The 56,166-nt window shown below is 66.3% G+C and carries 54 protein-coding genes and 4 pseudogenes (1 of these 58 only partly in view); 43 read left to right on the forward strand and 15 right to left on the reverse strand.

Annotated elements, in window-relative coordinates:
* A partial coding sequence (locus ROJ8625_RS05070) for a transposase (protein WP_143535044.1) occupies positions 1–124 on the reverse strand: 124 nt, incomplete at its 3' end.
* Positions 125–191: 67 nt separating this feature from the next.
* Between ROJ8625_RS05070 and ROJ8625_RS05075 the strand changes: the two are divergent.
* From ROJ8625_RS05075 to ROJ8625_RS05085, 3 genes and pseudogenes are all read left to right on the forward strand, one after another.
* Positions 192–519: pseudogene (locus tag ROJ8625_RS05075) on the forward strand (transposase); the annotation flags it as partial.
* A gap of 249 nt (positions 520–768) precedes the next feature.
* Positions 769–1,605, forward strand: coding sequence for an alpha/beta fold hydrolase (locus tag ROJ8625_RS05080; protein WP_159456726.1), 837 nt, complete (start codon positions 769–771; stop codon positions 1,603–1,605).
* Positions 1,606–1,703: 98 nt separating this feature from the next.
* Complete coding sequence (locus ROJ8625_RS05085) at positions 1,704–2,750, forward strand: MBL fold metallo-hydrolase (protein WP_085790806.1); 1,047 nt, start codon at positions 1,704–1,706, stop codon at positions 2,748–2,750.
* A 37-nt stretch (positions 2,751–2,787) separates the two neighbouring features.
* Here ROJ8625_RS05085 and ROJ8625_RS05090 read toward each other — a convergent pair whose 3' ends face one another.
* Positions 2,788–3,810 carry an AraC family transcriptional regulator gene (locus ROJ8625_RS05090; protein ID WP_085790807.1) on the reverse strand — a complete coding sequence of 341 codons (1,023 nt, stop codon included), beginning with the start codon at positions 3,808–3,810 and terminating at the stop codon, positions 2,788–2,790.
* Positions 3,811–4,004: 194 nt separating this feature from the next.
* Here ROJ8625_RS05090 and ROJ8625_RS05095 point away from each other — a divergent pair, with 194 nt between their 5' ends.
* Positions 4,005–4,556, forward strand: a complete 552-nt coding sequence (locus ROJ8625_RS05095; protein ID WP_085790808.1) for a hypothetical protein — start codon at positions 4,005–4,007, stop codon at positions 4,554–4,556.
* 605 nt (positions 4,557–5,161) lie between these two features.
* Positions 5,162–5,314, forward strand: coding sequence for a hypothetical protein (locus tag ROJ8625_RS21145; protein ID WP_200813288.1), 153 nt, complete (start codon positions 5,162–5,164; stop codon positions 5,312–5,314).
* A 1,101-nt stretch (positions 5,315–6,415) separates the two neighbouring features.
* Here the strand turns inward: ROJ8625_RS21145 and ROJ8625_RS05105 are convergent.
* On the reverse strand, positions 6,416–7,393 hold the full coding sequence (locus ROJ8625_RS05105) for a helix-turn-helix domain-containing protein (RefSeq protein WP_234984173.1): 978 nt from the start codon (positions 7,391–7,393) through the stop codon (positions 6,416–6,418).
* A gap of 212 nt (positions 7,394–7,605) precedes the next feature.
* Here ROJ8625_RS05105 and ROJ8625_RS05110 point away from each other — a divergent pair, with 212 nt between their 5' ends.
* From ROJ8625_RS05110 to ROJ8625_RS05140, 7 genes and pseudogenes are all read left to right on the forward strand, one after another.
* Positions 7,606–8,064 (forward strand): (2Fe-2S)-binding protein, encoded by a 459-nt coding sequence (locus tag ROJ8625_RS05110; protein WP_085790810.1) that lies wholly within the window; start codon positions 7,606–7,608, stop codon positions 8,062–8,064.
* Positions 8,065–8,067: 3 nt separating this feature from the next.
* Positions 8,068–10,311 carry a xanthine dehydrogenase family protein molybdopterin-binding subunit gene (locus ROJ8625_RS05115; protein WP_085790811.1) on the forward strand — a complete coding sequence of 748 codons (2,244 nt, stop codon included), beginning with the start codon at positions 8,068–8,070 and terminating at the stop codon, positions 10,309–10,311.
* Entirely contained in the window at positions 10,308–10,946 is a 639-nt protein-coding gene (locus ROJ8625_RS05120; RefSeq protein WP_085790812.1) for a hypothetical protein, read from the forward strand. The genes ROJ8625_RS05115 and ROJ8625_RS05120 overlap by 4 nt, the downstream gene beginning before the upstream one ends.
* Before the next feature lie 97 nt (positions 10,947–11,043).
* A complete protein-coding gene (locus ROJ8625_RS05125) occupies positions 11,044–11,328 on the forward strand; it encodes a hypothetical protein (RefSeq protein ID WP_085790813.1) in 285 nt (94 codons plus the stop codon).
* Positions 11,325–11,864, forward strand: a complete 540-nt coding sequence (locus ROJ8625_RS05130; protein WP_085790814.1) for a hypothetical protein — start codon at positions 11,325–11,327, stop codon at positions 11,862–11,864. Before ROJ8625_RS05125 ends, ROJ8625_RS05130 begins: the two co-directional genes overlap by 4 nt.
* 119 nt (positions 11,865–11,983) lie before the next feature.
* Positions 11,984–13,378, forward strand: coding sequence for an MATE family efflux transporter (locus ROJ8625_RS05135; RefSeq protein WP_085790815.1), 1,395 nt, complete (start codon positions 11,984–11,986; stop codon positions 13,376–13,378).
* 108 nt (positions 13,379–13,486) lie between these two features.
* Positions 13,487–13,984, forward strand: a pseudogene (locus ROJ8625_RS05140) (IS5 family transposase); the annotation flags it as partial.
* 219 nt (positions 13,985–14,203) lie between these two features.
* Here the strand turns inward: ROJ8625_RS05140 and ROJ8625_RS05145 are convergent.
* Entirely contained in the window at positions 14,204–15,571 is a 1,368-nt protein-coding gene (locus ROJ8625_RS05145; RefSeq protein ID WP_085790816.1) for an aminotransferase-like domain-containing protein, read from the reverse strand.
* Between the two features lie 255 nt (positions 15,572–15,826).
* Here ROJ8625_RS05145 and ROJ8625_RS05150 point away from each other — a divergent pair, with 255 nt between their 5' ends.
* From ROJ8625_RS05150 to ROJ8625_RS05180, 7 genes are read left to right on the forward strand one after another with little or no spacing between them, the layout of a single operon-like run.
* A complete protein-coding gene (locus ROJ8625_RS05150) occupies positions 15,827–16,309 on the forward strand; it encodes an MSMEG_0572/Sll0783 family nitrogen starvation response protein (protein ID WP_085790817.1) in 483 nt (160 codons plus the stop codon).
* Positions 16,310–16,358: 49 nt separating this feature from the next.
* Entirely contained in the window at positions 16,359–17,324 is a 966-nt protein-coding gene (locus ROJ8625_RS05155) for a Nit6803 family nitrilase (protein WP_085790818.1), read from the forward strand.
* Between the two features lie 4 nt (positions 17,325–17,328).
* The gene (locus ROJ8625_RS05160) at positions 17,329–18,447 is read left to right on the forward strand and encodes an MSMEG_0568 family radical SAM protein (RefSeq protein WP_234984174.1); all 1,119 of its coding nucleotides are present in this window, start codon (positions 17,329–17,331) and stop codon (positions 18,445–18,447) included.
* Complete coding sequence (locus ROJ8625_RS05165; RefSeq protein WP_085790819.1) at positions 18,444–18,989, forward strand: MSMEG_0567/Sll0786 family nitrogen starvation N-acetyltransferase; 546 nt, start codon at positions 18,444–18,446, stop codon at positions 18,987–18,989. Before ROJ8625_RS05160 ends, ROJ8625_RS05165 begins: the two co-directional genes overlap by 4 nt.
* The gene (locus ROJ8625_RS05170) at positions 18,986–19,963 is read left to right on the forward strand and encodes a sll0787 family AIR synthase-like protein (RefSeq protein ID WP_234984175.1); all 978 of its coding nucleotides are present in this window, start codon (positions 18,986–18,988) and stop codon (positions 19,961–19,963) included. The genes ROJ8625_RS05165 and ROJ8625_RS05170 overlap by 4 nt, the downstream gene beginning before the upstream one ends.
* Positions 19,956–20,234 (forward strand): MSMEG_0570 family nitrogen starvation response protein, encoded by a 279-nt coding sequence (locus tag ROJ8625_RS05175; RefSeq protein WP_085790821.1) that lies wholly within the window; start codon positions 19,956–19,958, stop codon positions 20,232–20,234. The genes ROJ8625_RS05170 and ROJ8625_RS05175 overlap by 8 nt, the downstream gene beginning before the upstream one ends.
* The gene (locus ROJ8625_RS05180) at positions 20,216–21,505 is read left to right on the forward strand and encodes an MSMEG_0569 family flavin-dependent oxidoreductase (protein WP_085790822.1); all 1,290 of its coding nucleotides are present in this window, start codon (positions 20,216–20,218) and stop codon (positions 21,503–21,505) included. The genes ROJ8625_RS05175 and ROJ8625_RS05180 overlap by 19 nt, the downstream gene beginning before the upstream one ends.
* A 102-nt stretch (positions 21,506–21,607) precedes the next feature.
* On the opposite strand, the pseudogene ROJ8625_RS05185 reads toward ROJ8625_RS05180, so the two are convergent.
* Together ROJ8625_RS05185 and ROJ8625_RS20945 are read right to left on the reverse strand one after the other, a co-directional pair.
* A pseudogene (locus ROJ8625_RS05185) lies at positions 21,608–22,273 on the reverse strand (SDR family NAD(P)-dependent oxidoreductase); the annotation flags it as partial.
* Between the two features lie 601 nt (positions 22,274–22,874).
* A complete protein-coding gene (locus ROJ8625_RS20945) occupies positions 22,875–23,045 on the reverse strand; it encodes a hypothetical protein (protein WP_159456727.1) in 171 nt (56 codons plus the stop codon).
* Between the two features lie 542 nt (positions 23,046–23,587).
* Between ROJ8625_RS20945 and ROJ8625_RS05190 the strand changes: the two genes are divergently transcribed.
* The 9 genes and pseudogenes from ROJ8625_RS05190 to ROJ8625_RS05225 all read left to right on the forward strand — a co-directional run bounded on the left by ROJ8625_RS05190 (position 23,588) and on the right by ROJ8625_RS05225 (position 33,680).
* Positions 23,588–24,325, forward strand: a complete 738-nt coding sequence (locus tag ROJ8625_RS05190) for a hypothetical protein (RefSeq protein WP_085790824.1) — start codon at positions 23,588–23,590, stop codon at positions 24,323–24,325.
* Positions 24,322–26,478, forward strand: coding sequence for a TnsB C-terminal domain-containing protein (locus ROJ8625_RS05195; RefSeq protein ID WP_234984177.1), 2,157 nt, complete (start codon positions 24,322–24,324; stop codon positions 26,476–26,478). The genes ROJ8625_RS05190 and ROJ8625_RS05195 overlap by 4 nt, the downstream gene beginning before the upstream one ends.
* Positions 26,475–27,437, forward strand: coding sequence for an ATP-binding protein (locus tag ROJ8625_RS05200; RefSeq protein WP_085790826.1), 963 nt, complete (start codon positions 26,475–26,477; stop codon positions 27,435–27,437). The genes ROJ8625_RS05195 and ROJ8625_RS05200 overlap by 4 nt, the downstream gene beginning before the upstream one ends.
* Positions 27,438–27,782: 345 nt before the next feature.
* The gene (locus tag ROJ8625_RS05205) at positions 27,783–29,228 is read left to right on the forward strand and encodes an alpha/beta hydrolase (protein WP_085790827.1); all 1,446 of its coding nucleotides are present in this window, start codon (positions 27,783–27,785) and stop codon (positions 29,226–29,228) included.
* 253 nt (positions 29,229–29,481) lie between these two features.
* On the forward strand, positions 29,482–29,994 hold the full coding sequence (locus ROJ8625_RS20600) for an Hsp20/alpha crystallin family protein (RefSeq protein WP_143535052.1): 513 nt from the start codon (positions 29,482–29,484) through the stop codon (positions 29,992–29,994).
* A gap of 557 nt (positions 29,995–30,551) precedes the next feature.
* A pseudogene (locus ROJ8625_RS05215) lies at positions 30,552–31,760 on the forward strand (AAA family ATPase); the annotation flags it as partial.
* A gap of 115 nt (positions 31,761–31,875) precedes the next feature.
* A complete protein-coding gene (locus ROJ8625_RS21565) occupies positions 31,876–32,133 on the forward strand; it encodes a hypothetical protein (RefSeq protein WP_370738467.1) in 258 nt (85 codons plus the stop codon).
* A gap of 66 nt (positions 32,134–32,199) precedes the next feature.
* A complete protein-coding gene (gene dusA / locus ROJ8625_RS05220; protein WP_085790830.1) occupies positions 32,200–33,219 on the forward strand; it encodes a tRNA dihydrouridine(20/20a) synthase DusA in 1,020 nt (339 codons plus the stop codon).
* Positions 33,220–33,380: 161 nt separating this feature from the next.
* On the forward strand, positions 33,381–33,680 hold the full coding sequence (locus ROJ8625_RS05225) for a hypothetical protein (RefSeq protein ID WP_085790831.1): 300 nt from the start codon (positions 33,381–33,383) through the stop codon (positions 33,678–33,680).
* A 176-nt stretch (positions 33,681–33,856) separates the two neighbouring features.
* On the opposite strand, the gene ROJ8625_RS05230 is transcribed toward ROJ8625_RS05225, so the two are convergent.
* The 3 genes from ROJ8625_RS05230 to ccmI are packed head-to-tail and all read right to left on the reverse strand — an operon-like array spanning position 33,857 to position 35,828.
* Positions 33,857–34,099 carry a DUF1289 domain-containing protein gene (locus ROJ8625_RS05230; RefSeq protein ID WP_085790832.1) on the reverse strand — a complete coding sequence of 81 codons (243 nt, stop codon included), beginning with the start codon at positions 34,097–34,099 and terminating at the stop codon, positions 33,857–33,859.
* Positions 34,096–34,584: a Holliday junction resolvase RuvX gene (gene ruvX, locus ROJ8625_RS05235; protein ID WP_085790833.1), complete on the reverse strand. Its 489-nt coding sequence runs from the start codon at positions 34,582–34,584 to the stop codon at positions 34,096–34,098. The genes ROJ8625_RS05230 and ruvX overlap by 4 nt, the downstream gene beginning before the upstream one ends.
* Entirely contained in the window at positions 34,581–35,828 is a 1,248-nt protein-coding gene (gene ccmI / locus ROJ8625_RS05240; RefSeq protein ID WP_085790834.1) for a c-type cytochrome biogenesis protein CcmI, read from the reverse strand. Before ccmI ends, ruvX begins: the two co-directional genes overlap by 4 nt.
* A gap of 199 nt (positions 35,829–36,027) precedes the next feature.
* On the opposite strand from ccmI, the gene ROJ8625_RS05245 reads away from it, so the two are divergent.
* The 10 genes from ROJ8625_RS05245 to rarD all read left to right on the forward strand — a co-directional run bounded on the left by ROJ8625_RS05245 (position 36,028) and on the right by rarD (position 44,952).
* Complete coding sequence (locus tag ROJ8625_RS05245; protein WP_085790835.1) at positions 36,028–37,275, forward strand: sarcosine oxidase subunit beta family protein; 1,248 nt, start codon at positions 36,028–36,030, stop codon at positions 37,273–37,275.
* 115 nt (positions 37,276–37,390) lie between these two features.
* Entirely contained in the window at positions 37,391–37,774 is a 384-nt protein-coding gene (locus ROJ8625_RS05250; protein WP_085790836.1) for a hypothetical protein, read from the forward strand.
* 126 nt (positions 37,775–37,900) lie between these two features.
* Positions 37,901–38,206, forward strand: a complete 306-nt coding sequence (locus ROJ8625_RS05255; RefSeq protein ID WP_085790837.1) for a sarcosine oxidase subunit delta — start codon at positions 37,901–37,903, stop codon at positions 38,204–38,206.
* Between the two features lie 68 nt (positions 38,207–38,274).
* A complete protein-coding gene (locus ROJ8625_RS05260) occupies positions 38,275–41,295 on the forward strand; it encodes a sarcosine oxidase subunit alpha family protein (protein WP_085790838.1) in 3,021 nt (1,006 codons plus the stop codon).
* Positions 41,288–41,854, forward strand: a complete 567-nt coding sequence (locus ROJ8625_RS05265) for a sarcosine oxidase subunit gamma (RefSeq protein WP_085790839.1) — start codon at positions 41,288–41,290, stop codon at positions 41,852–41,854. The genes ROJ8625_RS05260 and ROJ8625_RS05265 overlap by 8 nt, the downstream gene beginning before the upstream one ends.
* A 103-nt stretch (positions 41,855–41,957) precedes the next feature.
* Complete coding sequence (locus ROJ8625_RS05270) at positions 41,958–42,362, forward strand: hypothetical protein (protein ID WP_085790840.1); 405 nt, start codon at positions 41,958–41,960, stop codon at positions 42,360–42,362.
* Between the two features lie 105 nt (positions 42,363–42,467).
* Positions 42,468–43,076 carry a superoxide dismutase gene (locus tag ROJ8625_RS05275; RefSeq protein ID WP_085790841.1) on the forward strand — a complete coding sequence of 203 codons (609 nt, stop codon included), beginning with the start codon at positions 42,468–42,470 and terminating at the stop codon, positions 43,074–43,076.
* Between the two features lie 147 nt (positions 43,077–43,223).
* Positions 43,224–43,454: a hypothetical protein gene (locus ROJ8625_RS05280; RefSeq protein WP_085791334.1), complete on the forward strand. Its 231-nt coding sequence runs from the start codon at positions 43,224–43,226 to the stop codon at positions 43,452–43,454.
* Positions 43,454–43,909 carry a host attachment family protein gene (locus ROJ8625_RS05285; RefSeq protein WP_085790842.1) on the forward strand — a complete coding sequence of 152 codons (456 nt, stop codon included), beginning with the start codon at positions 43,454–43,456 and terminating at the stop codon, positions 43,907–43,909. The genes ROJ8625_RS05280 and ROJ8625_RS05285 overlap by 1 nt, the downstream gene beginning before the upstream one ends.
* A 125-nt stretch (positions 43,910–44,034) precedes the next feature.
* Positions 44,035–44,952 carry an EamA family transporter RarD gene (gene rarD, locus ROJ8625_RS05290; RefSeq protein WP_085790843.1) on the forward strand — a complete coding sequence of 306 codons (918 nt, stop codon included), beginning with the start codon at positions 44,035–44,037 and terminating at the stop codon, positions 44,950–44,952.
* Here the strand turns inward: rarD and ROJ8625_RS05295 are convergent.
* Positions 44,874–45,446 (reverse strand): LOG family protein, encoded by a 573-nt coding sequence (locus ROJ8625_RS05295; protein WP_085790844.1) that lies wholly within the window; start codon positions 45,444–45,446, stop codon positions 44,874–44,876. The two genes, rarD and ROJ8625_RS05295, sit on opposite strands and share 79 nt — an antisense overlap.
* 562 nt (positions 45,447–46,008) lie before the next feature.
* Between ROJ8625_RS05295 and ROJ8625_RS05300 the strand changes: the two genes are divergently transcribed.
* Positions 46,009–47,286, forward strand: coding sequence for a LysM peptidoglycan-binding domain-containing protein (locus ROJ8625_RS05300; protein WP_143535053.1), 1,278 nt, complete (start codon positions 46,009–46,011; stop codon positions 47,284–47,286).
* Between the two features lie 3 nt (positions 47,287–47,289).
* On the opposite strand, the gene ROJ8625_RS05305 is transcribed toward ROJ8625_RS05300, so the two are convergent.
* Positions 47,290–48,186, reverse strand: a complete 897-nt coding sequence (locus ROJ8625_RS05305; RefSeq protein ID WP_234984179.1) for a LysR substrate-binding domain-containing protein — start codon at positions 48,184–48,186, stop codon at positions 47,290–47,292.
* 121 nt (positions 48,187–48,307) lie between these two features.
* Between ROJ8625_RS05305 and ROJ8625_RS05310 the strand changes: the two genes are divergently transcribed.
* Entirely contained in the window at positions 48,308–49,531 is a 1,224-nt protein-coding gene (locus ROJ8625_RS05310) for an acyl-CoA dehydrogenase (protein WP_085791335.1), read from the forward strand.
* A gap of 28 nt (positions 49,532–49,559) precedes the next feature.
* On the opposite strand, the gene ROJ8625_RS05315 is transcribed toward ROJ8625_RS05310, so the two are convergent.
* A complete protein-coding gene (locus ROJ8625_RS05315; RefSeq protein ID WP_085790847.1) occupies positions 49,560–50,414 on the reverse strand; it encodes a helix-turn-helix domain-containing protein in 855 nt (284 codons plus the stop codon).
* A 92-nt stretch (positions 50,415–50,506) separates the two neighbouring features.
* On the opposite strand from ROJ8625_RS05315, the gene pobA reads away from it, so the two are divergent.
* A complete protein-coding gene (gene pobA / locus ROJ8625_RS05320) occupies positions 50,507–51,676 on the forward strand; it encodes a 4-hydroxybenzoate 3-monooxygenase (RefSeq protein ID WP_085790848.1) in 1,170 nt (389 codons plus the stop codon).
* Here the strand turns inward: pobA and ROJ8625_RS05325 are convergent.
* A complete protein-coding gene (locus ROJ8625_RS05325; protein WP_085790849.1) occupies positions 51,670–52,218 on the reverse strand; it encodes a cytochrome b in 549 nt (182 codons plus the stop codon). The genes pobA and ROJ8625_RS05325 overlap by 7 nt on opposite strands.
* Positions 52,219–52,608: 390 nt before the next feature.
* Between ROJ8625_RS05325 and ROJ8625_RS05330 the strand changes: the two genes are divergently transcribed.
* Positions 52,609–53,370 carry a helix-turn-helix transcriptional regulator gene (locus tag ROJ8625_RS05330; protein ID WP_085790850.1) on the forward strand — a complete coding sequence of 254 codons (762 nt, stop codon included), beginning with the start codon at positions 52,609–52,611 and terminating at the stop codon, positions 53,368–53,370.
* Between the two features lie 391 nt (positions 53,371–53,761).
* On the opposite strand, the gene tsf is transcribed toward ROJ8625_RS05330, so the two are convergent.
* Together tsf and rpsB are read right to left on the reverse strand one after the other, a co-directional pair.
* Positions 53,762–54,637: a translation elongation factor Ts gene (gene tsf / locus ROJ8625_RS05335; protein ID WP_085790851.1), complete on the reverse strand. Its 876-nt coding sequence runs from the start codon at positions 54,635–54,637 to the stop codon at positions 53,762–53,764.
* A 90-nt stretch (positions 54,638–54,727) separates the two neighbouring features.
* Positions 54,728–55,513 (reverse strand): 30S ribosomal protein S2, encoded by a 786-nt coding sequence (gene rpsB, locus ROJ8625_RS05340; RefSeq protein ID WP_085790852.1) that lies wholly within the window; start codon positions 55,511–55,513, stop codon positions 54,728–54,730.
* 527 nt (positions 55,514–56,040) lie between these two features.
* Between rpsB and ROJ8625_RS05345 the strand changes: the two genes are divergently transcribed.
* On the forward strand, positions 56,041–56,166 hold the 5' portion of the coding sequence (locus ROJ8625_RS05345; RefSeq protein WP_085790853.1) for a PfkB family carbohydrate kinase. It continues 774 nt past the right edge of the window; the window shows 126 of its 900 coding nt (coding positions 1–126); its start codon is at positions 56,041–56,043; its stop codon lies off the right edge, out of view.

The following is a 56,166-nucleotide window of genomic DNA, read 5'->3' on the forward strand; positions in this document are numbered from 1 at the left end:
GCCACTTGTAAAACGTCGGCTCGCTCACGCCGTGCTTCCGACAGAGCTCCGCCGCGCTCAGCCCGGCCTGGTGCTCCTTCAGGATGCCAATGATCTGTTCTTCGCTGAACCTGCTGCGCTTCATCGTTCATCTCCTCTGTCGAGGAACAGACTAACCTCAGAGTGGGGAGGTTTCAGGGGAGCAGGTCAGGCGTCCGATCCGTCTCTTCATCACCGCCGGCCAGGTGAGCGACTACATCGGCGCGCGAGCGTTGTGGGGGTCCCTGCCGGCGGTCGAGTGGCTGATCGCCGACCGGGGCTACGACACCGACTGGTTCCGGGAAGCCCTTCATTCCCGGTAGAACCTCCCGCGGCAAAGCCGTCCGTTATGACAAGCGCCGCTACAAACGGCGCAACCGCATCGAGATCATGTTCGGTCGTCTGAAGGACTGGTGTCGGGTGGCAACCCGCTACGACCGCTGCCCCAAGGTCTTCCTCTCCGCCATCGCGCTCGCTGCAGCCGTCATCTTCTGGCTATGAGGGTTAACGAGTCCTGACCCTAGGTTTTTAAAGCACCGCAAGACCGTTGAGACGAACTGCAAGAAATTGGAACGAACTGCATGTTGCCATCATGTTCAGGACTTCGCATCAAGGGATGAATGGGGACCGTCGAGCGGCCCGAGGGTCCACGAACGTCGCAATGATTCAAGAAACTTAAAATGGCGCCACAGGCGACCGAATGACGCTCTGCGAAGGATGCGTGGGAAACAACGGACAAAGACCAAACATATGAAGATGAATTTCGATTTCGCGGTCGTGGGTGGTCATCGCATCCGGTACGCCGCGGCTCGCAAGCCCGGTGCGTCCCAGATGTTGATGACGTCGCCCCAGCCCATGAGCGTTTTGACCTACAGGAATATGTGGGGTCGCTTGGCCGAGCGGTTCGATCTCGTCGCGGTGGACTTGCCCAACCATGGAGGATCCGATGCAGCTTCCGATGTGGTGACCGTCGATCAGCATGGGGCCTTCTTGGGAGCGATCCTGGATCACTTCGAGCTTTCCCACCCGCATTTCGTCGGACCCGATATCGGTACGCCAGCCATCCTTCGGTTCATGGCCGACAATCCCGGCCGGATCGCGTCGGTCGTCGGAGGCGACGCTGGGGTGATCTCACCCGTCGAAGGCGAGTTGATTTTCCGGTTGCTCGTAAACTCACGCTTGTTCGGCGTTCTGTTTCGCTCACTTGGCGGTCGCTTCTATGCCAAGGCTGCGAACGGGATCGGATTCCGCAAGGAACAGCCGCCGAAGGAGGTGCTCGAGGATTTCAGCGATGGATCCATTGGCCCGGGCAAATTGCGCGGCCAGATCGGTTTCCTCGCGAGTTACCCGAGCACCGTCCCGAGATTGATGCATGCCTACCCCTCGATCCAGACGCCCGTTTTCGTGCTCCACGGCGAATTTGATACGTTCGTGGCAATGAGCAATTCGAAGCGGCTGAGCGAGCTCCTCCCGAACAGTAAGTTCGCCGTCATTCCCGACGCAGCGCATTACTCCTGGGAGGACAATGTCGAGACCTACCTCCAACACATTCTGGATTGGACGGCCAAGGTGGAGGCAGAACGCTGACGGTTCACGCTTGGAGGGCGTTTAGTTGGGTTGCGGACCAACTTTTTCACAGGACGCTTCTCTCAGCATAAGCGGCATCAATTCAAGAAAGATCTGCCATGCTTTTTCGACAATTATTCGACAGTAGTTCAAGCACATACACTTACCTGATCGCGAGTCGCACGGGAGGCGAGGCGCTGTTGATCGATCCTGTGCTCGAACAAACCGGTCGATATCTCAAACTCCTCGAGGAACTCGACCTTCGGTTGGTCAAGGTGATCGACACCCACATCCACGCCGACCACGTCAGCGCCATGGGACGGCTGCGGGACGCTACCCGGTGCGTCACCGTCATGGGTGAGCAATCGCCGGCCGACTTCGTCTCGATGCGGGTCGGAGACAATGAGAAGATCGGTATCGAGGGTTTGTCCCTGACCGCCTTGCACACGCCGGGCCACACAAGCGAGAGCTACAGTTTTCTCATGAATGATCGCGTCTTCACGGGCGACACCTTGTTGATCCGCGGCACGGGCCGAACAGACTTTCAGAACGGTGACCCATACGATCAATACCACTCCCTTTTTGATCGGCTCCTGAAGTTGCCGGAACAGACCCTGGTTTTTCCGGCACATGATTACAAAGGCGATACAGTAACCACGATTGGGGAGGAGAAAGCGCATAACCCGCGGCTTCAGGTGGGCTCAGCCGAGGAATACGCGGAGCTCATGAATAGCCTCAACTTGCCAAACCCGAAAATGATGGACGTCGCCGTGCCGGAAAATCTCAGGCTCGGTTTGCGAATGGATGCTCAGGCACGGGTGCGGGCGCATCCAGCGGAGGATATCCTGATGAATTGGCCCGCGACAGAATTTCGGTTGGTCGATCTGAGGGAAGAGAGCGAGCGCCGTCGCGATGGCGTGATACCGGGGTCCCTCCATATGCCCTATGACAAATTCGCAGCCTTTTGCGGGGCCTCAGGCGAGCTTCGGCAAGTTGCTGAGAGGAAGCCTGTGGTTCTCTATTGTGCTGTTGGCGAACGGTCTACCCTCGCGGTCGAGATTGCCGTCGAGGCCGGAATTACCAACGTCGGACATATGCCGGGCGGTTTCCGCTATTGGAAAACGGTTGGTGGTCCAGTCGAGTTCTATGGACCCAGCATAAATTGAAGCCGCTCGGAACGTCCAAGCCAATTCAATCTGGGGCTCAATATCTCGGAACGTCCACTTTCTGCGCCGCCTTGCGCACCTCACCCGGCGTTCGACCCGTCCATGAACGAAATGCGCGGTGGAAGGCATTCGCGTCGCGGTAGGCCAGCATGTTGGCGATCTGTTTGACCGGGATATCGCTCATCGTCAGGTAGCGCATCGTCAGCGTCTCCCGCGTCTCGTTGAGGAGATTCTGGAAGGTTGCTCCCTCTGACGCCAGCTCGCGCAAAAGTCCGGTACGGCTCCGGCCCAGTCGCTCGCATACATAGGCGATGGAGGGGTCTCGGTCGCTGATCGCCTCCTTGAGGCAGGCCCGAACACGATCGACGAAAGGCACGGCGTGGTTCGCGAGCACCGCCTCCGCCTCGAGATCCGCCTCGAAGGCCCGCCAGAGGCTTTCGTTCTCGGAAATGAGTGGCAGCGCCGTGTCGAGTTCCCGGTAGATCAGTTCGGGGTCGCCTATCTCGACCGCCGTACCGAAAGCGGCGGCGAGGCTTTGTCTCTCCGGTTCGCCGACGGGTAGGCGCACGGAAACGGGCACGATGCGCCGCGCTGTCATGGCGCTCGCCTTCTCATTGATGACGATCAGGATCGTGGTCGCCATGCTGGCGGAAAGCTGCTTCCTCGTGTCGGGATGGGCCAGTCTGAGTTGAAGGCGTCCGGGCGTCTCCCGAACCGACATCAGAACGGGACCAAAGGCGTGCTTATAGCGCGCAAAGCGCTTGAGCCCCGTCGTGAGGTCGGGTGCGCAAGAAAGCGCGAAGAAGACAGGAGCCGCCGCACCCGCGGCAATCGCCGTTCCAAGAAACTCAAGCAGGTCGTCCCGATTGCTGGTGGCCAGCCCGGCATCCCATAGCGCGAAGAACTCATCTGCCGTGACGCGCACGCCGTGGCCTGTGGCGATGCGTGCGGGCAACCCGGCCCGCTGCACCAGATCGAGCGGCGTCACTCCAAACAATCGCGAGACGGCGCCGAACAGCACGGAAGTCGAATAGGTCGCGTGTCTTTCGTGGCTTTCCAAGCGCTTTCACCGTGTCCACAGGGCATTGGCCGTCACTCTGTCCGGCGCCCACCCTTCACGCAAGACGCCCGGGACGAAATGCAAGCCGCCGGTCCGATATGCAAGTTGCTACATCGCGGTTCTGCGCTCACCCTCGACGACAGCGTGCCCTTCGCGTGACGCAGTAATTCCATGACACCTCAGGACAACAGGCCATGACCGCCGAAGACCGCCGCAAACTCCACATACTCACGATATTCTCCGCAGCGGCCTTTGCCGGAGGAAATCTCTTCATCGGCCTGTCGATGGGCGCCTATTGGCTGAGCCTCGGCCCAGAAGATTACATCGCTGCCTTCTTCACGCAATGGCTGCGCTTCCTGCTAACGATCATGCCGCTGCTCCTGATGACGCTCTATGGCCTGATCCGGTCCGCGGCTCTCGACAAAGACGATCCCGCGCGTTGGCGGCTCTGGCGGAGGGCACTGGCCTTCTGGATCGCGACCTGCCTCATCACGCTCGTCTTCCACATGCCGCTGAACCTGCGGCTCGGGGCCGCGACCTTCACGGCGGAGGAAGCTGCGGGCTCAGCCCTCTACGGCGTCTTGAGCATCTTCGGCACGGTCACGACGGAGAATGCGGGCTTCACACGCGCGATCTGGCTCTTGGGTCACATTCCGCGCGTCCTGCTGGCCATCGCGCTGTCCATTGTCGCGATGCAGGCCGTTTTTCAGTGGCATGAGATCGAAAGCAAAACTTCTCTCTCCTGACAGGAATGGGAACAATTTTGCCGAAACTGCTCGCATCCCTGAGGGCAGCAGCCATCCCTGCCGTTTTCCAGTTCGTCGGACTTGCCAGAACTGCCCTGGCGCAAGCCTCGAAACTGCCGGATGAACCGATCCGTGTGCCGGTCGAAGAGATACCGCTCGCGCCGTTTCCGTCCCGAGCATCCAGGGCTAAGCGATCTGCGGCGGCCCCGGCACCGGCCTGTCGTCTCACGCGACGCCGCTCTGCGACCCAGAGACCTAACAAATCCTGCCGCACACCCACATCAGTGGATACTGGACGTTCGTGATCATGGGTCGGATGCAGCATTGGCAGTTGTCAGAGCCGGACCGCGACCCGATCCGGGCCTCAGGGTCAAGCTGGTATCGGCCGTCAGACGTGCCACATGCAGACCGCTGCGTCGGACCGGAGGCGTATCTCGCCCTCATCATTCTCACAGCGCGATCCGATTTCATCTCTGTTCAGGGACGTCTGCTGAAGCCGATGGGAAGGTCCGCTGTATGATTCTGAATGTGAAACGGACGATCACGCTCCTGAAGGGCCCCACGATCCTCCGTGCTCTGACCATCCTGTCCTGCCCGATCTGCAGATGTTCGGCGGCCCCGCGCCCGATGGCTGGTTCGGCCTATGGCTCAGCGACACGATCATCGGTTCTGCAGCGGCGGTGATGCTCTACCTGTTCTGGACCCGGCGTCGTGTGGCGGTCTGGGGCGCGATCAAATTTTATCGTGTATTCTTATAGATCCAGGGGAAAGAGCTTTTAATCATGTAGAAAGCATAGACTTGCAAAAGCAACACCGGCTGTCACGATGGACCGCCGGTGCTATAAACCCAACTCTTTAAAAGACGATGTTGTCTCCATCGTCGTGACGCAACTGCGCAACCTTAAAACGCGGAAACAAGTTATCGTCGTTAGGCGGGATAACGATCACTCGGGTAGCCATCCCAAGTTCCTCGATGAAAACAGGGTATACAGTTGGCACGTCAATTTGGCTAACCCTTTCAGCCGATCTTTCACACACAATTTGTTCAAAAGCAGCTACTGAACCGGCACGCGCTTGACCTTCGATCTCCAGTTCATCTGATACCCCGACAAGCTATCCCCTGCAATTGACGAGATTCGATGTAGCGAGTGCCAGCACTGCAAGCACCGAGAAAATCCCAGCGAACGCGGCCAGATTATAGTGATTCATTTATGTTATCCTATTGGTTCGTTGGCTGATATCTCAACGCTAAAGGAGGATTGCTGACGTTGCGAGATGTAATTTCGTTCAATTCTATTCATTTCAGGTCAGGCTTTGCGGGGCTTCAGTTCGGATCCGCTTGATTGGCATTTGGCGTATTGCAATCCCGCCCCGCTTCTCGTATTCTTATTTACTATATAATTAAATTAAGGTGGATGTATTGCGGAAATTTACTTATTGAAAAAATGCCGCCCTATTCATTAAGTGCCTCTCGGCGGTAACTAAGAACCCGCTATGGAGATAATTTAAGACACAGCGCCCACTCAAGGAACAAATAGAGCTTTCATTCATCGGCGCCTCAAGTTTGGAATATGGTATTTCTTATTGCGAAATGGTCGCACTATGCAAAAGCTTAAAGCGGTCCGCAATCACATAGCAACGGGCCCACTTCTGTTTTTCAGACAGCCTCGATTTATTAAATGGTTGGATCATGAATGCCCCGCCCGACGCAGAAATCCTCGTCGCGTGTAAGCGGAACTGGCTCCTGACACGGTGTCAGTGCATGGTAGGATAGAATTGTAATGAGCGCGACACCAACCGTCGGGCGGAAAAAAATTTTCGAGATGATCCTCGTAGTGACGGATTTCTTCGGTTACTCTCTAAGTGAAATTCCGGTCATTCGCCTCCCGGAATTCAGTTGGCGAAAAGCCCGTCCACGTGCGGAAGCTTCTCGAAAAGCTGTTGGCGTCACGGTAGGCTAGGATGCTTGCAATCTCGTCGACGCGCAGGGTGGACTTGGTGAGATATCGGATCGCCATGTCGCGCCGCGTGGCGTCGAGGAGCACCTGATACGACGTCCCTTCCTCGTGCAATCGCCGCTGGAGCGTGCTGCGGCTGATCCCCAGGGCCAGGGCCACATCTTCGGCTCCTTTGCGGCCCGAGGGCATCAGATCGATCAAGGCTCCCCGGACCCGATCGGCGACGGGCCAACGATTGTTCTGTGCCGCCAGCTGAAGGCTGAGGTCGGCCTCGATATCGGCCCAGAGGGCAGGGTTCTCGGAGACGAACCGGCGCTTGGCATCCTCGGGCGCAAAGGCCACGTATGCGGCCTGCGACCGCTCTGGCATGACTCCGAGATGACCGGCGATCATATGCCGATCCTCTTCCGACCCGTCGAAACCGGCTGCGACAGCGCAGACCGGATGGGCGGTCGCGCCGCGAATGTTCTCCACCACGGTGACCAGGTGGAGGGCACCGAGGTTCGGCGGCATCGGCACGCGGGCGTCAACGCTGTCGAATTCCAGTCGCAACAGCCCGCCATCCCAGAACACGCGCATCAGCGTCGGGCCGAGCAGCGACTTGAATTGCGCCAAGCGCAACAGCCCCGTTTCCGTGTCGGGCGCGCAGGACAACGTGAAAAAAACCGGGATCACAGGTCCGCGCGAGATCGCAACACCGAGGTGTGGCACATAGTCAGGGCGCGGCGACAACACCTCCATCGTGTTCCAGCAGTCAAAATACTGCTTCGCCGTCCCGCGCAGCTCGCTTCGTCCGTAGGGAAGCGCGCCAAGGCCGGAGGTCTCGAGCATCACCTGTGGGTCCACGCCAAGGATCCGGCACACCACGTCGGTCGCCATGAAAAGGGGATAGGTCTGTGAGTTATCCATGTGCGCGAGCTTTCAAATGCCTCGCCTCGATGCCACGGGCGGGCGGGCAGGACTACCCCTGAATGGCGCCTGACCCGATCTGCATGTGCCTGACCTAATATGCATGTCGCCGTCCTGCGCTGTTGGGCTTAGCATGAGGAATGAAACGCTAAATTTCATCCACTAGCCGACTGGAGAAAGCTATGGACCTTACGATAAACGGCTCCAGTCACACGGTTGACCTGCCAGATGACATGCCTTTGCTCTGGGCGCTGCGGGACGGTCTGAATATCACCAGCGTCAAATATGGCTGCGGCATTGCACAATGCGGGGCCTGCACTGTCCATATTGATGGTTTGGCGGTGCGGTCCTGTCAGGTGGCCTTGGCCGATGTCTGGGGTGAGATAACGACGATCGAAGGGCTGGGCACGCCAGACGTGCTGCATGCAGTGCAAGAGGCCTGGATCCAACACCAGGTGCCGCAATGCGGATACTGCCAATCGGGGCAGATCATGCAGGCCGCCGATCTCCTGGCGCGCAACCCTGAACCGACCGACGAAGATATCGACGCCGCAATGTCGGGCAACCTGTGCCGCTGCGGCACCTATCCGCGCATCCGCGCCGCCGTCCACGCTGCGGCCAGCGTGATGCGAGAGGCCTGAGCCATGGGTCGCGCCAGCACCATTGCCCGCCGTACTTTCCTGATCGGATCGGCCACGATTCTCGGCGGGGTCGCCTTCGGGGCTTACTTCGTCAGCCGCCCGACCTCCAACCCCTTGCTGAAGGGTCTGCCCGAAGGCCAGGCTGCCCTGACGCCCTTCGTCAAGATCACGCCGGACGGGATCACCCTGATCGTGCCGCGCGCCGATGTGGGCCAGGGCATCGCCTCGACCCAGGCCATGCTGATCGCCGAGGAACTGGATATCGACCCAAGCACTACGACGCTCGACCCCGGACAGCCACATCAGGCTTATTTCAACGCCGCCGTCGCCGCAGATAGCCTTCCTTTTCCGGCCTGGAACCATGGTTTCGTCGCAAGCACGGTGCGCGACCTGATGGGACAGGTCGCGCGGCTGACCAGTTCGCAGTTCACCGGCGGATCGACGTCTGTCGCCGACCTGCACGAAACCCTTCGCCTTGCCGGCGCGACCGCCCGCGAGACTCTCAAGGCCGCCGCTGCGGCGCGCACGGGCGTGCCGAGGTCGCACCTGCGGACGGAGGACGGGCAAGTCGTGCTGCCTGACGGCACGCGCATTCCCTATACCGAGCTTTCGGCCGAGGCGGCGGCCATGGATACCGTACTGGATGTGACGCTACGCCCCGCCTCCGAATGGACGCGTTTGGGCAAGCCCTACCAACGGCTCGACATCGTCGCAAAATCGACCGGGACGCAAGGCTACGGCATCGACGTGGTCCTGCCCGGCATGCTCCACGCCACCGTGCGCGCCAATCCGGGACGTGGCGGAACAATGGCGGGTTATGACGCCGAGACGGCCCTTTCCATGCAAGGGGTGCGGTCGGTCGTCGAGGTAAACGAAGGGCTGGCGGTTATCGCCGAAAACACCTGGTTCGCGTTTCAGGCGGCGCAGGCGCTCGACGTCGAGTGGCTGCCCCCCGCCTATCCCGCCAGCTCCGCCGCAATGTGGCAGGTGCTGGCGGATGCCCGCACCGACGAGTTCCGCAACAGCCGCCTGCGCGACGACGGCGATATCAAGGCGGCGTTGGACGGCGCCACAGTGATCGAGGCGGAATACCGATCGCCTTTCCTCGCCCACGCCGCGCTCGAGCCGCTCAGCGCCACGGTACTGGTCGAGGCGGATAGGGTGCAGATCTGGACCGCGACGCAGATTCCCGCCGTGGTGCGCGACGCGGCGGTCGCGCTGACCGGCCTGGTTCCTTCACAAGTCACCGTCCATGTCCTGCCCGCGGGTGGCAGCTTCGGCCGCAGGCTCGACCACGATTACGTGGTGCAGGCGATCCAGATCGCCGCCACCATGCCCGGCACGCCGATCAAGACCACCTGGAGCCGGGAAGAGGACATGACCCATGACTACCCCCGGCCGCTGCACATGGCCGTTGGCCGGGGCGCCGTGTCGGATGGCCGCGTGCTGGCCTACGACCTCGACAGCGTCAGCCCATCGCTGATCTCGTCTTGGTTCGGGCGCATCGCAAGCATTCCGCCGGGGCCTGACACGGCGCTGGTCTGGGGTGCCTACGACCAACCGTATGCCATCCCCAACTATCGGGTGACGGGCTATGCTGCACCGCCGCTGGTGCCCGTTGGATCGTGGCGGTCGCCCGGTGCCTGCTCCAACAGCTTCTTCCACGAAAGTTTCCTGTCCGAATTGATCCATGCCGCCGGGTCCGACCCGCTGGAGGAACGACTGCGTCTGATAGCCGACGCCAACTCGCGCCTCGTGCTTGAAGCGGTCGGCGAGATGTCGAACTGGGCGGGCGTGGACATCGGGCCGGGGCGCGGGAGGGGCATCGCTTTCGCCCATACCCATGGCGTTCCGGTGGCCGAGGTCATCGACGTGACCGTGACCGAAAGGGGCATCCGCATAGACGAGGTCTGGATCGCCGCCGACTGCGGCACCGTCCTCGACCCCGTCAACGCCGAGGCACAATTGACTGGGGCCGCTATTTTCGGCCTTGGCCACGCGATGAATTGCGAGCTGACTTACGAGAACCATGCCGTGCAGCAGACCAACTTCCATGCCTTCGAGGGGATGCGCCTGCACCAGACGCCGCTGTTTCATACAAGGCTTCTGGAGCGCGCCGAACAGGTGCGCGGACTGGGCGAACCGGCCACCGCACCTGCGGCCCCGGCGCTTGCCGACGCGATCTTCGCCGCAACCGGCCAACGCCTGCGCGAGATGCCCTTCAACAAATCGGTGGACTTCGCATGAGACCGACTTTGCGCTTTCCCCTGATCGTCGCGACCAGTCTCGCGCTCGGAACCCTTGCCTTTGCCGAGTATGAACACAGCCTCGACCTGTCCGCGCTGCCGGAGGTCGGGACCGTCCCGACCAAGGACGGGCTGGCTGCCTGGGACAATATCCACACGGTGTTGTCGCACCCCCGCTGCCTCAACTGCCATGTGGGGGCGGACAACGTTCCCCTCTGGGGCACGGCAGAGACTCCGGACCGCATCCACGGCATGGCGATCAACGCCGGTGAAAGCCGGATCGGGGCCGAGACGCTGTCGTGCAACGCGTGCCACCAGACCTCGACCCGGCCTAATACCACGCACCATGCCGCGCCGCATACCGGCATGGACTGGCGACTGGCGCCGGTCGAATTCCAATGGACCGACCGCAGCAGCGCCGAGATCTGCGCCCAGATGCGCGATCCGGCGCGTAATGGCGGACGCGACGCGGCCGGGCTGATCGACCACATCCTGCACGATGCCGAGTTGATCGGTTTCATCACATGGAGCTTCGAGCCCGGCGCGGGCCGCGACCCGGCCCCCGGCAACTTGCAGGCGCATCTGGAGGATATGGCGATCTGGACAGCCGCCGGGATGCCGTGCCCGGAGCAGTAATGGCCACATCCGCGCTATCCCGGACGGCGCGCAACAACTTGAGCGCGCACGATAATGCAGGATCATCCTGTCAAAGCCTATATGAAAGGCCCCATCCATGAGCACGACCGAACACCCCCGAGGCGCGATGGCGCAGCTCGGCGAGGAGGCCACCTTAGCCAGCTTGCGGCAGTCGTTCGGCTTTTTCGAGAACTTCGAATGCGCTAGGGAATTTGTCGGTGACAAGAGCCATGCGCAGGAGTTTCGGTATCGCGTCGGCGATGCGGCCTTCAACGGCATGGACAGCATCCGCCTGGATGCCGCGGGCAAGGTGAGTGACCTTGTCGTCTTGGTTCGACCCGTGTCGGACATAATGAAGCGCGGCGAAGAGGCCGCCCGATGATCCTCGGGCACGCGGCAACGACACTGGTTGCGAAACGCGCGGCCCCAGCCATGCCTTGGTGGCTTCTTTTCGTCAGCGCATTCCTTATCGACATCGCGATGTTCACCTTCGTGGCGCTTGGCATCGAAACCATGGAACCGACCGGTGCGGATGGGCCAACACTCGCCACCAACGTGACCCAGATGACGTTCAGCCACGATCTTGTTCCCCAGATCGGCTGGACGTTGCTGGCCGGTGCGATCGCTTTCGCGGTGACGAGGCAGCGCATGTTCGCGCTGATCGCTATGGCATTGTCACTCGGCCACTGGCTGGGCGACCTCTTTGCCGGCTACGGACACCATGTGTTCGGACCGAATAGCCATCCGATCGGAACCGACTGGTATCATTTGAATCTGCCGGCGGCGTTGGCATTCGAGGCCGCGCTTGGTGTCCTCTGCGTGTTTGTCTTTATACGCGGGCGATCCTTCTCGCCCGGCGCACGGCTGGGGCTCTACGGCCTGTTCGGTGTTTTTCCCTTCACTTTCCTCGTCATCTGACCTCAACTCCTGGATAGTTCAGCGCGTTTCGGCAAACGACCCCATGCGCCGGAACCGGAGGTTCAGCCCTTCGTCGCAAGCGCGGGGCGGATCGATCAGAAACCAACCCCTGAGGCCCGATGGCCGAAGCGCGCGCCGTTTTTCTCGAGGGCAACCTATTTCGCCACATCACGGTGATGGCGCTGACCTCTTCCGTCGGTTTGATGGCGGTCTTTGCGGTCGACTTCATCGACATGGTGTTCATCGCGATGCTGGGAAACGCGGAACTGGCCGCGGCGGTGGGCTATGCGGGTGCGATCCTGTTCTTCACCACCTCCTTTGGCATCGGCATGGCCATCGCGGCGGGCGCGCTGGTGGCCCGCGCAATGGGACAGGGCGACGCGGAGTTGGCACGCGCGCAGGCCGCCGCGGCGCTGGTCTGGGGAGTCGTCTTCGGCACGGTTTTCGCGGCAGCGGTCTGGCTGAATCTTGCCTCGCTGGCGTCCCTCATGGGCGCCTCGGGAGAGACGCTCGACCTTGCCGTTCACTACCTCCAGATCATCGTGCCCAGCCTGCCGTTCCTGATCGTCGGCATGGTGGGCGGCGCGATCCTGCGCGCGCATGGCGATGCGCGCCGCGCGATGATGGCAACGATCTGGGGCGCGCTGGTCAACGCGGTGCTCGACCCGATCCTGATCTTTGGCCTGGGGCTCGACCTGACGGGCGCGGCTCTGGCCAGCGTTGCGGCGCGGCTGGTGATCGCGGGAACCGCGCTGATCCCGATCTTTCGCCACCACGGCGGGCTGGTGCGACCCGGCATCCGCGAGATGTCGGTCGCATTCGTGCCCATCGTGACCATCGCCGGCCCGGCGATCCTGACCCAACTTGCCACGCCGTTGGGACAGGCCATCGTGACGCGAGCCATGGCCAGCTTCGGCGAGGCGGCGGTGGCGGGCATGGCCATCGTGGGCCGGATGACGCCGCTGGCCTTTGGCGTAATCTTCGCGCTGTCGGGCGCCATCGGGCCGGTGATCGGCCAGAACTTCGGAGCCGGTCGGATGGATCGGGTGCGGCAGGCCTGGCGCGACGGGCTGCTGTTTTGCGGGCTCTTCACGGTGGCGATGACCGCGATCCTCTTTGCCCTGCGCGGACCCATCATCGCGCTGTTCGGGGCCGAGGCGGTGACGCGCGACCTTCTGGTGCTGTTCTGCGGCCCGCTGGCGCTGGCGTTCTTCTTCAACGGGGTGATCTTCGTCGCCAACGCCGCGTTCAACAACATGGGCCATCCCTTCCGCTCCACCTGGATCAACTGGGGGCGGCACACGCTGGGGACGGCGCCCCTCGTGCTGGCGGGCGGCGCAATGTTCGGCGCCGAGGGGGTGCTGATCGGGCAGGCAATGGGCGGCGTCATTTTTGCGGGACTCGCTGCGGTGATGGTCCAGCGAATGATGGATGGACAGGCGGGGCCACGGGTAGCGGAAGAACCCTTCGACCGGCAGGCGCGGCTGATGAGCCTGACGCATCGTCGCAGGTGATCAGCCAATGCGGTCGCTGCTTCACTGCGGACAGACCCCATGTGACCGTCCGAGATGGGTATGCCCGCGAAAAGAACCCAGCAAGTGCTGCAACGCAGGTCCTGGTAATGGCGCAAGATCCACCTCGGGATCGATGAGCAAACGCTGGAGGTTCGGGCCGTCGAGATCACGGGGAGCCACATTGGCGACGCGCCCATGCTGCCAGAGCTGCTCGCCCAGATCCCGGCCCATGAAGAGATAGGGTCCGTGACGGCCGACGGTGCTTACGACACCCGCAAGTGCCAGGAGGTGATTGCGGAGCGGGGCGCTCACGCCGTCATACCGCCACGCCGGAACGCCAAGCCCTGGAAGCCCTCAAGCGCTGGCGCCGTCACCCGCAACGAGGCGCTGCGGGCCTCAAAATATCTTGGTCGAGCGCTCTGGAGACGATGGAGCGGATACCACCGCCGGAGCCGCGTCGAGACAAAGATGCATTGTGTGAAGCTGCTGGGTCAGGGCCTGATGGCTCGAGACTTCGACCGTCAGGTCGCGGAACTGCATGTCCGCATCGCTGTGCTCAATGGCTTCACTGCGCTCGGCATCCCGATGACAGAGGCCGTAGGATAAATCCGTCCGGGGAAAGCGGCATTCCGTCCACCGCCGGCTTTGCGCAACAGAGCCCTCTACGCCCTCTACGCGTCGCGCCGGAACCTGCCCGCCGCCACCCGTGCCTTCATCGATTTCGCCGCCGAGAAGATCGGGGAAAATGAGATGTTTCGGACGGGAAAAGGCCGATCCCGGACGGCGCGTGTGCCGGTTCCGGGGGGCTGCGAGTGTCGCACCCGGTCAGGTCCCGGGCGGCGTTGACGTGATATAGGCCAGCAGTCCCAGGGCGTCATGCAGTTCGCTGCGCGAGATCTGTCCCCCGAGACAGACGCGCAGGCTTTCCGAGGGCTCGCCCGTCACGGTGAAGGCATCTGCCGGCATGATGCCCACGCCGGTGCCCGCCATGCGGCCGATCACGTCCGCACGGCTCAGGCCCTCGGGCAGTTCCATCCAGACGTTGAAGGCGTGGGGTTCGGACTCGTAGGTGGCGCCGGTCAGCACCTTGGCCGCGATCGCCTGTCGCGCCAGCGTTTCCTCGCGCACGAAGCGGCGGATGCGGTCGGCCGTACCGTCGGTGATCCAGCGGGTGGCGAGCGCCATCATTAGCGGCGAGGGCATCACCGAGATGGTCTTGAGCTGGTGGGCGAGGTCGCGCGCGGCGTGGCTGCTGGGCGCGACGGTGTAGGCGAGCCTTAGGCCCGCCCCGATGCACTTGGCGAGCCCGCCGATATGCCAGACGAGGTCGGGGGCGAAGGCCGCCAGCGGCGCGGGCGGATGCGGAGGGATGAAGCCGTAGGCGTCGTCCTCGATCAGCGGCAGATGATGGGCGGTGATGATCTCGGCGATGCGTTCGCGCCGCGCGGGCGTGATGGTCCGCGTCGTCGGGTTCTGCAGAGTCGGGTTGAGGTAGAGCGCCTTGGGGGCGTGGCGGTGGATGGCCTCCGACAGGGCGCCCGGACAGATCCCCTCGCGGTCGCCGGGCAGGCCGATCACGCGCAGGCCCAGCCGCCCGGCGATGGCGCGTAAGCCAGGATAGGTCACGTCCTCGCAGAGCAGGCAGTCGCCGGGCGCGGCGAGGCTCATGAGGATGGCCAGCATGGTGGGATGCGCCCCGGGCGTGACGGCGATCCGGTCGAGCGACGGCACGAGGCCGCGCAGCGACAGCCAGGTCGACGCGGCCTCCTTGTCGATCTGCCCGCCCGTCACCGACTGGTAGCGCAAGAGGTCGATCAGGTTCGACGACACCGCCTGCAGCCCGTCCTGCATCCGGGCCAGCAGGTTGGGGTCCTGCGGTTCCGGCGGCAGGTTCATGGTCAGGTCTACATCGGCGCGGCGCCGGGTCTCGCGCGCGTCGTCATGCGTCCGGTCGCGGGCGACGAAGGTGCCGCGGCCGACATGGCTCGTGACCAGCCCGCGCCGCTGTGCCTCGGCATAGCCTCGCGAGACGGTGGTGAAGTCTATGCCCAGCCGGTCGGCGAGACGGCGCTGCGGCGGCAGTCGGTCGCCGAGGCCCAAAACGCCGTCGGCGATGCCCTCCGCGATCGCGTCGGCCAGTTGAAGATAGCGGGCGGGGCCGTCGCGGCGCAGGGAGGGAGTCCAGGGATGCATGGCGACAGGATACCGGCGATTCCCGGAGATTGAAGCGGTTTGTATGGATTTTTGCGGCCGGATCCTAGTGCAGACTTTTGCGCTGCGAAGTTCTGTGCCGTTTCGAGTCGAAATTCGGTTGAAAATCGGGCAGGCAGTAAATCTATCCCAAATAATTGTATGTATAATTGATTTGAATATTGATTGCAGTCTTTTCCGCTTCCACCGTCGGAGAACATCATGACACGGAAGTTGTCCAACACCCGGAGGAAGCGCATGCCCGCAGTCACCATGGAAAAGCACAAGGACGGAGATTTCTTCGTCGATTACGAGGACAAGGTCTTCGAGGACGTGAAGGCCGAAGAGGGCCAGAAGGCTCTCGTGACCTTCCATACCGTGGCCTTCGAGGGCTCCATCGGGCTCGTGAACATCCTCAACGCCATCCGCCTCAACCGCAAGGGGTTCGAGACCTCGATCCTGCTTTACGGCCCCGGCGTGACCCTGGGCATCCAGCGCGGGTTCCCGACGCTGGGCGACGCGGCCTTTCCGGGCCATCAGAACTTCGCCGACAACCTCAAGAAATTCATGTCCGAGGGCGGCAAGGTCTATGCCTGCCGGTTCGCGCTGCAAGCGCTTTACGGCCACGGCGAGCCGTCGCTCCTGGAGGGCATCATCCCCATCGCGCCGCAGGACGTGCTGGATCTGAAGCTGATCCATGTCCGCGACAACGCCGTGATCGTCGACACCTGGACGGTCTGATCGCCCTTGCCGGGGCCGTCCTTGGTCCCGGCACCAAACCGGAGGTCCCATGTCGCGCATCGTCAAAGCCGCCGCCGTGCAGATCGCTCCCGATCTGACCAGCCGCGAGGCGACCCTTGCCCGGGTTCTCGACGCCATCGACGAGGCCGCTGGCAACGGCGCGGACCTGATCGTCTTTCCGGAAACCTTCGTTCCCTACTACCCCTACTTCTCGTTCGTTCTGCCGCCCGTCCAGCAGGGCAGGCCGCATCTCGCGCTCTACGAAGAGGCCGTGACGGTCCCCTCGGACGAGACCCGCCGCGTGGCCGAACGCGCCGCGCATCACGGCGTCGTCGTGGTGCTGGGGGTGAACGAACGCGACCACGGCTCGCTCTACAACGCGCAACTGATCTTCGATGCCTGCGGCACGCTGCGGCTGAAACGGCGCAAGATCACGCCGACCTATCACGAGCGCATGGTCTGGGGGCAGGGCGACGGCGCCGGGTTGCAGGTGGTCGACACCCGCGTCGGGCGCCTGGGCGCTCTGGCCTGCTGGGAGCATTACAACCCGCTCGCCCGCTACGCGCTGATGACCCAGCACGAGGAGATCCACGCGGCGCAGTTCCCCGGCAGTCTGGTCGGGCCGATCTTCGCCGAGCAGATCGAGGTGACGATGCGCCACCACGCGCTGGAATCGGGCTGCTTCGTAGTCAATGCGACCGGCTGGCTGACCGGGGAGCAGATCGCGAGCGTGACCCCCGACGAGGCCCTGCAGAACGGCCTGCGGGGTGGCTGCATGACCTGCATCATCACCCCCGAGGGCCGCCACGCCGCGCCGCCGCTGACTGAGGGCGAGGGCATCCTCTACGCCGATCTCGACATGGGCCTCGTGACCAAGCGCAAGCGGATGATGGATTCGGTCGGCCACTACTCCCGGCCCGAGCTTCTCTCGTTGCGCCACGACCCGACACCTGCCGCCAATCGGCGCGTCACCGCGCCCGAGACCCCGTTCCAATCGATCCCGCTGGAGGACTGATCCCGTGCCAGAGACAGGCAGCATCATCACCGACCTGCAGACCCGCGGCATGCGCATGATCGACCCGCGCGCCGGCGCCGACAGCCGCCGCGGCGGCGCGGGGCCGACCGACCACAAGGCGGTGACCATCGACGGGATGACCTTCATGATCCCGGTCCACACCCATGCCGCCTTCGACAGCCCCTACCTCGTGGACGCGCCCGACGAATCGGGCCGTGCGCGCGTGACCAAGGACGGCGCGTTCGTCGCCGATGTGAGCTTTCCGAAGCGCGCCAGTTTCCTCGATCTCGCCACCGCCGACGGCGTCCCCTACGGCCACATCGCGCAACTGCACGCAAAGGACGTGCTCGCCACGACCGTGCTGCAGACCTGCATCCGCTACGAGAGCCGCAAGAAGACCTGCAAGTTCTGCGCCATCGGCCAGAGCCTCGCCGCCGGGCGCACCATCGCCCACAAGTCGCCCGCGCAGCTGGCCGAGGTCGCCGCGGCCGCCGTGCGTCTGGACGGCGTCAAGCACATGGTGATGACCACCGGCACGCCTGCGGGTAAGGATCGCGGGGCCAAGGTGCTGGCCGAGAGCGCCGAGGCCATCCGCGCCGCCGTCGACCTGCCGTTGCAGGGCCAGTGCGAGCCGCCCGAGGATGACGCGTGGCACCGCCGCATGAAGGATGCCGGGATCGACAGCCTCGGCATGCATCTCGAGGTCGTGACGCCCGGGCTGCGGGCCGAGATCATGCCCGGCAAGGCGCAGGTGCCGCTGGAGAAGTACTTCGACAGCTTCGCCGCCGCGGTCGAGGTCTTCGGCTGGGGCCAGGTCTCGACCTACATCCTTGCGGGGCTGGGCGACACGGCGGAGGCCATCCTCGAAATTTCAGAAAAGCTGACGGCGATGGGCGTCTACCCCTTCGTCGTGCCCTTCGTGCCGGTCTCGGGCACGCCGCTGGAAAGCCACCCCGCGCCAACGCCGGCCTTCATGCATTCCGTACTGCCGTCGCTCGCGCGGATGATCCGCGAGAACGGCATGAGCGCGGGCGACATCAAGGCCGGATGCGGGCGCTGCGGCGCGTGCTCGGCGCTCTCGGCCTTCGAGAAGTTCGCGCCGAGGGAAAGGGCCATCGCATGATCATCGAGAAGCCCCAAGCCTTCGTCACGCCGGAATTCCTGATCCGCCAGGCGACGCAAGCCTGGGAAATCGGCGGCGCGGCCTCGCTGCGGCACCGCACCTTCGTGACCGAGCAGGGCATCTTTCCCGATCACGACCGCGACGCGGTGGACAAGGTGGCGCTGCCGCTGGTGGCGATCTCGACCATGGCCTCCGAGGCCGACGAGGTGGTGGGCACCGTGCGCATCCACGAAACCGACCCGAACGTCTGGTGGGGCTCGCGCCTTGCCGTCGCGCAGGGCTACCGCCGCGTGGGGCGGCTCGGGGCCGAGCTGATCAGGCTGGCGGTGGGCACGGCGCATGCGCGGGGGGCGAAGCTGTTCCTGGCCTATGTCCAGGCGCAGAACGTGGCGCTCTTCGAAAAGCTGCATTGGCAGTCGCTGGGGGCGCAGGACCTGCACGGTCATCCGCACATGAAGATGCGCGCCGACCTCGCCGCCTACCCGCCGATCGTCGATCCGGCGCGGGGATGGATGGCGCTGACCCGGAAGCGCGCGGCATGACCGATCTCGCGGCCCTGGCCGCGACGTTGGCCGCGCATCCCAACGTGACCGGGAAGCGCGACATCGACGCGGTCTGCGGCGCGCTGGGACTGGGGCAGTACAGTCCCGGCCGCCCGGGCGACGACGCCGCCGCCCTGCGCGACGGCGACGGCTGGCAGCTGATGGCGACCGAGGGGTTCATGAACGACTTCGTGGCCGAGGCGCCTTGGTTCGCGGGATGGTGCGCGGTCATGGTCAACGTCTCGGACATCGCCGCGATGGGCGGGCGGGCGACGGCGCTGACCAACGCGCTCTGGGCGCCGGATGCCGCCACCGCCGCCGAGATCCTGCGCGGCATGGCGGAGGCCAGCGCGGCCTACGGCGTCCCCATCGTCGGCGGCCATTCGAACCTGCGCACCGACCGGCCGCAACTGGCGGCGTCGATCTGGGGGCGGGCAAAATCGCTGATCACCAGCTTCGACGCGGCGCCGGGCGACGTCCTGATCGCGGCGACGGATCTGCGCGGATGCTATCCGGGCGCCGCCGACACCTTCCCGGCCTTCCTAGATGCCCCCCACGACCGGCTCCGCGGCGATCTTGCGCTCTTGCCGGAGCTGGCCGAGGCCGGGCTTGTCCGAGCCGGCAAGGATATCAGCCAGGGCGGCATCGCGGGCACGGCGGTGATGCTGGCCGAATGCTCGGGCGTGGGGATCGAGATCGACACCGACGCCATCGTCCTCCCGCCGGGCACGGAGCTGGCGCGGTGGCTGGTCACCTTTCCGAGCTTCGGCTTCCTTCTGGCGACCAGACCAGAGGACGCGGCTGAGATCTGCGCGCGCTTCGCCGCCCGCGACATCGCCGCCGCCGCCATTGGCCGGATCGTCGACGGTAGCGCCGTGACGCTTCTCGCGGGGAGCGCGCGGGCCACGCTCTGGGATCACGCGGCCGCGCCCTATCTCGGTCTTGCCGCGGCACAGGAGCCTGCCCATGCCTGAAGTCGATTTCCGCATCCGCTGGCCCGACGGGTCGGAGGAGACCTGTTATTCCCCCTCGACCGCGATTCGGACCTATCTGAGCGCCGGCACGAGCTATCCGCTGCGCGACTTCATGGATCGCAGCCTCGCCGGGCTCGACCTGGCCGCGCAGCGGGTCGAGGCGAAATACGGCTTCCGCTGCACATCCGCCGACGCGCAGGCCGCGCGCCTGACCGCCCGCGCGGCGGAGTTTTCCCCGGAGGAGACGATCAAATGCCTGTCCATGACCTGAAGGCGCCCGAGGCGGCGCGCACCCACCGGCCGGTCGTCGTCATCGGCGCGGGGCAGGCCGGGATGTCCGCGTCGTGGTACCTGTGCCGCGCCGGGGTCGACCACGTGGTGCTTGAGCGCAACGAGCGGTTCCATGCGTGGAAGAACCAGCGCTGGGACAGCTTCTGCCTCGTCACCCCGAACTGGCAGTGCCGCCTGCCGGGGCATCCCTACCGGGGCGACGATCCCCATGGCTTCATGCTGAAGGACGAGATCGTCGACTATGTCGAGGCCTTCGCCGACAGCTTCGACGCGCCGCTCCGCGAGGACGTCACGGTCACGCGCGTGGCGCGCCGCGACGATGGGGTCTACGAGGTCGATACCGATGCGGGGCTCTGGTCGGCCGATCATGTGATCGTCGCCTCGGGCGGCTATGACCGGCCCGTGACGCCGCCCTATGCCGCCGATCTCGACCCGTCCATCGCGCAGCTCCACACCCGCGACTACGCCCGGCCCGAGGATGTGCCCCCGGGCCGCTGTCTTGTGGTGGGCACGGGCCAGTCCGGCGTGCAGCTGATGGAGGATTTGCGCATCGCGGGCCGCGACGTGGCCTTGGCGGTGGGGCCCGCGCCGCGCAGCCCGCGCCTCTACCGGGGCCGGGACGCCACCGACTGGCTGTTCGAAATGGGCTATTACGACCGCACCATCGCGGAGCAGCCCGACCCGAAGGCGACGGAGGCCAAGACCAACCACTACATGTCGGGGCGCGACGGGGGACACGAGATCGACCTGCGCGCCTTCGCCCGCGACGGGCTACAGCTCTACGGCTCGGTCACGGGCATGGAGGGCACGACGATCCGCTTCGCCCCGGATCTCGAGCGCAATCTCGACGATGCAGACAAGAGCTACCTTGGCATTCGCGACATGATCGACGCCTACATCGCCCAACAGGGGATCGACGCGCCGGCGGCCGAGCCGTTCGAGACGGTCTGGCGTCCGGAGCGCGAAATCACCGAGATCGACGCGCGCGCCGAGGGGATCACCTCGATCCTGTGGTGCATCGGGTTCCGGCCGAACTACGACTGGCTGCGGGTGGGGTGCCTCGACGACACCGGCCGCCCCGTCCATCGCCGCGGGGTCTGCGACGTCGCGGGGATGTATTTCCTGGGCCTCGGCTGGCTGCACACCTGGGGCTCCGGCCGGTTCCTGGGCGTCGGCGAGGACGCGGAGCATGTCACCGATCACATCATCCGGCGCCTCGCCGAACCGGAAAAGCGCCGCCTGAAGGCATGAAGCGATCTGTGCGGGCCTTGGATTGCTGCAAGAGCTTGTTCTATCAGGTCCAAAAGTTCCGGCTGGTTCCCTCAGTGGCCGCACCGCCGCCGTCGATCGTTCTCAACCGGCGGTCGCGCCGCCATCGACCGGCACCAGCGCCCCTGTCATGTAGGCAGCCCCCTCCGACGCGAGAAACGCCGTCACGCGCGCGATGTCGACTGGCGTGGCGACGCGACCCAATGGGACCGATGCGCCGAATACCGCGAGTGCCTCGGCGCGCGCCGTGCCGCTCAGACCGGCGGTCAACATCTGCGTGTCCGTGTCTCCGGGACAGACCGCGTTCACGCGGATCCCGTCGGCGGCGCGATCGAGGGCCATGCATCTCGTCAGCTGTGCGACCGCGGCCTTCGAGACCGCGTAAGCCACCGCGCCGCGCGCCCCGGTCAGCGCCCAGTCTGACGCGATGTTGACGATGCAGCCGCGGTGCGCCCTGAGCGCCGGTATGGCCGCGCGCGACAGCCGGAACACTGCTCCGAGATTGACATCCATGATGTGGTCCCAGTCGGCATCCGACGTGTCCTCGGCGGTGCCCTGTATCAGGACGCCCGCATTGTTGATCACGACATCCAGCCGGCCGAAAATCTCGATTGCGGCCTCCACCGCCTTGCTTGAGGCGGCCGGGTCCCGCAGGTCCGTCGCGAGAAAATGGGCGGCGGCGCCTGTGGCACGAAGCTCCTCCGCCACCTTTTCCCCCTCGGCCGTCCTGCGCCCGAGCAAAAGAAGCGCGAATCCGTGGTGGCCTGCTCGAGAAGGCTATCCACAAATATGAGCGCTGGATGGCCGGTAAAGGCGATGCTGGATCTGGCAGGTAGGAAAGGATCGCGGGCACAAAAGGAGGAAGTTGCCTGCCATCCTTTTAACTCGCCAGACTTGAGCTCGATGTCCTCGATCTAGCGAGATATTCCGTGGCGCAAGCGGGTGGCGGAAGGCGCAGCCGCCATGAGAAAGCTGTATACGCTCCAAAGACGTAATAATGCCGCCCGCGCGCGTCATGGCCTTCAGACCGCGCTGAACGTCCGCACGAATTCGCTGGCGGGGTTCGTGCGAATGTCCGCAGGCGGACTGTTGTCATTCCCACTCTTTGTCTACGCGAAACCGGAGCCCAGCGCTCAGATTGACCTAGGAGCGCTGGTGCCTATCAGGCGGAATCCGTGGACTGGCTGAGTAACCTCGACAAGTAGGCATGAAGTTCGGCGGCAGCTGCTTCCGCATCTTCTCGGGCAAGATCACGCATCTCGATCAGCTTCGGCCCCTTCGCGGGGACGGCCCACTTGTGCGGGTATTTGTTGTAGATCTCGTCGACGGCGCCACGGATCTCCTCGGCGTGCTAGTCGAGAGCCTTGGTCTGCTCCACGCCAAGGCTGATGTAATCGAACCGGACGTCGGCCTGCGTCCGCCTATAAAGACAGAGAACGTAAGGTTCGCCGCTGGCTTCGCACTCCGCGTAGTATCGATTGATGCTGTCGGTATCGGTTTGCGCTGCCGAAAGGTGGGGCAAGGTTCTCTCCTGTCAGGTGGTTTGTCGCACTTCGTTCGGTCAGGTCATCGCGTCGTCGTCTAAGCAGGCGAGGACTGAACGTCCGTCGCCGAAGCTGACCCTCCCGGCCATCATTCTTTGAATCGCGGATACAGGTTTGACGTTCGGATCGCCACCAAACGAAGGGAGGGCGATCACAGCGCCGTGAGGCGCGGGCGTAGTCTCGTCAAAGAGGTCCACGCGAGATCGTCAGTCTCTCATTTTTTCGCAACAAAAACAGATGATTGACTCCTCTTGCCCCAGAATCAACAAGGCCTGCGAAGTTCTTCTTTTGGATTTTCACGGACTGCGAAGACCTATCGTGGGCGGCCGGCAGACTTCGGCTGACGCAATGACGAAAGAAAAAAGGCGCGCCATACCGGCGCGCCCATGAGTAAAGGGCCTGATCGCCCCAGTAACACTTGTCACGGTAGAGGCCGAGAACGGTCCGGACAAGCGCGATCCCAGGTCCTGTGAAGGAAATCGCTACCCCGGAGCGCGTGCGGTCCGGGAAGGAGGAAGTCATGTCCTATTTCCTGGACGAGGAAACGGGCCGCCACCCGACGGGAAAGAAGCCGGCGCTTCAAGTCGCCCCTATCCATGGGGTTCTGCCGTACGACGGTTGCCGGAACCCGATGACCCGCAGCACCGTCTCGAGCCGTGTCTCGGCGACGTTCGCGCTGCCGGCGACAAACGGGGTCCCGAAGGTCTTCCATTTCGAGAGCAAGTCCGAGTTCGCTGTCGCCCTCGATGCGCTGTTGGACCCGAGCGTTTTCGGCTTGGAAGTCCAGCTCCCGCCGGTGCGCTACTGGTGCCGCACGAGCCAAAAGCGCCGGTCCCATCACTTCGACATGAGATTGACCTTCGACGACGGGCTTCGGCGCGCGGTATTTGTCCGGAACGGCGACAGCCTTTCCAAGCGCAAGACGCAAGACGAGATCGAGGACATCTTCAACGCGATCCCTGAGGATTTCGCGGACGAGGCCATCGTCGTGAACGGTGACCACTTTACGAGAGCTTACCGCGACAATCTGCGCCGGATCTGGGAAGCATCCGCGGAGGAGGACGCTGACGCCGATGAGCGGCTCGAAGAGGCCGCACGGACGACCAATTACTGGCTGCTTCAGGATCTCATCAAAAAGAGCGACCTGCGCTCACCGCGTGCCTTCGGCGCTGCTTTGAGGCTCCTCGGTCGTCGGATCCTGCGGGCAGACTGGCATGCTGTGATTGGCGTCCACTCCCGCATCGAGTTGAACGCGTGACAAGCACGCCCCTCTATAAGGTTCCTTCGGGATCACGCCTTGTTCTGGAGGGGCGTCACTGGCTGGTCACCGGCCGCGAAGAGTACGGCTACGCCGTGGAAGGCGTAGAAGATGGCGAGTGCCTCACTCTCTCTTATGCCCGCGTCGACAGCGCCATCAAGGAACGGGTCTGCGAGGTCATCAAGCCAGCGGACGCCGAGGTGCGCGAGGCATTGGTCAAGTTCACCGGCGGCTTGGAAATCTTCGAGCAATTGTCACCGGAGCAGCAGGACACGGTGAGAGCTCGCCTCGCGATCGTCACGGCGATGGACGAACTCGAAGCCGAAGGTTTGCGCTTGACGCAACGGAGCATCAGCGAGAAGGGCGCACTCCGCTCCACTCTACTGAACCGCGCGACCGAGCTGTCGAAGGGCAGGAAGTTCATTGAGGCCGCACGTGGGGGAAAGTTCAAGCGGCTTTTCCAGTGCCCGCAGGGACGCACGCTTGCGCGGTATCGGCAGAATTACCATCGCTATGGTCGGAACCCGGTTGCCCTGATCGATCGAGATCATTTGAAGGGACGGCCAGCTGAGCGCCTCAGCTACCTCCAGGAGCGCTTCATCGACTACATTATCGAGCAGTGGAACCGGGTCGAGAAGCCGACGCTGGCAACGCTAGTCGAGGACGCAAAGCCGGTTTTCCATGTCCCCCCCGAGCAGATCGCCGACGGCTTCAAGTTTCCGTCGATCACCACAATTCGTGCCCGTATCAAGGCGATGTCCGAGGTGGTTAAGGCGATCGGTCGAAGCGGAGTGCGGCATGCGACGAACCTCAAGGGAGCAGGGTCGACCGACGTCCGAGCCTTGATGTACGGCGAAAAGGCCGAGATTGATCAAGTCTATTTGTCGATCTTCACGGATGACAGCGGTGCAGTCAGGTCGCGCGTCATCAACCCGAATGAGGTCGATGAGGACCTGGCAGAAAACGAAATCCGGAGACTGTGGCTTCACGCGATGTTCGACGTGGCGACGCACCTCCCGCTCGCATCGATCATCGCCGAGACGGCCGATGCCGATCACAGCCAGGCTCTGCTGCGCATGGCGACGCGGGACAAGACCCGGGAAAAGGTTCGTTACGAGTGCAAGCGGGATCCGGCGCCGGCGGTCCATATCGCAATGGCAACGGCAGATAATGGCAGCGCAACGCGCAACGGCGCGATTTACGCCAGCCAGCTAGGCATGGGGACAGTGGTCGAACTCGGCCGCGCCTACCATGCGACCGACAAGCCCTGCGTTGAGCGGGCGTTCGGAACCATGCAGTGGCAGGTCCTGAATTTCCTCCCGGGATACACCGGCAGCCGGCCCGGAGAACTTGAGGGCTACGAGCCGAAAAAGTCCGCGAAACTCACACGTGATCAGCTTTACGGGATTATTACCCGCTTCCTCGTCGACGACTACTCGCATAGCGAGCACCGTGGCACAGGCATGTTCAATGCCACGCCTTGGGAAAAGCTCGAGGAAGCCGTCTCCGTTTATGGGGGAATCGACGCGCCTTCGCAAATGCGACGCTGTCTGCACCTCGGCGTGAAGACGCAGGCCAGCACAACGTCCGAAGGCGTGCTGGCGTTCTACCTCCCGTTCAATTCGACCGAACTCCAGCGGTATGCCGGGGGCACGTCGAAGCGTGTCACGATCCACATGGATCCGGATGATCTTCGGAAGGCATACGTCACAGCTGAAAAGCATGACAAGGTCATCGAGGTCGACCTCAGAATGACCGCTCTGCAGGATCTGACCCTCGAGGAAGCCATCGAAGTCATGGAAGCAGCCTGTCGGCGTGATCCGAAGGCGCAGGAACTTCATGATCGCCACCTTCATGAAGTGCGGAAGCGCTTCGCACAGGAGTCGGGTTTCTTCCCGGACTCGCGCGATCCCTCGAATTACCAGACCATGGACAAGCTCAGGCGGCGGGCTGACCGGCTCGCGCAGGTGGAGATGCGTCCGACCGGTATCACGGGGCCGACCGCGCCGCCTGGCCAGGTAACGGATCGCTCCTCGGGCAATCACGTCTTCAAGGTTAAGAAATCTGGTGCGCCTGATCAGGGCATCGGGGACAAGAAGCCCTCCAAGTCGGGGCAGGCAAGTTTCAAGCCAATCAAGGAGAGCATGCTGTGAGTTCGTTCCTAAACGAAGCCGTCGCCCAGGCCGCGAACGCCAACAACGGCCTTCACTATCCGCTCGACCGCGGGAGCACGCTCCGCAAGTCGTTCAGTGATCTCCTCAGTCGGCACGTCGGTAGGCTGCGGGGGTCCGCCCGGTTCGAGGCCGAAATCCTCGTCGTCACGGGCCTGAGTGGGACCGGCAAAACCCGGGAAATCACCAAGATGCTCGACGAGTTCAATGGGGACGAGCTTCCGCTGCCCGACGGAAAGCCGGCACGCGTTGTCCATTGTCTTCTTGACCGGAAGGGCGGCTGGAAGGACCTCGGACGCAAGACCTTGAAGGCGATGGGCTACTCCCTCTCCGAGAGAGCGCGGCTGACACAGAGCGAGATCTGGGAGCGCGTCGCGTTCCAGGCCCGGGCCCAGGGCATCATCGGAGTCTACTACGACGAGGCGCAGCACATCTTCGCGGGTAAGTCGGACAACGACCGCGAGACCATCCTCGACAGCTTCAAGACCCTGCTGAAGTCGCATGATTGGCCGCTGATGCTGATCATGTCGGGCGTTCCCGAGCTCGCCCCTCACGTCAGGTCGCTGGATCAGGTCTATTCCAAGGTGACCTACCTTCATTTCGAAAAAATCGACCTTCCGAACAATTACGAAGTCGTCCACGAGATCGTGGGCAGCTACGCCTTGAAGAACGGTCTGGCCGTTGAAGATGAGATCGTCAGCCATGAGTTCTATCACCGGCTCGCCACTGCCGCTGCCTTCCGGTGGGGGCTGCTCATCAACATGGTTATCGAGACGACCGCGAGGGCCGTCGAAGCCGGGTGCGAAACCCTGAGTTGGCAGCACTTCACGGATAACTGGGTGGCAAAAACGCAGATGAACCAGATCGCCACGCCGTTCACCCATGAGGGCTACGAGACGATGTTCCGGCCGGACAAGCCGTTCCAGACAGCGATCGGCTAGCCGCATCATAAGCTCCAGACCCTTGAATGAACCCGCGCTTCGGCGCGGGTTTTTTCGTGTCTGCGCATGGCGCAGAGCAGGGGAGAAGTTCAGTATAAGCCTGCGCATGCTTTTACGGTTTGCGCACGCATTGGCGTTTTTCGGCGCGGATGCGCGATTAAGTAATTGATAATAATGATGAAATAAGGAAGGCGAATCGCAGGCGTGCATTCTTGCGCACTGTTTTGCCGTGTCTGACTGTTTCACCGGTCGCAGGCGGCGCGGAGCCGGGCGGCTGATCGGGCAGGGGGCCCTGCGTCCGCAGCGGCGCTGGACCGGTGCCGGTTCGGGACGATATTGGCCGGCATGATCCGTCGCCACATCAAGGCCGTGACCGCCGCGCTGGCTGCCGTGCTGGCACTCCTGTCGATCTGGCAGCTGGAGCAGGCGCGCGCCGGGATCGACCGCGACGCGGTGCGGCTCGACGGCACGCCGGCGACGATCTACCGCGCGCCCGGGTCCGGGGGACAGCTCGTGCTCGTCTCGCACGGCTTCGCGGGGTCGCGGCAGATGATGGAGGCGATCTCGCTGACCCTCGCGCGCGCGGGTCACGTCGTTGTGGCCTTCGACTATCCCGGGCACGGCCGCCACCCCGGACGGTTGTCGCCCGACATCACGCGTCTGACCGGGACGACCGCCGATCTCGTGCGCCAGACCCGCGCGATCGCAGAGGCCGCACGGGCGCGCACGGGGATCGCGCCGGTGGCGCTGGTCGGACACTCGATGGCGACCGACGTGATCGTCCGCGCCGCGGCTGACCTCGACGGGGTGACCGGGGTCGCGGCGATCTCCATGTATTCCGATCGGCTGAGCCCCACGCATCCGCAACGGCTTCTCGTCGTGTCCGGTGCGCGCGAGACACGGCTGCGCGAGGTGGCGCGCACCGCGGTGGCGCAGGTCGAGCCCGTGGCGCCGGGCGATGTCGCGCGGGACGGGGCCGTGGAGCGCCGCGCGGTCGTCGCGCCACGCGTCGGGCATGTGGGCGTGCTCTGGTCGCCGGCGACGCTGCGCGCGGTTGCGGACTGGTTCGGCCCCGTGCCGGATCTCGCGCGGACCGGCCCGTGGATCGCGGTGTTGCTGGCTGCGATCCTGGCATTGGCCTGGCCGTTGACGGCGATGCTTCCGCGCGGTGCGCGCGACGGCGCGCCGGCGCCGCTGCGGCGCGCGGCGATGGCCGCGGCCCTGCCCGCGCCGGTGGCGGCGCTCGCGGCGATGAGCGCGCTACCGGTCGGCGGGTCCGCCGGCTTTGGCGGGCTGGCGCTCGGCCTGTTTCTGTGGGGGACCGGCGCGCTTGCGATCCTGCGGCCTCGGCTGCGCCTCGGGTGGCCGGACGTGGCGGCTGCCGGTTTCGTCATCCTGTGGGGTCTCGGGGTCTTCGGCCTCGCGCTCGACCGCTACGGGGCGGCCTTCGTGCCGGCCGGGCCGCGTCTGCCGCTGATGGTCGCTCTCCTGCCCGCGACGCTCGTCGTCGGTCTTGCCGACCGGGCGCTCGTGGAGGGGCGCGGAATTCCGGCGCGGCTCCTGTTGCGCCTGCCGCTGCTGCTCGCGCTCGGCGCGGCGATGGCGCTCCGGCCGACGAGCGTCGGGCTTCTGTTCACCATATTGCCGGTCCTTGTGCTGTTCGTGCTCGTACACGGCTCCATCGCCCGTTGGGCGGGCATGCGGGGTCGCCGCGACGGCGCCGCGCTGGGGCAGGGCGTCGCGCTTGCCTGGGCCATCGCGGCGTCGACGCCGCTCTTCGCGACGGCCTGACAGGGCGGCTTCCGCGCAGGCGGAGCGCGTCCCGCCAGATCGCCTGCGGCATCCATCACGGCGCGCGGAGAGAGCGGATTAACCAGAGAGGAAGCCGAATCGCGCTAGCGTTCTGCGGCGTTCGACGTGCGAGGATTGTGCTCTTGGCCCCTGTTTCCAGTCATTCCATGCGAGCGGTGTGCACGGCACTGGCTGCCGTCTTTCGGGCGTGGTCGTGTGGCGCGGGCCGGGATTCCGTCAGTGTGGCCGGGCCATGGCCGACCGCATCGCCGCGCAGCGGTTTTGCCACCGGCAGGGCACGCGCATGACGAGCCTCGGCCCTCCCGCGACGCCCGCGGCAAGTGGTGCGACCGGTCCACCGCTCTGGGCGTTGGGCCAACCGCTGTCTGTCGTGCTCGACCGGATTTCCGCCGAAGAGGCCGTGCGCGAGGCCATTCAGCCTCGCGCGCATGGTAGGTCCGGCATTGGACACGATGATAGTTGGCCGAGGCGTCCGAAAACCCGGCCCGGACCGGACCCGATCGCGGCGTCCGTCCTTGTCGATCGCGGTAGGTGGTCGGCCTGTGCCGAATTGCCCGGCGTTCGGGCCGGTGATATCCGGCTGTCCGCGCGCCACGGCACCCTGATCGTGGAGGTCGTGCGGCCCGAGCGCCGCGCGCGCGGCGCAATCGCCTTCCCGGACGCAATCTTGCCCGAGGATCTGTCGGTCACGCTTCGCAATGGAATCCTGCACGTGGCGGCCGATCTTCCGCCAGCTGCTCGATGACGCGGGGGACCGCACAGCCCACGACGGAATCCGGGGCGAAGGCCCAAACCCTTCGCGCGACCTGCCTCTCGCGACCCGGTCGCGGCCTTGTCGGTCTGGGGCGCGCCGCGCTGACGCTCGGGCGCCTGCAACCGGGTGATACGGTCCGTATCGCGGGCGCATCGGTCACGTACGGACGGGTGATCGCCGCGACAATGGCCGATGACGCCGTTCTCCTCGACGGCGATATCGCGACGAACGCGGGCGTTGTGGACGGCGACTCCGTGACTGTCGATCCGGCAGAGCTGCGGCCACTGTCGAGCGTCGCATTGCGCTTCGAAGCAGCCGGCGCGCCAGACCCCGGCTCGTTGCGCGACAGCCTCGTCGACATGGCATTGAGCGACGGCGACGTCCTGACCCTCGCGACCCCGGCTGGCGGGACGCTGCGCGCGGAGGTAGCCGCCTGCCGCCCCGCCAACGCCGGCCTTGTCGGGGACGCGGCGCGCTGCGTGGTGGCAGAAACGCCGGACCCGGACGACGAGCGGCGTTGGGGGGTGCGCGCCCACGTCGCCGAGGCCATGCAGAGCGTGGCAGGGCCTCTGTTGCGGCCCGAGGCCGCGGCGCGGCTGGGCCTGGTCCAGCCTCGGGGATGGCTGCTGAGCGGAGCAAGCGGCAGCGGCCGGATCCGCATGGCGCGCAGCCTCGCAGCACGCGCCGGCGCGCGATTCCTGAGCCTGCCCGCGACCGAGATCGGTGACGCCCCGTTCGGCGACGGCGGCGCGATGCTTCGCACGGTCTTCGACGCGGCGATTGCCCATGCACCGGCGATCCTCCTGATCGAGGAGATCGACGCGCTTGCGACCAGCGGCCGACGCCGTCGCGCGGCGGCGGCGGAGCTCATCACCCTGATCGACGGCCTCGCTCCGGACGCCCGCGTCGTTGTGCTCGCGACCACGTCGGACCCCGCGCGGCTCGATCCGGCTCTGCGACGCCCCGGTCGGTTCCAACGCGAGATCGTCCTCGCCCCGCCGGGCCGCCGCCACCGGCGCGACATTCTGGTCGCCGGCCTGTGCGACACGCAATGCGATCCGGACCTCGACCTCGAGGCGCTGACGGATGCGACCGATGGCTTCACGGCCGGGGAGATCATGCAGCTGCTGCGCGATGCCGCGCTCGCGGCGTTCGATCGGGTATGCTGCGCGGAATACGCCGAAGCTCGGTCGGCCGTGGACGACATCGTCCTGACCCAAGCGGACGTGGACCAGGCGCTGTCCGACATTCGTCCTCACAGCGTCGCAGGAGGCGCCGAGCCGGCAGCGATGCCCTGGGCCGACCTGCGGGGCCTCGACGTGGCAAAAGCGGCGCTCGACCGCGCGGTGCTGCGGCCGCGCCGAACGCCCGAACTCGGCCGCCGGCTCGGCGCACGTCCGGCGCGGGGCATCCTGCTCGTCGGTCCGCCCGGCTGCGGCAAGACGCTGCTCATCAACGCGCTGTCCAAGGAGGCCGGCCTGCGGCGTGTCACCGTCACGCCGGCGGACTTCCTTGCGCTCGACGCCACGGACGCGGCGCAGATGATCGCAGATCGTTTTGACGCCGCGCGGCAAGACGCCGGAACGCTCCTGGTCTTTGACGCGATCGACTCGCTCGCGCCGCGGCATCCGGAATGCATTCGATATCTCGTCGACGGGATTGACCGGCTCGAGGATGGCGGTGTCGTGGCGGTCACGGCTCACAGCGTCGAGGGGCTCGATCCCGCGCTGCTCCGGTCCGGCCGCATCGATGTCACCGTCGCCTGTCCGATGCCCGATAGCGCCGCGCGGGCCGCGATCCTCGCGCATCACCTGGCCGGACGGCCCTTGGCGCGCGGTCGATCTGCGGGCGGTCGCCGCCGATACCGAGGGCATGTCTGGCGCGGATCTCGCTTCACTCGCCGCCGGCGCAGCCCGGAACGCGCTGTTCCGCGCGGCGTCCGCCAGCGCGCGTCCCGGCGGTGCGCGCCTCACGCGCGCCGATATCGACGACGCGATCCGGGCGTGGCAGGCTACGCTGGCGCGGCATGACCCCGAGAAAGCAGAAAGAGCTGGTGCGTGTGGCGCCACACCCACCGGAACGCGGGCCGCAGGCAGGCTTGGCCGGCTTGGCGCGCGGCCGCTGGCATGATATCCGGCCGCTTTCACGACACAGCAACTCGTCCGCGTCATGTCCATGCACCGCCCAGACTCGCACATGCCCGGAGTCCCGGACCCCGCACAGGCCGTTGCAACGGCGGCACGGCTGTCCGTGGCGCCGATGATCGACTGGACCGATCGGCATTGTCGCGTGTTTCACCGGCAACTGTCGCGCAACGCGTTGCTCTACACGGAGATGGTGACCGCTCCGGCGCTTGTCCGAGGGGGCGCCTTGCACCTTCTGGATTTCTCGCCCGAAGAGTACCCCGTCGCGCTGCAACTCGGCGGATCGGATCCCGCCGAACTGGCCGAAGCCGCGCGCCTTGGCGCGGCGCGGGGCTATGCCGAGATCAACCTCAACGTCGGTTGCCCGTCGGACCGCGTGCAATCTGGCACGTTCGGCGCCGTTCTGATGCGCTCGCCCGATCTGGTCGCGCGCTGCGTCGCTGCGATGCGGGAGGCGGTCGAGATACCGGTGACGGTGAAATGCCGGATCGGGGTCGAGGAGCAGGAGCCGCGCGCGATACTGCCCGAATTTCTGTCACGGATCCGGGAGGCGGGCGCAGACCGCGCCATCGTGCACGCCCGAAAGGCGTGGCTTCAGGGCCTGTCGCCCAAGGAAAATCGCAACGTGCCGCCGCTCGACCACGATCTCGTGGAGGAGATGGGCGCTGCGTTTCCCGAGCTTGCGATCTCGATCAACGGGGGGATCGGCACGCTCGCGGACGCGGAGGCGTTCCTCGCGCGGGGAGTCTTCGGCGTGATGATCGGGCGCGCCGCGTATCAGCGCCCGTGGGACATCCTCGCCGAGGCCGATGCGCGGATCTTCGGGGCGGATCGGCCCGCGCCGGACCCGGTAGAGATCGTCGCGGCGATGCGGCCCTATCTGGAACGCCACGTTGCCGCCGGCGGCCGACCGCACCAGGTCACGCGGCACATGATGGGCCTGTTTGCGGGGCGCCCGGGCGCCCGGGCGTGGCGACGCGCGCTGTCAGAGCTCGGAACTCGGCCCGATGCCGGGGCGGAGAGTCTGGACGTGGCGCTCGCGGCAGTGGGCGCGGAGCGTGACGCGGCCTGATCTTCTGCCGCATTTTCCACCCGCATTTGGTCGCTTCACGGCGACAATACACGCTATGCAGGTGCACTGATTTCCATATGTGGACGCCTGTCAGGTTGTTTTAGACAACATCTTGGATTTCTGGCAAAGACTGAGGCGCGAATCCGACCGGAGCTTGGCCGATGTCCCTGTGGCTGTCCCTGCTCCCGTTCCTGCTCGCCGCGCCGGTCGTCGCTCGCGACGAGGGCGACGACATCGCGGACGGAACGGACGCGCCCGACAGGGCGCAGGACAGCAGCACGGTGTCCGGGGGGACCGACGACGCGGTCCCGGTCGGAGATGCAACGGCGCCCGAGGCGGCGGCCGGCCAGACTGAGAGACCTGGCCCGGCCGCCGCCGAGAGGGGCGACGCACCGTCAGACGTCGTGGTCGCGCTATCCCTGACCGCCGGGCCCGAGGCAGAGGTCTTCGCTGGCGGGTGACACGGCCCCGGGCGCGAGCCCCGTTCAGATCGACGGCGTCATCATGCCCATAGGTCCGGACGCCGTCGATGCGCATCTGCGACACGGCGTGTATATTTCTTGCGTCACCCGCGTGAGCGGGGCGGCCCCAGCCTTCGGGACCGATCACGTGCGGCTGGTCGACACCGGCCGAGCGGTCATTCGCGCTGGCGCGCGGCCCGCCGCGCCGCGCGGCCGCCGCGCCGGCGGGTCAGCCGATCGGTCCGCGACGGCAGCTCTGCCATGACGGCGCTGCGCTCCTCTTGGCTCATCATGCTCCAGGTCGCGATCTCGTCGATCGAGCGCAGGCAGCCGGTGCACAGGCGCGATTCGGGTTCGATCACGCAAACCTTGATGCAGGGGCTCTGCACTTCCTTCCGGGACCAGACGTCGTCGTTCATGTCGCCTCCGGGTCGATGCCGTCGAGATGGATAAGGCGGTCGAGCGCGCCTTGCAGGATCACGGCCGCAGCCACGTGATCGATGACCTGCGCGCGGCGGGCCCGCGACGTGTCGGCCTCGAGCAGCGCGCGTTCGGCCGCCACGGTCGAGAGTCGCTCGTCCCAGAACCCGATCGGACCGGTCCAGAGCCGCGAGAAATTGCGCGCGAAGGCCCGGGTCGACTGGCATCGCGGGCCCTCGCTGCCGTCCATGTTGCGCGGCAGGCCAAGGATCACGCCAGCGATCTCCCGCGCGGAGAGAATCTGAACGAGCCGCTCCGCGTCGGCGGTGAACTTCTTGCGGCGGATCGTCTCGAGCGGCGAGGCGACGCTGCGCCGGCGGTCCGACACCGCGACCCCGATGGTCCGCTCGCCAAGGTCGAGTCCGGCCACGGCGGCGTTGCGGGGCAGGGCCGCCACGAAGGTCTCGATCTCGTCGTGGATCATTGCCCGAGCCCCACGCTTTCGGCCGCGGCCTCGATGCGCTCGAGCCCGGCCTGATCCCGCGCGAAGACCTGCTGCGCCTCCGCGTAGATCGTCGCGGCCCGCTCCCGCTCGCCGATCCTGACCAGTGAGGTGATGAGCCGGGCCCATTCGGCGGCGGAGCCACCCTGCGTCGCGAGCCGGTCGGACAACTGGGAGACCATGCCACGGATCATCTCGTCGCGCGCGGCGGGGTCCATGCCCTCGGCCGCGCGCATCTGCTCTTCCGTGGGGCCGGGCGGGGTGATGGAGTCACCGCCGGGCAGTTCGGGCGGCACGTAATCGTTCACGCCGGCGCGCGACGCGACGGACTGGATCTGGCTCATCACCGGCGGCACCCACGGGTCGTCCGCGCGGCTGTTGCGCAGGAGCGTGTCCCAGATGCGGAAGGCGCGGTCGGGCCGGCCGGTCTGGGCGTAGGACAACCCGGCATAGTAGCGCGCCGCACCGTTCGACGGATCGCGCTCGAGCGCCTCGGAAAACGCGGCCTCCGCCTCCGGCGACACGTAGCCGCCCGCGGCCAGCACCATCATGTCGCCCAGGTCGGCATAATCCGCCGCGGTCGCGTCATCGCCCTTCAGCGTGACGATCCGCTCCTGCGCGCGCCAGGCCGCGTCGAAATTGCCGAGCGCGGCCTCGGACCGGGCCAGGAGCCGGAACCCCTGCAGGTCGTCCGGTCGCTCCGCGACCGCACCGCGCAACCGCTGCACCAGCGCGGCGTATTCGGCGTTCGGCGGCTCCTGCGGGGCGGACTCGGGCACCTGCGCCTCGGCCTCTTCCTGGGTCGGGCGTTCGGCGCGGGCGGCCTCGGCCTGCGCGATGCGCGTGCGCAGCCCAAGATCGCCGTATCCCGGCGCGCCGAGGCTGAGATAGAGGCCGTAGCCGCCGCCGATCAGCAGAAGCCCGATCACCGCCGCTGTCGCCAGCCCGAGCGTAGCCGGCTGGCCGCCCCCGTCCTGCGCCGCGCGAGCGCGCGCATCCGCCGCCAGAAGGCGCCGCGAGACCTCTGTGCGCAGCCGCTCCGCCTCCTCGGGCCCGATCGTGCCGCGTGCGGCGTCGCGCTCCACCTCGGTCAGCTGATCGCGATAGACCTGCAGGTCGAACGCCTCGCCTGCCCGCGTGTCGCGTCGCCCGCGCAAGAGTGCCAACACGAGCAGCGCCGCCACCAGCGCCGCCAGCGCTCCCGTCAGGATCAGAAAACCCGTCATCGCGTCCCTATCGTGGCCCTGTGCCTAGGTATGCCGCATTCGCGCGCGCCGAAAGGGCAAATGCCCATGGTGGCCTGAGGCGATCTGCCTCGTCCGCATGTCGCGAATCCGTCGCAGAGTGACGGTTGCGACCGAGGCAGCACCGCCACGAAGGGTGCAAACAGGCCGGCAAGGGAATCCCCCAGAATCGAGGCGCCACATGAAGCATTATTCCGCTTTTGCCATCGCCCGCGAGGCGCTGCGCGGCCACACCGGGTGGGAGCGCGCGTGGCGCAAGGCGAGCCCGAAGAAGCGCTACGACGTCGTGATCGTCGGTGCCGGCGGGCACGGTCTCGCGACCGCCTACTACCTCGGCAAGAACCACGGCATCCGCAACGTCGCGATCCTCGAGAAGGGATGGCTGGGCGGCGGCAATACCGGGCGGAACACCACGATCATCCGCTCCAACTACCTGCAGGATCCCTCGGCCGCGATCTACGAAAAGGCCCGCTCGCTCTACGAAACGATGAGCCAGGATCTCAACTACAACGTCATGTATTCCCCGCGCGGCGTGATGATGCTCGCCCAGACCGAGCACGAGGTGCGCGGCTACCGGCGCACCGCGCACGCCAACGCGCTGCAGGGCGTCGACACGCAATTCATCTCGCCCGAGCGGGTCAAGGAACTGTGCCCGATCATCGAGCTCAGGGGTCCGCGCTACCCGGTCCTCGGCGCGCTGTGGCAGCCGCGCGCCGGCACGGCCCGCCACGACGCGGTCGCCTGGGGCTACGCGCGCGCCTGCTCGGACATGGGCATGGACATCATTCAGAAATGCGAAGTGACCGGCGTGCGCTCCGAGAACGGGCAGGTGTCCGGCGTCGAGACCTCGCAGGGCGCCATCGACTGCGGCAAGCTCTGCATCGTCGTCGCGGGCCATTCCGGGCACCTCGCCGAGATGGCGGGCTTTCGCCTGCCGATCGAGAGCGTGGCGCTTCAGGCGCTGGTGTCCGAACCGATCAAGCCCTGCATGGACGTGGTGGTCATGGCCAACACCGTGCACGGCTACATGAGCCAGTCCGACAAGGGCGAGATGGTGATCGGCGGCGGCGCCGACGGCTACAACAACTACACCCAGCGCGGCTCCTTCCACCATATCGAGGAGACCGTGCGCGCGCTGATCGAGACCTTTCCGATGATCTCGCGGCTCAAGATGCTGCGCCAGTGGGGCGGCATCGTGGACATGACCGGCGATCGCTCGCCGATCATCTCTAAGACGCCGCTCGGCAACTGCTTCATCAACTGCGGCTGGGGCACGGGCGGGTTCAAGGCCATCCCGGGCTCGGGCTGGGCCACGGCCGAGATGGTGGCACGGGGCGAGCCGGGACCGCTCGCCGCCGAGTTCTGCATGAACCGGTTCCGCGAGGGGAGGTTCATCGACGAGAGCGTCGCGGCGGGGGTCGCGCACTGATGACCACCGGGGGGGCAGTGCCGGCAGCCTTCTGCCGACCCGCAGGCGGGCGCGGAACCTTTCGCGCCGCGGTCGGCGTTTCTTCGCCAACTCAAGTCATTGTGCGGAGAACGTCATGTCCGACCCCAACACGACCCCGAACACCCACACGCGCGAGACGCATGTCGAACGCCGCGGCAGCGGCGGCACCGGCGTGCTCGCGTTCATCGTCGGCGGCCTCGTCGTGGCCGTGGGCATTCTCGCGTTCCTGTTCTGGGGCGGCAGTGCGCCGGAGGGCGGCGGCGAAGCCGCGTCCGGTGGCGGTGACGTCTCCATCTCGGTCGATGGCGGGGACGCCGCGGCCGAAGGCTCTGCCGGCGGCGACGACGAGGGCGCCGGCGCAGCCGCGTCCGCCGAGGGTGGCGGCGCATCCGATGCCGCCGGCGGCGACGCCGCGGCCGGCGCGTCGGCCGATGGCGGCGGTGCATCTGCCGGCGCCGACGCCGAAAGCGGCAACTGATCTCGGCACCTGCGGTGCCGTCACGCGGCCGTCGTTCCTGACGGCGACGCCGCGTCCCGACCCTGCAATCGTCCCGGTCGCGCCTTGCGCGCGGCCGGGATTTTTCGTGTCGAAAGGGGCGTTTCCATGCTGATCCTCACCTGTCCCTATTGCGGCGTCGCCGCGGACGAGACCGAACTCGCGCCCGGCGGCGAGGCGCATCTGCGCCGCCACGGCCCGGACAGCTCCGACAGCGATTTCGAGGCGTATCTCTTCCTGCGTCGCAATCCGCGGGGACTGCATCTCGAACGGTGGCGCCACGCCCATGGTTGCGGCAAGTGGTTCCACGCCGCGCGCGACACGATGACGATGGAAGTGCTGGGCACCTATCCCGCACAGGTCACCGCGCCCCCGCCCGAGATCGTGCACGCCTCCGACGCCGACACCGCCTGATCTTCTTCTTGGCCCAAATACTCCCGCCGGAGGCATCCGCCGTCTCCGCCATCGCAAGGTCCCGCACAATGAGCCATCGCCTGTCCTCCGGCGGCCGCCTGATAGACCGCTCGACCTCGGTCCGCTTCACGTTCAACGGCACCTATCTGCGGGGCCATGCCGGCGACACGCTCGCCTCGGCGCTGCTCGCCAACGACCGGATGCTGATGGGCCGCAGCTTCAAGTATCACCGGCCGCGCGGCGTCGTCGCCAGCGGCGCCGAAGAGCCGAACGCGCTCCTTGGGCTGGGGACCGGCGACCGGTTCGAGCCGAACCAGCGCGCCACGGTCACCGAGCTCTTCGAGGACGCGGCGCTGTCCTCCCAGAACCACTGGCCGACGCTGGAGGCGGATGTGGGGGCGGTGAACGCCTGGCTCTCGCGGTTCCTGCCGGCGGGCTTCTACTACAAGATGTTCATGTATCCGCGTCCGTTCTGGAAACATGTCTACGAGCCGTTCATCCGCCGCTCGGCGGGGCTCGGACGGGCGCCCGCGGCCGACGCGCGCGATCCCGATCGCTACGAGCATTTCTACATCCACACCGACGTGCTGGTGGTCGGCGGCGGGGTCGCCGGACTGGCCGCCGCGAAGGCGGCGGGCGAGGCCGGTGCGGAGGTCCTGCTGATCGAGCAGGATCCGCACTGGGGCGGGCGCGCCGTCGTCGATGGCGGCGAAATCGACGGCATGGCGCCGGAGGCCTGGGTGACGGCGACGCTCGCGGCTCTGAAGGCCATGGACAACGTGCGGATCCGCACGCGGACGATGGGGTCGGGCGTGTACGATCACGGCTATGCGCTCGCCTACGAGCGCGTGGCCGATCATGTTCCGGGATCCGAGGCGCCGCGGCACCGTCTGTGGCGGATCCGCGCGCGCCGGATCGTGACGGCCACAGGTGCGATCGAACGGCCGCTGGCCTTTGCCGGAAACGACGTCCCGGGCGTGATGCTCGCCTCGGCGGTGCGCGACTACGTCGTGAACTACGGCGTCGCGACTGGCCAGCGCACGGTGATCGCCACCAACAACGACGACGCCTACCGCACGGCGCTTGCGCTGCATGACGCCGGGCTGGAAGTGCCCGCGATCCTCGATGCGCGCGACGGCGGCGGCGGGGCCCTCGCGGATGCGGTGCGCGCGCGGGGCATCCGCGTGCTGGCCGGCCGCGGCATCGCCAAGGTCAAGGGCGGCAAGCGGGTGACCGGTGTCGCCATCTGCCGCCAGTCGGGCGAAGGCGGGGTGCTCGACATGATCCCCTGCGACTGCGTCGCGATGTCGGGCGGCTGGTCGCCGGTCGTGCACCTGTGGTCCCATGCCGGGGGCAAGCTCACCTGGGACGCGACCGAGGCGATGTTCCGTCCCGACGGTGCCCGGGCGCCGCGCGATCAGGACGGAGACGCGATGGTGCGTGCGGTCGGCGCCGCCAACGGGCATCTTGGGCTCGCCGAGGCGCTGTCGGACGCGTGGGAGGGCGGCACGGCCGTCGCCGGCGGCGGCGGCACCGCCAGCGAGATGCCGCGGGCCGCGTCCCGCGACGAGGCGCCGCTGGCGCCGGTCTGGATGATGCCCGCGGCGGCCAAGCCCGCGCTGCGGCGAAAGGCATGGCTCGACTTCCAGAACGACGTGAAGGTGTCGGATGTGGCGCTCGCCGCGCAGGAAGGCTTCGAAAGCGTCGAGCACGCCAAGCGCTACACCACGCTCGGAATGGCAACAGATCAGGGGAAACTGAGCAACATCAACGGTCTCGCCGTTCTGTCTCAGGCTCTGGGAGAGGATATTCCGCAGGTCGGCACGACGACGTTCCGTCCGCCCTATACCCCGATTTCCCTCTCCGCCATCGCCGGCGAGGCGCGCGGCGAGCTGTTCCAGCCGATCCGCAAGACTCCGCTTCACGACTGGCACGACGGGCAGGGCGCGGCCTGGGAGCCGGTCGGCCATTGGCGCCGGCCCTACTGCTTCCCCAGGTCGGGCGAGACCAAGCACGATGCCGTCACCCGTGAAATCACGGCCACGCGCGGAGGCCTCGGCCTGCTCGACGCGTCGACGCTTGGCAAGATCATCGTGAAGGGTCCGGATGCCGCCCGTTTCCTCGACATGCTCTACACCAACATGATGTCGTCGCTGAAGGTCGGTGCCTGCCGCTACGGCCTGATGTGTTCGGAGAACGGCTTCCTGATGGACGACGGCGTGGTCGCGCGGCTCTCCGAGGACACGTTCCTCGTCCATACGACCACGGGCGGCGCGGACCGGATCCACGGTCACATGGAGGAATGGCTCCAGACCGAGTGGTGGGACTGGAAGGTCTGGACCGTCAACGCGACGGAGCAATACGCGCAGATCGCCGTCGTCGGGCCGAAGTCCCGCGCCGTGCTGGAAAAGCTCGGCGGGATGGACGTGTCGGCCGAGGCGCTGCCCTTCATGCGCTGGAGCGACGGCACGCTGGCCGGGATCCCGGCCCGGGTGTTCCGGATCTCGTTCTCGGGTGAACTCAGCTTCGAGGTCGCGGTGCCCGCGAACCGGGGACGGGCGCTGTGGGACATGCTGCTCGAGGCAGGTGAAGAGTTCGGCGTAACGCCATACGGAACCGAGGCTTTGCACGTCATGCGGGCCGAAAAGGGCTTCATCATGATCGGCGACGAGACCGATGGAACGGTGATCCCGCAGGATCTCGGGCTCGACTGGGCGATTTCGAAGAAGAAGGAGGACTACATCGGCAAGCGCGCGCAGGCGCGGTCGCACATGGCCTCTGCCGATCGCTGGAAGCTCGTGGGCCTCGAGACGCTCGACGGCGCGGTGTTGCCGGACGGGGCGTATGCCATCGCCGATGGGCGCAACGCCAACGGTCAGCGCAACACACAGGGCCGTGTCACCTCCACTTACTACTCGCCGACCCTCAAGCGGGGGATCGCGATGGGCCTCGTGAAGGACGGGCCGGACCGCATGGGCGAAGAGATCGATTTCACCCGCGTCGAAGACGGGACGACCGGAGGCACCATGCGCGCCCGCATCGTCTCCACCGTATTCTTCGATCCGGAAGGGGAGAAGCAGAATGTTTGATGCCATGTCGCCCAAGACCGGGGCCCGCTACGAGGGCCGCGTGACCGTCGCGGAGGCGGGGCTCTCCGGCATGATTACCCTGCGCGGCGCGCTCGACACCATCGCCCAGCCGGTCGCGGACGCGACCGGGCTGGAGGTGCCGGACACGCTCGGCATCGTCGAGGAAGGCGGACGCGCCCTGGCGTGGATGTCGCCGGACGAGATGATGCTGTTCTGCGCCTACGAGGATGCGGCGGACCTCGCCGCCCGGCTTGCCGAGGCGACGGCCGACGAGCATGCGCTTGTCGTCGACATGTCGGATGCGCGCGCGATCTTCGTGCTCACCGGCGCGGAGACCTCGCTGCGCGAGACCCTGGCCAAGCTCACGCCCGCGGACGTGCGGCCCGAGGCGTTCCCGGCGGGCATGGTCCGGCGCTCACGTCTGGCGCAGGCGGCCGCGGCGTTCTGGATCGCGAATGACGGCACACTGCGGGTGATGTGCTTCCGTTCTGTCGCCGACTACGTTTTCGCGCTGTTGTCGCACGCGGCGCACCCGGAGGGCGCGGTCGATCACTTCTAGGACAAGGCGGCCCGGTCGCGGCGCCAACGGCGACGCACCGGGTTGCGGCCTGCCGCGCGGACCGCGATAGTCCGCCGGCAGTCTTGGAAGAAGGGTTCGTCCAATGAAGTCCGTCCTGCTCGCGCTGCCGCTCGTCCTTGCCGCGGCGAAAGGGCAGGCGGCGGAGACGCTCCTGTGCGAACTGACCCAGTTCGGCTCCGGCAACTGGATCCCGGAGATCCTGTTCGTCGGCTACGAGGAGGGCGCGGACACCGCGGTGGTGTCCGACCCGGTGATCCTGACCTTCAACGGCGGCCCGACGCAGGCGCAGATCGTCGCGGACAACGCGCGGCGGATCACCTTTGCCTGGGACTTGCGCGCGAACGACGGGCGCGGCAACTATGTCGGCCGGTTCATCTATCGTGCGACCCTGCAGAAAGGGTCGTTGCAGATGACCATATCTGCCACGCCGGCGGGCTACGCCAACCGCTTCACCGGCCGGGGAACCTGCCGCAGGGAGGCGCGTTGATTTCACGACACGTGACGCGCCTGTGATCGGCGGTCTTGACCCCATGTGACCGTGGATCACTTTCGGCGTAGTCGATCAAATTTTCATCCAATCACGAGGACAGTCATGGCTTTCGAACTTCCCGACCTTCCCTATGCCCACGACGCGCTCGCCCCGAAGGGCATGTCGGCGGAGACGCTCGAGTTTCACCACGACATCCACCACAAGGCCTATGTCGACAACGGCAACAAGGCGATCTCCGGCACCGAGTGGGAGAACAAGCCGGTCGAGGAAATCATCAAGGGCACCTACGACCCGAACGCGGTGGCCCAGTCCGGCATCTTCAACAACGCCTCGCAGTACTGGAACCACAACCAGTTCTGGGAAATGATGAGCCCCGAGCAGAAGGGCATTCCGGGCGAGCTGGAGAGTGCGCTGACCGAGGCCTTCGGATCGGTCGACAAGTTCAAGGAAGAGTTTTCCGCCGCCGGCGCCGGCCAGTTCGGTTCGGGCTGGGCGTGGCTCGTCAAGGACAAGGACGGCAGCCTCAAGGTCACCAAGACCGAGAACGGCGTGAACCCGCTGTGCTTCGACCAGACCGCGCTCCTCGGTGTCGATGTGTGGGAGCATTCCTACTACATCGATTTCCGCAACAAGCGCCCGGCGTACCTGCAGAACTTCCTCGACAACCTCGTGAACTGGGAGAACGTGGCGGAGCGGCTCTCCAAGGCCTGATCGCCAGCACCCATCGCGCAAATTCGGATGCCCCCGCAGCTTCGGCTCGCGGGGGTTTTCGTTTCCGGGACGGCAAGATGGAAAAGGCGGGAACGCCGCGGCGTCCGGCCGCATTTGCTTCATGACACGTCAATGAAGGAGGCCATCATGGCAGAGCGCCAGAGATCAAAGGACGGGCACCGCGAAACCGAGGACGTTCTCGGCCAGAAGCCCGAAGATCTGCCGAAGAGCCCGGACCACGCCAACCGCGCCGGCGGTGAACTGCAGCGCAAGGTCGGCACGCGTGACGAAGAAAAGCGTCACGACGAGGGCTCGGCCGGCACGACGCGCCCGCTCGCGCAGGATCAGGACGGCTCCGGCGACAAGGAGGACGTCTGATGTCCACGCTCACGCGCGACACCTGGGTGCTGATCGCGGACAGCGAAAAGGCGCTGTTCATCCGCAACGAAACCGACGCCGAGAATCCGAACTTCGTGGTCGTCCGCGAAGAAGAGCAGGACAATCCCAAGGACGTCGCCCAATCGGCCAACAAGCCCGGCCGGATGCAGGATAGCGGCGTTCAGCAGATGTCGGCGGTGGAAGACACCGACTGGCACGAATTGGCCAAGGAACGCTTTGCCGACGATCTGGCGGGGATCCTCTTCAAGCAGGCCGAGAAGCACAAGTTCGAGCGCATCGTCCTGTGCGCTGCGCCGCAGGTGCTCGGCGCCCTGCGCGACAAGCTCCACAAGGAGGTGTCGTGGCGCGTCGTGGCCGAGGTCGACAAGAACCTCACCAACCATCCGCTGGATCAGATCGAGGCGAACCTGCGCCGCGAACTGGAATCCGTGTGATCCAAGCGTCCGCGGCGGCGATGGTCGCCGCGGATGCCACCCCTTGCCTCCGGCGACACGACCCGTAGAGATGCGCCTGCGCGCCGATTGGCGGCGCCGCGCCATCACGACCCGGGAGAGCCGGCATGACAGACGCCCGCGCCGGGCTCCTCGCGATGATCGGAGCCTGCACCATCTGGGGGCTCTCGCCGCTCTACTACAAGCTTCTCGCGTCTATTCCACCACTTGAAGTTCTGGCCCACAGGACGTTGTGGTCGCTTGCCTTTTTTGCCAGCCTGCTGTTCTTGCGGGGCCGCATCGCAGAGGTCGAGGCCACGTTGCGCTCGTCCGAGTTGCGGCGCCGCCTGACGGTGTCGGCACTGGCGATTTCGTCGAATTGGTTCCTGTTCATCTACTCGATCCAGATCGCTCGCGCGACGGAAGCCAGCCTCGGCTACTACATCTTCCCGCTCGTTGCGGTACTGCTGGGTGTCGTCGCGTTCGGGGAGCGGCTGACACGGACGGAGATCGTGGCCGTTGCGCTGGCCGCCGTCGCGGTCACGGTCCTGGCCGTGCGCGAAGGGCAGGTGCCCTACGTGTCGCTTGTGCTTGCGATGACGTTCGGGATCTACGGGCTGGCCAAGAAACGTCTGACAATCGGCGCGGTCGTGTCCGTCACGACCGAGGTGGCAATCCTCGCGCCGCTGGCGCTTGGCTGGCTGGCGTTCGTACATCTGGGGCAGGGCGGCGGCACCTTCGGGCACGATCTCGCGCTGTCGGGGTTGCTGATGCTGTCGGGGCCGCTGACGGCGCTGCCGCTGATCCTGTTCAGCTTTGCCTCGCAGCGGATCGCGCTCAGCACCGTCGGCTTGATGCAGTATCTCAATCCGACGCTACAGTTCCTGTGCGCCACGCTGGTCTTTCGCGAACCCTTCGGCCTGTCGCAGGCACTGGCCTTCGCGCTGATCTGGACGGCGCTTGCGCTTTATTCCGGGGCGCGGCTGTCAGCCGACGCCACGCGGCGCAGGGCGGCGGTCAGATCTTCCACCGACGTGCAGGACTGAACGCTGTCGACAAGCCCGCGAGAGGCGAAGCCGGTGTCGACCACATGCTCGAGCAGCGCCTGCAGAGGTGCCCAGAAGCCGTTGACGTCGAGCAGGAAAATCGGCTTCGCGTGCAGCCCGAGCTGGCGCCATGTCAGCGCTTCGAAGAATTCGTCGAGCGATCCCGCGCCGCCGGGAAGGACGACGATCGCATCGGCGTTCATGAGCATGACCTTCTTGCGCTCGTGCATCGTCTCGGTGACCACGAAGCGGGCGAGGTCGCGCTTGCCGACCTCCATCGCGAGCAGGTGCTGAGGGATCACGCCGAACGTGTCCGCGCCCGCGGATTGCGCGGCCCGGGCCACGGCGCCCATCAGCCCCACGTCCCCGGCACCGTAGACGAGACGCCAGCCGTTGTCGCCGATGGCGCGGCCCGTCGCCTCGGCCGTGGCCATCCAGGCAGGGTCGGTGCCGGCGCGTGCGCCGCAATAGACGCAGACGGACAGGTCGGTCATGGGAAGGGCGCCTCCAGGCCTTTGTTTTGACCGCCGATACTGGCATTGCTATGCTCGCGCAACCGCGGGGTTACCGGGCAATCCGGGCCCGGCTGAGGGGATGGACAGGATGAGCAGATACGCGTGGGCCGGCGGAACTGCGGGCATGATGCTCGGCGGCGCCGCGGCGTGCGTTGTGGTCGCGCTCGGTTTGTACGCCGCAAGCCAGATCGATCCCGCCGGACCTGACGCCGACAGCACGACCAACGCGGAGAGCCCGGCGCGCGCGATCAATGCCACGGCGGACCCGTCTGCCGGCCCTGACCCAGCGTTGCCCGCGGACAGCGACGCGGCATCCTTATCGGCGACGAGTGCGGACAGTGACCCGCCACCCTCATCTCCGACGAACGCGGCGCGCGATACCGAAGCTTCGCAGCCCGCGCCCACGCCCGCGCCGATGTCGACGGAGGGGAACGCGGTTGGCAGCGCGCGGCAGACGGCGGAGCCGCCCCCGGCGGCGCCTGGCAAAACCGGGCCGGTCCGCGCGGACGCTCGCCCGCCCGCGGCTTCGACGCCCGAAACGGTGGACGGTGCGCCCGTTCAGACCATCGCCGGCGGGCCCGTGTCCGAGGGTGGCGCGCCGGTTGCCGGCGGGCAGGAGGACGCCGTGCGCGACCTCAACACCGCGGCCCAACGCGAACAAGCTATGGCGTCTTTGCCCGACGGTGCGCCCGAGCGGAGCGACGGGGCGCGCGATGTCGGCGGGGCCGCGTCGGCCCCCGCCCCGAGCGCGCAGTCGGACCGCCCCGAAGACATCGCCGCGCTGCAACCCGGCGCGCCTGCGGGACCTGCGCCGGAGGCGCGCGACGCGCGGCCCGCGCCGAGCGCCGAGGCCCCGCCCGAACCGGCACCGCAGGTAACGCCGCCGCGCTTCGACCTTGTGCGGGTCGAGCCCGACGGCACGGCGCTGATCGCGGGACGCGCCGCGCCCGGGGCAGAGGTCCTGCTCGATCTCGGTGACACCCGGGTCGGCACGGCGACCGCGGACCAGAGCGGCGGGTTCGTCGCCTTCCTGTCGCTGCCGGAGCGTACGACCCCGCGGACGCTGACGCTCGCGATGCTCGACGACGGCTCGACAGTGCGCGCGCCTGAGGAGGTCGTGATCGGCCCCGGCCCATCGCCGGAGCGCGCGCCCGCCACGGCCGTTGCGGCGGTCCAGCCGGATGCGCCCACGCCCGACATCGGCTCAGCCGGGGCGCCGGCCACCGACATCGCGCCCGGGGCCGATACCGCGCCGGCGCCCGCGCCGCAGCAGGCGGCGATCCTACTGTCCGATGCCGATGGCGTGCGCCTGATCCAGCCGGCAACGCGCGAACTGGCGCCGCATCCCGGCCGCGGCGATGCCGTATCGATCGACACGATCAGCTATTCCGCCGCCGGTGCGGTCGACCTGTCCGGCCGTGCCGGCGATCGGCCGGGATCGGTCCGGGTCTACCTCGACAACCGGCCGGTGACCGCCGCGAACGTCACCGCGGCGGGCCAGTGGTCGGTCGACCTCGCCGACGTGGAGCCGGGCGCGTACACCTTGCGGGTCGACCGGCTCGACGCGGCGGGGCAGGTGGTGGCGCGGGCCGAAAGCCCGTTTCTGCGCGAAAGCGGCGAGGCCCTGCGCGCCGCGCTGCCGGAAGGCGCCGAGCGCGTGACGGCCGTGACCGTCCAGCCGGGCAACACGCTTTGGGCCATCGCCCGCGCGCGCTACGGCGAGGGCATCCGTTACGTGAAAGTCTACGAGGCCAATTCCGATCAGATCCGCGACCCCGACCTGATCTATCCCGGCCAGATCTTCGACCTTCCGGACTGACCCTCAGCGGGGCAGGGGATCGTCTTCGTCCTCCGCCTGCCCGGCGAGCCAGTCACGGAAGCGCACGAGCGCCGGACTCTGGCCCCGGTCGTCCGGCCAGACGAGGTGATAGGCGCCGAGCGTGACCGGCGCCACGTCCACCGCCCGGACCAGACGACCGTCGGCCAGTTCCGTTTCCACGAGGTAATCCGGCAGGAGCGCCACGCCGAGCCCGGCTTCGGCCCCGACACGCATGGCAGCGAACTGGTCGAAGCTGGTGCCGGCGCCGGGGGCGGTCACGGCCACGCCCTGCGCCGCGAACCAGTCGCGCCACGCATCGGGGCGCGTGTCCATCTGCAGAAGCGGCAGATCGGCAAGCGCGCCGGGCGCCGCGCGGTCACCCGGGGCCAGCGCCGGCGCGCAGACGGGCAGCATCCGCTCGGGCCGCAGGCGCAACCGCCGTGTCCCGGACCGCGGCGTGGCGCCGCCGAACTCGATCGCCGCGTCGAAGGGATCGACTGCGAAATCGCAGGGCCGGATCCGCGTGGCGAGGTTGACCGTCACGTCGGGATGGCGGCGCGCGAAATCGGGCAGGCGCGGGATCAGCCAACGCATCCCGAAGGTTGGCAGCATCGCCAGCTCCAGGCTGCCGGCGCGCGCGGGGATCCGCAGCGCGAGGGAGGCCTGCGCGATCCGCTCGAGGCTCGCGCGAACGGTCACGGCATAGTCGTGCGCGGCCGGGAGGAGCTCCAGCCTCCGGCCCTGTCGCTTGACGAGCGCGACGCCAAGACCCTCCTCCAGCGTGCGGATCTGCCGGCTGACGGCGCTTTGGCTGAGGTCGAGCTCGCGCGCGACGGCCGTGGCCGATCCGAGGCGGTCCAGCGCCTCCAGCGCGCGCAGCGCGCCAAGCGGCGGGATCATGCGGCGTGAGAGCGATGACACTTGCATAAACCTCATGCTTTCTTGCGATATGGTCGCTTTGGCATGCGCGTGGTGCAAGCTATATTGCGGAAAATCGATCAGGAGGACCGTCATGAACGACATGAGCCCCAACAAACCGGCCCTGAAGGCCAAGGATGCACCGGACCTCGGCGGCTTCGACTGGGAGGATCCGTTCCGGCTGAGCGACCAGCTCGAGGAAGACGAGCGCATGATCGCCGAGAGCGCGCGCGCCTACGCTCAGGAGAAACTGCAGACCCGCGTCGGCCCGGCCTTCGAGGACGAGACGGTCGAGCCCGAAATCTTCCGCGAAATGGGCGAGATGGGCCTGCTCGGCGTGACCGTGCCCGAAGAATACGGCGGGCTGGGCGGCTCTTACGTGTCGTACGGTCTCGTGGCGCGCGAGATCGAGCGCGTCGATTCCGGCTATCGCTCGATGATGTCGGTGCAGTCGAGCCTCGTGATGTATCCGATCTATGCCTACGGCTCGGAAGAGCAGCGCAAGAAGTACCTGCCGAAGCTGTCGTCGGGCGAATGGATCGGCTGTTTCGGCCTGACCGAACCCGATGCCGGCTCCGACCCCGCGGCAATGAAGACCAGGGCCGAGAAGACCGATAGCGGATACCGTCTCACCGGCTCCAAGATGTGGATCTCGAACTCGCCCATCGCCGATGTCTTCGTCGTGTGGGCAAAGTCCGACGCGCATGACGGCAAGATCCGCGGCTTCGTGCTCGAGAAGGGCATGAAGGGGCTGTCGGCGCCGAAAATCGGCAACAAGCTCAGCTTGCGCGCCTCCGTCACCGGCGAAATCGTGATGGACGGTGTCGAGGTGGGCGAAGACGCGCTCCTGCCGCACGTGCAGGGCCTCAAGGGGCCGTTCGGGTGTCTCAACCGGGCCCGCTACGGCATCTCGTGGGGCGTGATGGGCTCGGCCGAGTTCTGCTGGCACGCGGCGCGCGCCTACGGGCTCGACCGCAAGCAGTTCGGACGCCCGATCGCGCAGACGCAGCTGTTCCAGAAGAAGCTCGCGGACATGCAGACCGAGATCGCGCTGGGACTGCAGGGCTGCCTGCGCGTCGGGCGCCTGATGGACGAGGCCAAGGGTGCGCCCGAAATGATCTCGATCCTCAAGCGCAACAATTGCGGCAAGGCGCTCGACATCGCGCGCATGGCCCGCGACATGCACGGCGGCAACGGTATCTCGGGCGAGTTCCAGGTGATCCGCCACATGGTCAACCTCGAGACGGTGAACACCTACGAGGGCACTCATGACGTGCACGCGCTGATCCTCGGGCGGGCGCAGACCGGCTTGCAGGCATTCTTCTGAGGCTAATTAGCCGGACGCGTCCTGCTCGTCAGGGCGCGTCCACATCCTCGCGATACCGGCTTGGCGTCCGGCCCGTGTTGCGCCGGAACGCGCGCGAGAAATACGCCGGGTCGTCGAAGCCCAGGCGATAGCCGATTTCCGACACGCTCATCCGGGTATAGGCGAGCAGGCGCCGCGCTTCGCGAAAGACCTGAGCCTCGAGATAGGCCGAAGCCGACATGCCGCGTTGCGCCTGCGTGACGCGGGTCAATTGTTGCGGCGTCAGGTTGAGCGCCTGCGCGTAGTCCGCGATGCGCCAGCGCTCCCTCAGATGCGTCCGGATCAGCGCATCGTAGCGGTCGAGGTGCATGGCCGCACGGCTGTGCGTCTGCGCCGAGTCTTGCGGCGCATGGCGTGCCACACGTGCGCACAGCAGGGCCGCCGCGCCGCGCAACGCGGCCTCCCGAAACGCGTGCCGTGCGCCGTGTTCGTCGGCCACGAGCCGAACCGCATGCGCGGTGTCGGCATCGAGCGGCGCAACGAACCAGCGTGACAGGCGCGCGGCGAGCGGGCTCTCGCGCCCGAGCTGCTCGGGAAAGGCACGGTCGGGCAGGGTGATCACGTGACCCTCGGTCCCCTGCGAAAAGACGAAGCCGTGAACCGCGCCACGCGGCATGAAGACCAGCGCGGGCAGGGCGAGCGCCACCTCTTCGCCCTCGACGCTCATCCGCGCGGTGCCGGCCGTCAGCGCGAAGATCTGGCTGAGCGCGACGTGCCGGTGCGGCGCGATGCGCCAATCATGGCGTGCGGCGCGATCGACGATGGTTTCGGCATGTAGCAGATCGGGCTCGTCGCTGCGCTCGCCATAGAGCGCATAGGCCGGGATCGGATCAGGGACGGTCATGTTTCGAAAATGCCAGTGCCGACCGGATCTGTCCATGTTTCAGCGGGTCTGACGTTCTAATCTTCGGGGTCACGCGGAAATGGAGGATCACCGTGCGGACCCAGGTGGCGATCATCGGCGGCGGACCGTCCGGCCTGCTTCTGTCGCAGCTTCTGAATCGCGAGGGCATCGAAACGGTGCTGCTCGAGCGCCGGTCGCGCGACTACGTCTTGTCGCGGATCCGGGCCGGCGTGCTCGAGAGCGGGTCGGTCGCGCTACTGCATCGGGCCGGTGTCGACAAGCGCCTGCGGTCCGAAGGGCTGCCGCATGACGGGTGTTTCCTGTCCACGCAGGCGGGCATGTTCCACGTGTCGTTCCGCGACATGGTGAATGGACAGGTGACGGTCTACGGCCAGACCGAGGTGACCAAGGATCTCTATGCAGCGCAGGACGCGATCGGCGCGGTTCACGTGCACGAGGCGGAGGATGTCACGCCTCATGACGTAACGGGTGAAAAACCGTACGTAACGTACCGAAAAGACGGCAAAACGCGCAGGATCGACTGCGACTGGATCGCCGGCTGCGACGGCTACCACGGCGTGTCGCGCCAGACGATCCCCGAGAGCGCGCGGCAGGAGTTCGAACGGGTGTATCCGTTCGGCTGGCTGGGGATCCTGTCGGAGACGGCGCCGGCGGCGGACGAACTGATCTACGCGAACCATCCTCGCGGCTTCGCGCTCGCGTCTATGCGCAATGCGCGGCTGTCACGCTACTACATCCAGGTCCCGGTGGACGAGGATCCTCGATCCTGGAGTGATGACGCGTTCTGGGACGAGCTGCGCCTGCGGCTGCCGGACGAGGTGGCCGTGAGCATGGAGACCGGGCCGTCGGTCGAGAAGTCGATCGCGCCCCTGCGCTCCTTCGTGTGCGAGCCGATGGCGCACGGTCGGCTGTTCCTCTTGGGAGACGCGGCGCATATCGTGCCGCCGACCGGCGCGAAGGGGCTGAACCTTGCGTTCGGGGACGTGCATTACCTCTTCGAGGCGCTGAGGCGCTGGTACCGCGACGGCGATGCCGAGGGCGTCGAGCGCTACTCGGAAACCGCGCTGATGCGCGTCTGGGCGGCGATGCGGTTCTCGTGGTGGATGACGTCGATGCTGCATCGCTTTCCCGACCAATCCGAATTCGACCAGCGGATGCAGGAAAGCGAGCTGCGCCAGCTCATCACGATACCGTCGGCGCGCGCGACGATGGCGCAGAATTACGTGGGTCTGCCTTACTGAGCGCGCCCGAAGGGCGGCCACATGCGGAAGAAGACGCCGTCGCGCCGGATCTTGGCGTGATAGATTGCCGCCGAGACGTGGACGGCGATGAGCGCCACGATGACAAGCGCACCGTAGTAGTGCAGCGTCTTGGCCGTCTCCGCGAGCGCCTCGTTCTCCGGCACCAGCGTCGGCGCGTTCAGCGCGTCGAGCCATTCGATCGGGAAGCCGCCGGCACGGACGCGGACGTAGCCGAGCACCGGCATCGCCACCAGCATCACGTAGAGCGCGGCGTGGCTGATAACCGAAGCGGCACGCTGCCAGCCGGGCACCTCATCGGGAAGCGGCGGCGCGGGATGGCGCCAACGGTAGAGCAGGCGCGCCACCACGATGAGAAAGACAATGACGCCGCCGTTCTTGTGCAGGATGAAGAGCGTCGAACTGATGCTGCGCGGGACACCGTCGCGGATCATGATGAAACCGATGGGGATCATCAGAAGCACGGCAGCGGCGACGAGCCAGTGAAAGAGCCGTGCGGTGGTGCTATAGCCTTGAACCGACATGGGACGTCCTCGCGCATCCTGACGCAGCAGGCATACCCGATAGACGCGGTTCAAACCAGTGACAGGGTGGCGCGGCCAGCCTGCGTCCGTAAATCGTATAATCAGTATTATGTAAATATAGTGCGTATGCGCAGCGAGGCCCATCGTACCGAAGACCTCGTGGAACCTCAGCGCCTTGCGGAGCACGCTTGATCGATCGTGCAGCATTGCCCCGCGAGTGATCGAGACAGCGCGCGCCTGGCGATCCGATGCGCAACGGCGATCTTACTGCCTTTGTACCTGACGTTGAGTCACGTCAAAGCTGGACAGCCGTTCATCCGGGCCGCTATCCATTGGTCCGGATCGGCGCCGCGCGCGCAAAAATGACTTGGCTCATTCAGGTGTTTTTCGATGACGATGTGCGACCGCGACCACCTTATCGCGCTGACCAATGCAGACAGTATCGAGACGCTCTGGGCCATGCATTGCGCGCGGATGGCAGATTTCGGATTCGATCGGCTGCTCTACGGCTTCACGCGCTTCAAGACCGCGACCTCGCTCGGCGATCCCAACGACTTCGTCATGCTGTCGAACCACGATCCGGCCTATACGGACGCCTTCGTGGGCGGACGCCTGTATCACCACGCGCCGATGGTGCGCTGGTCGCTCGACCATGACGGCGCGTGTTCGTGGAGCGTCCTGCAACAGATGATCGGGTCCGGCACGCTGACCCAGGACGAGCAGCAGGTCATCGAGTTCAACCAGGCGCATGGCGTGACGGCCGGCTACTCGATCAGCTTCCGGTCGGTGTCCAACCGGGCGAAGGGCGCGATCGCACTGACGGCGAAGTCGGGCTTTCGGCAGGACGCTGTCGACGCGTTGTGGGAGCGTCACGGCAACGACATCGTGCTGATGAACAACGTCGTGCACCTCAAGATCCTGACCCTCCCCTACAACCAGCCCAACCAGGCGCTCACCCGGCGCCAGCGGGAGACGCTGGAATGGGTCGGCAACGGCAAGACGACGGCAGACATCGCGCAGATCATGGGACTGACACAGGCCACGGTGGAGAAGCATTTGCGCCTCGCGCGCGAAGCGCTGAACGTCGACACGACCGCGCAGGCGGTGATGAAAGCGGCGTTCCAGAACCAGATGTACGTCCTCGATTTCTAAGTTCCGGCCACCGTGAAAACTCCGTGAATTCAAAGGCATCTCGAGAAATCTGACGTAGGGTCAGGAAATCCTTACTTTCCCTGTCGGCGAGAAATTGCCAATTTGTAAACGTTCCGTGAGTGATGACCGCAAGGTTAGGGACACCGGTTGGATCCTTGCATTTTCGAGGCCCTCCGACCAACCAGGCTACGCCTCTGGCGGTTCGGCTCGCTATATTCCAGCGGGCCGACCGCACGCCCGGCCAGCTTCCGTTTTCATCCCCAATGTCGCGCGGGAGCTGGTCGGGTTCGCGCCTGGTCTCGTGCTGCTGCCGCGTCCGGCGTAAACGTCTCGAGATGAAAAAAAGCCGCCCCGAACGGGACGGCTTTCCATTTGCTCACGGAGAGGTCGGTCAGCCCTGGGCTGCCTTCGCGACCTCGGCCGCGAAATCCTCTTTCTCCTTCTCGATGCCCTCGCCCACGGCAAGGCGCACGAAACCGGTGATCTCGACGCCGGCATCCTTCGCGGCTTCGGCAACGGTCTTGTCTGGATCGACGACGAAGGCCTGGCCGAGCAGCGTGATCTCGGAGAGATACTTCTTCATGCGGCCCTCGATCATCTTCTCGATGACGTTGTCGGGCTTGCCGGATTCACGCGCGATGTCGATCTGGATCTGGCGCTCCTTCTCGAGGATCGCGGGATCGAGATCGGCCTCGGACAGCGAGGCCGGGCTTGCCGCGGCGATGTGCATCGCGACCTGCCGGCCGAAGCCCGCGTTGTCGCCGGTCATCGCCACCAGCACGCCGATCTGGCCCATGCCGTCTGCGGCCGCATTGTGCACGTAGGTCGCGACGCTTTCGCCCTTGATCTTGGCCATCCGGCGCAGCGACATGTTCTCGCCGATCTTGGCGATCTTGTCGGTAATCGCGTCGCTCACCGATTTGCCGCCCATGTCGGCAGTGGCCAGAGCGTCGGTGTCGTCGACCTCGAGCGCCTTCTTGGCGATGTCGGCGACCATCGACTGGAACTCGGCGTTCTTGGCGACGAAGTCGGTCTCGGCGTTGACCTCGACCGCGACGCCGGTGCCGCCCGACACCTCGACCGCCACGAGACCTTCGGCCGCGGTGCGGCCGGCCTTCTTGGCGGCCTTGGCGAGGCCCTTGGTGCGCAGCCAGTCGACGGCGGCGGTCATGTCGCCGTCGTTCTCGGTCAGCGCCTTCTTGGCGTCCATCATGCCTGCGCCGGTCATCTCGCGCAGCTCTTTCACCTGTGCAGCAGTGATCGCCATCACGCTCTCCTCATCTTCGCTCCTGGGGTGGGCCGGACCGACGGCCCTGCCCTCATGTCACGGGGGCGTGTCGCTTTTGCGACAGCCTTCTCAGGCGGTCTCGCCGGTCGCCGGAGCCTCGGCGGTGCCTTCGAGATCCTCGGCCGGCGCCTCTTCGAGCGCTCCGAGATCCACGCCCGCACCCTCGAGCTGCGCCGACATGCCGTCGAGCGCGGCGCGGCTGGCGAGATCGCAGTAGAGCGAAATGGCCCGGGCGGCGTCGTCGTTGCCGGGGATGATGTAGTCCACGCCCTCGGGCGAGCAGTTGGTGTCGACCACCGCCACGACCGGGATGCCGAGCTTCTTGGCTTCGGCCACGGCGAGCTGCTCTTTCTTGACGTCGATGACGAAGAGCAGGTCGGGCACGCCGCCCATCTCGCGGATGCCGCCGAGCGACGCCTGCAGCTTGGCCTGCTCGCGCTCCATGCCGAGGCGCTCTTTCTTGGTCAGGCCCTCGGCGCCCTGCTCCATCTGCTCGTCGATCGACTTGAGGCGCTGGATCGACTGCGAGACGGTCTGCCAGTTCGTGAGCGTGCCGCCGAGCCAGCGGTGATTCATGTAGTACTGCGCGCATTTCTCGGCCGCCTCGGCGATCGGCTGCTGCGCCTGCCGCTTGGTGCCGACGAAGAGCACGCGGCCGTTCTTGGCGACCGTCTCGCGGATGACGTTGAGCGCCGCGTCGAGCATCGGCACGGTCTGCGTCAGGTCGACGATGTGGATGCCGTTGCGCGCGCCGTAGATGAACTCGCCCATGCGGGGGTTCCAGCGCTGCGTCTGGTGGCCGAAGTGAACGCCAGCCTCGAGCAGCTGGCGCATGGAGAACTCGGGAAGAGCCATGCGTCCGTATCCTTTCCGGTTTCGAGCCTCGGCGGAGCGCATGGACCTGTCGGCCCAACCGGTGGACGCCCGGGGATGTCTGTCCCGGTCCGCCCTGCCCCGCCTGCGGAGTTGAAGTGGCGCGCGTATACCTGTCGCGGACGCAGGGCGCAAGCGGGTTCGGCGCCGGCGCGCGTGGCGGGTTCGGGACGCCTCCGGCGGGAGTATTTGGGCCAAGAAGAAGGCGGGGTCGTTCGCGTGTTCGGGGCCGGTCCCGTGCCGCGGCAGACGCAGCCGCGCGCTTCGGGCGATCGGTCGACCGGGCCGGCGCCGGCCGGATCGCCGACGGCGAGGCACGGGCGACGACCCGGCAGACGGAAGATCGGGGTTGTCGCGGAGAGATCGGCCGCCTGCAGGAGCGGATCGGCGGGGCGGAGACCGCGCGGCCGCGCGGATTGCCGGGCACCAGAGAGGGACGCGCGCGGTGCCGCGGCGGATCGCGCTGCGGGGCGCTTGCGCCGCGCGCGGGCCTCGGCCAAGAGTCCGGCATGGATGCCGCCCGCCGCCCCGAGATCCTTTGCATCGGTTCCGTCCTGTGGGACGTGATCGGCCGCTCGCCCAGCCACATGGCCAAGGGGGCGGACGTGCCGGGGCGCATTGTCACGCTGCCCGGC

The organism is Roseivivax jejudonensis (genome assembly GCF_900172265.1).
Lineage (GTDB): Bacteria > Pseudomonadota > Alphaproteobacteria > Rhodobacterales > Rhodobacteraceae > Roseivivax > Roseivivax jejudonensis.

Coding starts and splice junctions, on each gene's coding strand:
- ROJ8625_RS05145 (WP_085790816.1), bottom strand. CDS start 15,571: ATGCATCCCTGGACTCCCTCCCTGCGCCGCGACGGCCCCGCCCGCTAT.
- ROJ8625_RS05245 (WP_085790835.1), top strand. CDS start 36,028: ATGAAGCATTATTCCGCTTTTGCCATCGCCCGCGAGGCGCTGCGCGGC.
- ROJ8625_RS05275 (WP_085790841.1), top strand. CDS start 42,468: ATGGCTTTCGAACTTCCCGACCTTCCCTATGCCCACGACGCGCTCGCC.
- ROJ8625_RS21565 (WP_370738467.1), top strand. CDS start 31,876: ATGTCTGGCGCGGATCTCGCTTCACTCGCCGCCGGCGCAGCCCGGAAC.
- ROJ8625_RS05150 (WP_085790817.1), top strand. CDS start 15,827: ATGCCCGCAGTCACCATGGAAAAGCACAAGGACGGAGATTTCTTCGTC.
- ROJ8625_RS05205 (WP_085790827.1), top strand. CDS start 27,783: ATGATCCGTCGCCACATCAAGGCCGTGACCGCCGCGCTGGCTGCCGTG.
- ROJ8625_RS05095 (WP_085790808.1), top strand. CDS start 4,005: ATGACCGCCGAAGACCGCCGCAAACTCCACATACTCACGATATTCTCC.
- ccmI (WP_085790834.1), bottom strand. CDS start 35,828: ATGACGGGTTTTCTGATCCTGACGGGAGCGCTGGCGGCGCTGGTGGCG.
- rarD (WP_085790843.1), top strand. CDS start 44,035: ATGACAGACGCCCGCGCCGGGCTCCTCGCGATGATCGGAGCCTGCACC.
- ROJ8625_RS20600 (WP_143535052.1), top strand. CDS start 29,482: ATGGCCGACCGCATCGCCGCGCAGCGGTTTTGCCACCGGCAGGGCACG.
- ROJ8625_RS05230 (WP_085790832.1), bottom strand. CDS start 34,099: ATGAACGACGACGTCTGGTCCCGGAAGGAAGTGCAGAGCCCCTGCATC.
- ruvX (WP_085790833.1), bottom strand. CDS start 34,584: ATGATCCACGACGAGATCGAGACCTTCGTGGCGGCCCTGCCCCGCAAC.
- ROJ8625_RS05225 (WP_085790831.1), top strand. CDS start 33,381: ATGTCCCTGTGGCTGTCCCTGCTCCCGTTCCTGCTCGCCGCGCCGGTC.
- ROJ8625_RS05305 (WP_234984179.1), bottom strand. CDS start 48,186: ATGATCCCGCCGCTTGGCGCGCTGCGCGCGCTGGAGGCGCTGGACCGC.
- ROJ8625_RS05295 (WP_085790844.1), bottom strand. CDS start 45,446: ATGACCGACCTGTCCGTCTGCGTCTATTGCGGCGCACGCGCCGGCACC.
- ROJ8625_RS05155 (WP_085790818.1), top strand. CDS start 16,359: ATGTCGCGCATCGTCAAAGCCGCCGCCGTGCAGATCGCTCCCGATCTG.
- ROJ8625_RS05170 (WP_234984175.1), top strand. CDS start 18,986: ATGACCGATCTCGCGGCCCTGGCCGCGACGTTGGCCGCGCATCCCAAC.
- ROJ8625_RS05190 (WP_085790824.1), top strand. CDS start 23,588: ATGTCCTATTTCCTGGACGAGGAAACGGGCCGCCACCCGACGGGAAAG.
- ROJ8625_RS05260 (WP_085790838.1), top strand. CDS start 38,275: ATGAGCCATCGCCTGTCCTCCGGCGGCCGCCTGATAGACCGCTCGACC.
- ROJ8625_RS05325 (WP_085790849.1), bottom strand. CDS start 52,218: ATGTCGGTTCAAGGCTATAGCACCACCGCACGGCTCTTTCACTGGCTC.
- ROJ8625_RS05280 (WP_085791334.1), top strand. CDS start 43,224: ATGGCAGAGCGCCAGAGATCAAAGGACGGGCACCGCGAAACCGAGGAC.
- ROJ8625_RS05115 (WP_085790811.1), top strand. CDS start 8,068: ATGGGTCGCGCCAGCACCATTGCCCGCCGTACTTTCCTGATCGGATCG.
- tsf (WP_085790851.1), bottom strand. CDS start 54,637: ATGGCGATCACTGCTGCACAGGTGAAAGAGCTGCGCGAGATGACCGGC.
- ROJ8625_RS05105 (WP_234984173.1), bottom strand. CDS start 7,393: ATGGCGACCGACGTGGTGTGCCGGATCCTTGGCGTGGACCCACAGGTG.
- ROJ8625_RS05255 (WP_085790837.1), top strand. CDS start 37,901: ATGCTGATCCTCACCTGTCCCTATTGCGGCGTCGCCGCGGACGAGACC.
- ROJ8625_RS05120 (WP_085790812.1), top strand. CDS start 10,308: ATGAGACCGACTTTGCGCTTTCCCCTGATCGTCGCGACCAGTCTCGCG.
- ROJ8625_RS05130 (WP_085790814.1), top strand. CDS start 11,325: ATGATCCTCGGGCACGCGGCAACGACACTGGTTGCGAAACGCGCGGCC.
- ROJ8625_RS05265 (WP_085790839.1), top strand. CDS start 41,288: ATGTTTGATGCCATGTCGCCCAAGACCGGGGCCCGCTACGAGGGCCGC.
- dusA (WP_085790830.1), top strand. CDS start 32,200: ATGCCCGGAGTCCCGGACCCCGCACAGGCCGTTGCAACGGCGGCACGG.
- ROJ8625_RS05080 (WP_159456726.1), top strand. CDS start 769: ATGAAGATGAATTTCGATTTCGCGGTCGTGGGTGGTCATCGCATCCGG.
- ROJ8625_RS05315 (WP_085790847.1), bottom strand. CDS start 50,414: ATGACCGTCCCTGATCCGATCCCGGCCTATGCGCTCTATGGCGAGCGC.
- ROJ8625_RS05180 (WP_085790822.1), top strand. CDS start 20,216: ATGCCTGTCCATGACCTGAAGGCGCCCGAGGCGGCGCGCACCCACCGG.
- ROJ8625_RS05125 (WP_085790813.1), top strand. CDS start 11,044: ATGAGCACGACCGAACACCCCCGAGGCGCGATGGCGCAGCTCGGCGAG.
- ROJ8625_RS05285 (WP_085790842.1), top strand. CDS start 43,454: ATGTCCACGCTCACGCGCGACACCTGGGTGCTGATCGCGGACAGCGAA.
- ROJ8625_RS05310 (WP_085791335.1), top strand. CDS start 48,308: ATGAGCCCCAACAAACCGGCCCTGAAGGCCAAGGATGCACCGGACCTC.
- ROJ8625_RS05270 (WP_085790840.1), top strand. CDS start 41,958: ATGAAGTCCGTCCTGCTCGCGCTGCCGCTCGTCCTTGCCGCGGCGAAA.
- ROJ8625_RS05250 (WP_085790836.1), top strand. CDS start 37,391: ATGTCCGACCCCAACACGACCCCGAACACCCACACGCGCGAGACGCAT.
- ROJ8625_RS05135 (WP_085790815.1), top strand. CDS start 11,984: ATGGCCGAAGCGCGCGCCGTTTTTCTCGAGGGCAACCTATTTCGCCAC.
- ROJ8625_RS05165 (WP_085790819.1), top strand. CDS start 18,444: ATGATCATCGAGAAGCCCCAAGCCTTCGTCACGCCGGAATTCCTGATC.
- ROJ8625_RS05175 (WP_085790821.1), top strand. CDS start 19,956: ATGCCTGAAGTCGATTTCCGCATCCGCTGGCCCGACGGGTCGGAGGAG.
- ROJ8625_RS05085 (WP_085790806.1), top strand. CDS start 1,704: ATGCTTTTTCGACAATTATTCGACAGTAGTTCAAGCACATACACTTAC.
- rpsB (WP_085790852.1), bottom strand. CDS start 55,513: ATGGCTCTTCCCGAGTTCTCCATGCGCCAGCTGCTCGAGGCTGGCGTT.
- ROJ8625_RS05110 (WP_085790810.1), top strand. CDS start 7,606: ATGGACCTTACGATAAACGGCTCCAGTCACACGGTTGACCTGCCAGAT.
- ROJ8625_RS05330 (WP_085790850.1), top strand. CDS start 52,609: ATGACGATGTGCGACCGCGACCACCTTATCGCGCTGACCAATGCAGAC.
- ROJ8625_RS21145 (WP_200813288.1), top strand. CDS start 5,162: ATGTTCGGCGGCCCCGCGCCCGATGGCTGGTTCGGCCTATGGCTCAGC.